This is a genomic window from Kitasatospora sp. NPDC001175, assembly GCF_053598215.1.
In genome coordinates, this window is sequence record NZ_JBSFJU010000029.1 from 1 (window position 1) to 57,671 (window position 57,671).

Consider the following 57,671-nt stretch of genomic DNA (forward strand, 5'->3'; position numbering starts at 1 on the left):
CCGGTGGGAGGTTGCCGTCCGGGTCCACCACCGCGCCCTCCGAGCGCGGGAAGAACTCGTACCAGGACCCGAACAGCGCCCGCTGCCGGTCCACCACCAGATCGAACGGCCCTGTCTCGGTGAGGAGTTCACGCAGCGGATGACGGGCGAGGGTCTGCCTGATCCGCTCCTCGCCGGCCGCCGCCAGCCGGTGCGCCGGGGGCAGCTTCTCGTCCCGCAGCACTCGCGCCGCGGCCAGCAGGGCGGACCGGCCGGCGCCGCGCGGGACGCCCCCGGCGGCCCGCTCCAGGAGCAACGCCCCTTCCTCCAGCACGAGTTCGATGTCCTGGCCGGCCGGAACCTTGATCTCGGCGGTGTGCAACCAGTCGGCGACCGGGTCGCTCCAGGTCTCCACGGTGTAGGTCCATCGGCCTTCCGCGTCGGGGGTGACCTCGGCCCCCCAGCGGTCGGTACCGGGCGCCAGCTCGCGCATCGGCGTCCACCGGCCCCGGCGGCCACGCGGGCCGCGCAGCACCACATTGGCTCCGACGGCACCGTGCCCCTCACGGAAGATCGTGGCGGTGACGGGGAAGGTCTCGCCCAGTACCGCCTTCGCGGGTCTGCGCCCGAGGTCGACCAGGGGCTGGACCTCCAGCACGGGGATCCGGCCGATGGCCGGGGGCTGCTGCGGATGGGTCGGCTGGATCGTGATCGTGCTCATTTCCGGGATCTCCTCGGCAGGCGGTCGAACGGAAAGGACGAGCGGTACGGACAGGACGAGCGGTACGCGCGGCGCGCGCGGGTGGGGAAGCCGGACAGTGCATGCGGAAACGTCTCGCCAGGGGGATGTCCGGCCGGACTCAATCGGCGGACGAGCGCCGGGCGGCCAGTTGCTCGATGATGGTCCGGGCGAACAGATGGCAGTGGTTCCCGGTGCGGGCGGTGACCAGGTCGCGGTCCACCACGATGTCCTGGTCCACGAAGACCCCGCCCATGTTGCGCAGGTCGCCGAGCAGGTTGTTGTGCACCACCGCCCGGCGGCCCCGGATCACCTGCGGGATAGGGGCGGCCAGCCACATGCCGTGGCAGATGATGCCCTTGACGATGGCCGGGTCGGCGAACGCCCGGCGCAGGAAGGCCGCGGCCGGCGGGAGGCGGTCGACCTCCTCGGTGTACCGCAGGCGGTCGGCGACGATACCGGACGGGACGATCACCGCCGCGAACTCCTTGAGCCCGTACTCGTCCAGTTCCTCGAAGGACTCGTCGACCTCGAACGGCAGCCCGTGCTCGTGCCCCCGGAAGACCAGCCGGTCGTTTCCCCAGAGCCGGGTGAGGAAGTGCGTCTCGGCACCTTCCTCGGCGAACCGGCGCTGGTAGTAGAGGATTTCGGGCTCGTAGAAGTCGCTCTCCATCAGTACCGCGATCTTGAGACCGTTCAGCCGCACGGTCCTCACACCCCTCTCCGTCAGCTGGTGCGGTCGATGACCAGGTCGATGAGGAACGGCCCCGGGTGGGCCAGCGCCTCGGTGATCGCCGGGGCGGCCTGCTCCGGCTTCTCCACCCGGACGGCCCGCACGCCCAGCGACTCGGCGAGCGCCACGAAGTCGATCTCCGGCCGGGTGAGGTCGAAGGCCCCGGGGAAGTCGTGGGGTTCGATGCCCTGGGTCCGCCAGTACTGCTCGATGTTGTGGTCGAGCAGCCGGTAGCGGCCGTTGTTGCAGATCACGAACTTGGCAGCGATCTCGTAGCGGGCGGCCGTCCACAGGGCCTGGAAGGTGTACATGCTGCCGCCGTCGCCGGTGAACCCGACCACCGTGCGCTCCGGGTGGGCGAGCTTGGCGCCGATGGCGCCCGGGATGCCCACGCCGAGCGATCCGCCCCGGGTCTGGAACCAGTTCCCGGGCACGTTCGGCGGGTTGTGCTGGAAGATGCCCGGCGAGCAGGTCAGCGCCTCGTCGAAGAGGATGGCGTCCGGGGGCAGTTGCAGCGACAGCTGGTGGCCGAAGAAGCCGGCCGTCAGCGGCCCGTCCGCCCCGCTGTCCCGCTCCACCGCCTCGGCCAGCGCCGCGGACTTCTCCTCGGCCCATCCCTGCAGCCGGCGCCGGGCGGCCTGCCGCTGCTCCTGGCTCAGCCGGTGCTCCAGCGCGTCGGCGAGCCCGGCCAGTGTCGGCCTCGGGTCGGCCACCAGACCGAGGTCGACCGGGAAGTTCTTGGCGATGGCACCGCTGTCCAGATCGACATGGACGACCGGAGCACCCTCCGCGAACACCCCCTCCAGCGCCGGGAACACCTCGGGCAGCGCATAGGTACCGGTGATCAGCACGGCATCGGCCGCCGAGGTGACCCGACTGCTGACCGAGCCGAACATGTGGCCGAGCTGGCCACGGTAGGCGGGGTGGTCGACCGGCAGGTTCACCTCGGCCCAGTCCGCGCCCCAGACCTCCGCGCCCCAGACCTCGGCCAGCCGGGCGAGTTCCCGCTGCGCCCCGGCGAAGTGGATGCCGTCGCCCGCGATGATCAGCGGCCGCTCGGCTCCGGCCAGCAGCGCGGCGGCTTCCGCCTGGGTGCCCTGCTCGGGCACGGTCGCGGTCCGCAGGTACGAGGTCGGAACCACCGGCTCACTGGTCGGGCTGTCCAGCACGTCGGCCGGCAGCACCACCATGACCGGCCCGTACGGCGGGGTGGCGGCGACCTTGAAGGCCCGGCGCAGCACCCGCAGGGTGGAGTCCGGATCCACCACCCTGGTCGCCCACTTGGTGACCGGTCCGGCCATGCCGACCAGGTCCGCGGCCATCTGGGCCTCCATGCTGTCGTAGGCCAGCCCGGCCTCGCCTACCAGTACCACTAGCGGAGCGTGGCCGCGCATCGCCTGGTACAGCATGCCGATGCCGTTGCCGAGGCCGACCCCGGAGTGCAGTTGCAGCAGGGCCGGCCTGCGGGTGGCCCGCGCGTACCCGTCGGCGAGGCCGACGACCGCGGCCTCCTGCAGCGCCAGCACGTACTCCAGCTCCGGGAAGCCGCGCAGTTCGTCCAGGAAGCCCTGTTCCACGGTGCCGGGGTTGCCGAACATGTACCTGATGCCGTCGGCCTTGAACTGTTCGAGCATCGCCACCCGGGCGGGCCTGCTCACCATGTCGTCCTCTCCATCCGTTCCGTGCGGTAAGGGAGTTGGTCGGGACGGGCGGCCGGTACGATCGCCACGGCCGCCCGTCCCCGGGCTGCGTCAGGCGGTGTAGCCCCACTGCCGCAGGCCCTGCTCCAGGACCTCGACCAGCTTCTGGCCGGTGAGGTAGGAGTCGGGGGTGGAACGCCCGGTGATGAACGGGTAGTCGACGATCACCGAGGTCTCCTTGCCGAAGTTGCCGTGGAAGGCGCCCTCGGGTGCGGTGGCGTCACGCAGGATGTACTCCAGCGGGTACGGCGGCGGGCCGATCACGAAGTCGGTCCCCATGAAGCCGGTGCCGTCCTTGTAGTCGTACTCGATGCAGTGACCGGTGATGTGCTTGTTGCGGATGATGCTCGCCCGGTCGTCCTGCTCCCTGGCGAATGCCAGGGCGGCGACGCCGTAGCACTCCGCGGCGATCGGCAGACCCAGGTGGTAGAAGGCCAGGATCAGGTCGTGGATGCGCCAGTTGTTGGCCAGGTCGACGATCGGGCCGCTGCCGCCGACGATCAGCAGCGCGTCGTAGCGGTCCGCGACCTGCTGCTGCACGTGCTCCCGGCGGGTCTGGTAGCCCTCCCAGGCCCGCAGGAAGTCGCTGCGGCTGCGGTAGGGCCGGTCGGGCAGCCAGGAGGAGAGGTTCAGCGGGTTGTCCAGCCGGTCCGAGCTGTCGATCGCCTTGACCTTCTCCGCCATCTCGGTGCTGGTCACCGAGCGGCCGAGCGGCGGGTCGATGTACTCGGGGTCGTAACTCGGCGGCAGGGCCACCGGACGCTTGCCGGTGGGCGTCGCGAAGGTGACCTCGTAGCCGGCCTCGTCGAAGGTCTCCAGCGGACCGATCAGTTCCTCGCCCCAGTAGCCGTACTCGGAGAGGACCACGAGAATGCGTTTCTTCGCCATCGGTGATGGCCTCCTTGGAGGAAGGTGGGTTGGCGGCACTCGGTGGCGTCGGGCGCGCCGTCCGGAACCGGATCCGGCCGCCCTCGCAGTGCCCGACTCCTGTGTAGCAAGCGGCTGCAGGGGGCCGCGAGAGTCGAGGGGCGACCCGTCGGGCACACGTCAGGTCCGTCTGCGCACTACTCCAAGTCGAGCCTCTGCCGAGCTGGTTCGGGATGTCCCGGGGTGGAGTGGGGTGGACCGGGGTGGGTCCGGGCGGTTTCGGGCCACTGCCGGGCCAGTTGGGCGCACCGAGCGGCTCCGGGCCGACGCGGGGCGGAAAACAGAGATCCCCCGGCCGGTTGCGATGCAACCAGCCGGGGGGATGCCTCTATGCGGAGGCTATATGACGCTACGTCAGCTGACCGGAGTGCGGACCGTGCTCTCCAGCAGGCCCCGGTAGCGGCGGCCGGCCTCGGCGACGTCCTCGTCGGTGTAGGTGCGGACACCCTGGAAGATCAGCGGGTCGGCGTAGACCATGCCGCACAGGTGTGCCGTGGCGTCCAGCGGGAGGAGCAACTGGCGGGCGGTGAACCGGTTGTAGCCGTCCGGACGGTAGGACTTCTCCGGGCCGCCGGTCGTGGTGACGAGCTGCAGGGTCTTGCCGTGCAGGGCGTCGCCGCCGGCGCCGTAGGCGAAGCCCTCCAGCAGGACCTCGTCCAGCCACTGCTTCAGCCGCGGCGGCACCGAGTACCAGTAGAACGGGAACTGAAGCACGATGACATCGTGCTCGACCAGCAGCCGCTGCTCCCGCTCGGCGTCGATCGGGCCCTCTGGGTAGGCGGCGTACAGGTCGTGGACGGCCACGTGCTCGGTGTCACGGGCCTGGGCCACCAGGGCGGAGTTGATCCGCGAGGTGTCCGGGTTCGGGTGGGCGAACACGACAAGGGTGCTGGTGGAACTGGGCATTGGGGGCTCCAGTGCTTGTTGGGTCGGCCCCTGCCCCGCCCGTGCGCTCGCGGCACGCGGGCCGGGCACGGTACCGGAGGGTTCGGTCAGCGCTCTTCGAGCAGCCAGTCGCCGACGCGGTCACCGATCATGATGCAGGTGAGGTTGGTGTTGGCACGGATCATGATCGGCATGACCGAGGCGTCCGCGACGCGCAGGCCGGGCACGCCGTGGACCCGGCAGCGGGAGTCGACGACGGCCATCGGGTCGTCGGCCGGGCCCATCTTGGCCGTGCCCACCGGGTGGAAGTGCGTTCCGACCGCCGACATCATGAACTCGTCGAGCGCCTCGTCGGAGGCCAGCACCTCGGGACCGGGCACCATCCGGCCGGTGGCGAACATCTCGAAGGCCCGGCTGCTGGCGATCTGGGCGGCCAGCCGCATGCCGGTCCGCAACCGGCGCCGGTCCTCGGGGTGGTCCAGGAAGTTGAACTCGATGTGCGGAGCCGCCTCCGGGTCCGTGCTGTCGATGGTCACCCGGCCGCGCGAGAGCGGCCGCTCGATGCCGGCGGAGAGCATGAAGACCTTGTCGGTGCCGACCGCCTCGACCAGGGCGGGGGCGTAGCCGTTCAGGTCGACGTGGTTGAACAGGTAGATCTGCATGTCGTTGAACTCCGCCGACTCCGGCGCCGTGTACTGCAGCAGGATCTGCGTCACGGGCAGCGAGTCGTCGTAGACACCGGGCCGCGGCTTCAGGGTGACCATGCAGGTGGGGTGGTCGAGCAGGTTCTCCCCCACCCCGGGGAGGTCGGCCACCACCGGGACCCCGAGCCGCTCCAGGGTGGCGGCCGGGCCGATGCCCGAGCGCATCAGCAGGGCCGGGGTGCCGATGGCCCCGGCGCAGAGGGTGATCCGGTCGGCGTGCACCGTCTCCGCGACGCCGTCGGTGATCACGCGTACCCCGACCGCCCGACCGTCCTCGAAGACGATCCGGTCGACCGTCGTGTTGGCCCGGATCTCCAGTTGTTCACGCTTGCGCACCGGTCCCAGGTACGCCGTGGCCGTCGAGACCCGAGTACCGTCCACCAGGTTCTGCGCCAGCGGTCCGACACCGGTGCCCTCCGGCGAGTTGTGGTCCGGCATGTCGGGGAAGCCGAGGCCCTTGCAGGTGTCGAGCAGTGCCCGCTGCAGCGGGGTCAGCTGCTCGTCCCGCCAGCGGGCGACCGGGATCGGGCCGCCCTTGCCGTGCAGCGGCTGCCCGAAGTCCTTGTCGTCCTCCATCCGGACGAAGTACGGCAGGACGTCCTCCCAGGTCCAGCCGTCGTTCCCGAGGCGCGCCCACTCCTCGAAGTCCAGCGGGTGCGGACGGACCGCCAGGCAGGTGTTGATGGCGGAGGTGCCGCCGACCACCTTGCCGCGGGCCAGGTGGATCTCCCGACCGGGGACGGCCTCGGCCTGGTAGCCCCAGTCGTGCCCGGCGAAGGACGGGTAGAGGCCGTTGCGCAGGTTCTCCGGCAGGGTCCCGGGGTCTGGGTAGTCCGGGCCGGCCTCGATCAACAGCACCTGGTTGGACGGCTCCTCGGTGAGCCGGGCTGCGACCACCGCACCGGACGATCCGGCGCCGATGACGATGTCCGTGTATTTGACCATTGCGACAAGCTCCTTGTCTGCGACAGTTGTGCGACATGAGTTGTGCTGGTGGTGCGAGGGGTGCGGTGCGGAGAGTGCACTGTGCAAGGGAGTGCGAGGCGCGGAAGGTTTGCGGTGCGGGCGACCGCGTGGTCCGGCTGCGGGCCACGCGGTCGCCCGGCCGGATCAGTGCTGGTGCGTGCCCCACCAGCGGCGCGGCGTCGTGATGACGGCCGTGATCAGGGCCAGCAGCAGGGTGTAGGCGAGGCTCGCGGCGAAGGCCCGGCCGTAGTGGCCGGGGGAACCGGCACTGCCGAGCGTGCCGTAGAAGATGATCCCGATCAGGGCCACGCCCAGCGCACCAGCCATCTGCTGGGTGGTGGAGAGGACACCGGACGCGGAGCCGGTGTGCTCACCGGGTACGCCGAGCAGCACCTGGGCGATCAGCGGCGGGCCCATCGCACCCATCCCGGCCCCGATCACCAGCATGAGCAGGGCCAGCAGTGCGGTGCTCGGGCGGCTGTCGGCCCGGAGTGCGACCAGTGCCATGGCGATCTCACCGATGCCCAGGATCACCGCACCGAGGGCCAGAGTCCGGTGGCCCAGCGCGCGGACGATCCGCGGCGAGCCCATCGAGAGCGCGAAGAAGCCGACGCCGCAGGGCAGGCAGACCAGCCCGGACTTGAGCGCCGAGAAGCCCAGCCCCTCCTGCAGGTACAGCGCGAACACCAGGAAGAAGGAGGCCATCCCGGCGTAGACGGTGAACATCGTCAGCAGTCCGGTCAGGAAGCTCCTGGTCTTGAAGAGCGCCGGCTCGACCAGCGGAGTGCCGCCGCGCTGGGAGAGCTGCCGCTGGTGCCGGGCGAAGACGCCGAGCACCACCACGCTGGCCACCAGGCACACCCACGACCACAGCGGCCAGCCGGCCTGCCGGCCCTCGACCAGCGGGATCAGCAGCAGCAGCAGACCGGGGGTGACGATGGCGAACCCGACCAGGTCGAGACCGCGGGCGGTGGCCGAACGGCTCTCCGGCACCAGAGAAGGAACGAGCGCCAGCACGGCCAGTCCCACCGGGACGTTGACCAGGAAGCAGCTGCGCCAGCCCAGGCCGAGGACGTCCGCCTGGATCAGCAGGCCGCCGATCACCTGGCCGCTGACCGAGGCCAGACCGATCGTCATGCCGAAGCCCATGAAGGCCTTCGGCCGGTCCTCGCCGGTGTAGGTGACGTTGATGATCGACAGCACCTGCGGGAAGAGCAGGGCCGCGGCCACGCCCTGCGCCATCCGGGCGAGGATCAGTAAGTTGGCACTGGTGGCCAGACCGCAGCCGGCCGAGGCCAGCGTGAACAGGGTCAGGCCGATGACGAACAGCCGCCGCCTGCCGTACAGGTCACCGAGCCGACCGCCGGTGATCAGCCCGGCCGCGTAGGCCACTCCGTAACCGGCCACCACCAGCTGGATCTGCGCGCCGCTGGCGTGCAGGTCCGACTGGGCCGACGGGATGGCGACGTTGACGATGAAGAAGTCCAGGATCGTCATGAACGTGCCGACGAGGATCACGGGAAGGGCCAGCCAACGGCGTCCGGCCGACCCGGCCGTGGGTGGGGCGAGTGCTCCGGGTGTTTCGGAGACGGTATTGCTCATTGGAGATCACTCCGTTGCTGTGCGAGGGAAAAGAGCCCGGCGACGGCCGGACGGTCGGCTGGGCAGCTACAGCGCCGCGGAGCCCGGCATCGGCGCCAGGTCCTCGACGATGTACTCGGAGATCTTCGGTTCGCCGTCGCGGAGGACCACGGTCCAGGTCTGGGTGGCGTCGAAGCCGAGCCACTCGCTCCTGGCGGCTGGCGGACTCCACACCCTGGCCTGCCAGTTGACCACGACCTGGATGTCGGCCCGGCCGTCGGCGTTGGTGCGCACCTCGACCGACTTGACCTCGTGGACCTCGTCGAAGAACCGGTTGGTGACGGCGGCGTACCAGTCGTGGAAGTCCGCCGAACCGCGCAGGGTCGCCTCGGGGAACACCATGACCAGGCCGTCCTCGGCCAGGAACGGGGTCACCTGCTCGACGGCGTCGTGCCGGTCGAGCGCCTCGTACCACTCTCGGACGATCTCCTCGATCTGCCCGGTGGTCAACTCCTGCTTTCCCATGGGGATTTCCTTTCCGGAATGGGTGGACAGCGAGCCGCCAGGGCAGTTCCTCTGCCTCAGGCAGCCAGGCTCCCGCACCGTCGCCGCCTCACCACGGCGGATGCGGGCACTGCGTGCGCATCTGAGCAGGTTCGCGCTCGTACTACGTCAAGTCGCCGGCCGGGCGGGAGTGCGCGGCGGCCCGCGCACTCCCGTCGGCCGCGGGTCAGGCCAGTTCGGCCGGGTCCTGGTCGACGTACCCCTGGCTGACCTCGACCACCACTCCGTCGGGGTCGGTCACCCAGACCGTGCGCCAGCCGGGGATGTGCTCGTCGAAGCCCAGCGGTCCGAGGGAGACGTCGAAGCTCCCGTCGGCCGCCGACAGGAAGGCGTCGAGGTCGTCCACCTGGAACGCCAGGTGGCGTACCGAGCCCGGGTTCGGCGGGCCGTCCCCGCCGGCCCTGGCGGCCGGCTCCGCCTGGGCCGGGAACAGCTCCAGGCAGGCGGCGTCGTTGCGCAGGAAGACCACCCGGACGTCCGGCGTCTCGACCACCCGCGCCCGGCGGAAGCCGAACCAGCGGGTGTAGAACTCCTCGGTGCGCTGCTGGTCCTGGCAGTTGAGGCCGACGTGGGCCCAGCGCACGCCGTTGGCTCCCGCCATCACGCCACCTTCTCCAGTGATCGGACCCGGTAGGTGACGATCTCCAGCCGGCCGGTCCGGAAGGACCGCCGCACCTGCCAGGACTGCAGCCCGCGGAAGGCCGAGCGGGATCCGTCGGCGCGCGTGGTGGCCTTCCAGATGACCGCGAGGTCCACGTCCACCGCGCCCGCGAGGTCGCCGGGGGTGACCTTGAGGTACTCCAGGTCGTGGGTGTGCTCGTGGAAGGCCGCCATGACCGTGGCGTACCACTCGCGCACGTCCTCGACGCTGGTCAGGGTCCCCTCGGGGAAGTCCATCCGCAGCCCGGCCGGGCTGAGGAAGCCCAGCAGCGTCTCGACCGGCGCCTCCGCGGTGATCGCGCCGAACCAGGAGGTGGCGAAGGCCAGCACCTCGTCGGCGCTCGGCTTGGTCGCCAACGGGACCACCTGGCGCAGCAGTTCGGAGCGGGGCTCGTCCGCCAGCGCCGGCAGGAAGGACTCCCACAGCGACTGGTCCTGCGCGAGGTGGGCGTCCAGGTGCTCCTGGCTCTCCCACTGCTCGACCAGCGTGAACCGGTAGGGGTCGGCGTCGTGCTGGAACCAGGTGAACTGCAGGCAGCCGGCGTCCCGCAGCGAGCGGCGTTCGATCGCGCCGAGCGTCTCCAGCGCCTGCTGCTCGTGGCCCGGCCTCACGGTGATGTGCAGTGCGTAGGCGAGCATCGGTGCTCCTCTCTCTCGGTGGTCAGGTCGTTCCCGGGTCGGCCCTCGGCCGCCGTCACGGCAGGGTGACGCCGAGCTGCTTCATCAGGCCGGTGGTGTCGGCCTGCACCCAGCGCTCGACGATCTTGCGGTTCTCGATCCGGAACACCTCGATGCTGGTCCACTGAACCTCCTTGCCGGTCGGCTGCACGCCGAAGAACTCCCCGACGTGGCGCCCGGTGAAGGTGAGGTGGATGACGATCTTCCCGCCCTCCGCGGGGTAGATCAGGTCCTGCTGGGAGGTGAACTCCAGCGCGGCCTTGGCGACCTTGAGCAGCTCCTTGAGCTCGGCCACGCCGGTCACGCTCCAGGCCGGGTTGCGGTCCACGAACGACTCGTCGAACAGCTCGTCCATGTCGTCGTAGCGCCGCTCGTTCACCACGTCGTTGAGGCGGCGGATCAGCTCGACGTTCTCCGCGTCCGGCGACAGCTGGTTGCGCAGGCCGAGCAGGTCGTCCTCGGCCCAGCGCTCGACCAGCATGCCGTCGGCGACCCGCCAGATCTCGGTGGTGGTCCAGGAAACCGCCTTCCCGGTGGGCGCGAAGCCCAGCACCGGCCCGACGTGACGGCCGGTCAGCGCGACCCGGGCGATGATCCGGTCGCCGGTGGTCAGGATCTCCTCCAGCTCGGCCCTGATCTGGAGGGTCTGTGCGACCCCGCGCAGCGCCTCCTGGTACTGGGCCACGCCGTGCACCTCGAAGCCCGGGTGGTGGTCCTCGAAGTCGGGCGCCATCACCTGGGCGATCCCGTCGTAGTCACCGTCGTTCAGTGCCTTGAGGAAGCGGTTGTACAGGTCGACACCGGCCTGTTCGGCAGCGGTTGCCATGATCGGCTCCTTGGGTTCGAAGGGTACTCAGCTGTCGGTGGTGCGGATCAGGTCGGCGGCTTTCTCGCCGATCATCACGGTGGGTGCGTTGGTGTTGCCGGACACGATCACCGGCATGATCGAGGCGTCGGCGATCCTCAGGCCCGGGACGCCGCGGACCCGCAGCTGCGGATCCACCACCGCGTCACTCCCGGTGCCCATCCGGCAGGTTCCGACCGGGTGCCACAGCGTGGTGGCCTCGGCCGCGACATAGCCCCGCAGCTCCTTCCCGGTCCCGAAGGCCGGTCCGGGGGCCAGCTCCTCGCCCCGGAAGGCGTCGAAGACCGGGGTGTGCGCCAGCTCCCGGGCCAGTTCCACGCCCTCCACCAGCACGTCCACGTCGGCCTGCTCGCCGAGGTAGCCGGCCCGGACGACGGCCGGCTCGTGCGGGTCCGCGCTGCGCAGGCTGACCCGGCCCCGGCTGCGCGGGGTGAGCAGGATCGGGGCGAAGGTGAAGCCGTGGCCCTCCCCCGCCCGCGCCGACGCACTCGCGGGCAGGAACTTGACCGTGCCGAAGGTGAACTGCAGGTCCGGTGGCGCGTCCGCCGGTGTGAGCCGGCTGCGGGTGAACAGGCCCGCCTCGGAGATGAGTTCGGCCGACGGATGGGTCTGCAGGGACTGGTAGCAGACCGGTACGAAGACGTGGTCCTGCAGGTTGCCGCCGACGCCCGGGAGGTTCTGGACGCAGCGGATGCCCTGCCGCTCCAGGTCCGCCGCCGGGCCGATGCCGGAGAGCATCAGCAGCTTGGGGGTCTCGAAGGCGCCGGCACTGAGCACGATCTCGCCCTCGGCCGTCGCCGTGCGCAGCCGGCCCTCGTGCAGGTGCTCCAGGCCGGCCGCGCGGCCGTCGCGGAGCACGATCCGGGTGGCGTGCGCACCGGTGCGGATGGCCAGGTTCGGCCGGTCCGCGGCCGGCCGCAGGTATCCGGTGGCGCAGCAGCAGCGCTCGCCCTCGGCGGTCCGGTTGGTCTGGTAGAGGAATCCGAAGCCGTCCTGCCGGGGACCGTTGTAGTCCGCCTCGGGTGCGGCGTAGCCCAGGTGCTCCGCCGCGGCCACGAAGGCCTCCGCCACCGGGGTCGGGTCACGGTGGTCCTGCACGCTGATCGGGCCCGAACTGCCGCGGTCCTGGGCGCCGGTGGGGTAGGACTCGGCCCGGATGAAGTACGGCAGCACCTCCTCGAAGGACCAGCCGGTGTTCCCGAGGGCGCTCCACCGCTCGTAGTCGAGCCGGTTGCCGCGCACCCACATCAGCGCGTTCACCGAGCTGCAGCCGCCGACTCCCTTGCCACGGGCGATCGGTATGCTCCGCCCCTCGAGGTGCGGCTCCTGCTCGGTGGTGTAGCCCCAGTCGATTCCGCGGCCCCAGGGCTCCGTCCAGAGCGCCGTCAGCGAGGGCACGTCCACCCGGTTGATCTCCGGCCGGGTGTGCCAGTCGCCCGCCTCCACGAGCAGGACCGAGCAGGAGGGGTCCGCACTGAGCCGGCTGGCCACCGCACAGCCCGAGGATCCGGCGCCGACCACGATGTAATCGAAATTGTCGACGGATCGTTCTGCTGACATGGCGTGATCCCCCTTTTCGACTCTTCCGACGCTACCGCCGGAGGAATTCCGATCGGGACTTCTGCGTTCCGGGATTGGGTGCTTCGCGAACTCGGACCCGACATTGCGTCAGATTCCGTTCTCAGCAAGGAATCAGAGGAGATCCACGGCCCGGCGGAAGAACAGCGGGATGGTCCTTCCGGTGGTGAGCATCCAGTACTCGATGCCGTTGACCGCGATCAGCACGGCGGCGGTGACGGCCAGGGTGACCAGGCCGGGGACGAGCGGTGCGGCCGGCGCGGCCAGCAGCAGGCACAGGCCCGCGATCACCCTGGTCGAGGAGGCCCCGCCGAACATCCGCCAGCGGGTGTAGCCGAAGGTGAGGGTGAACAGACCGGCTCCGATCGGCACGAGTGCGCCGATTCCGGTGTGTGGCGCGGCGGTTGGCTCGGACACGATCCGGCTGGTGCCGACGGCCACCAGCAGCAGCCCGACGACCAGGATGAAATGGCCGTAGCTCAGGACGTCGCGAACCACCACGGCCTGCGTCCGGTGGGTGCGCAGCGCGTGCTCCACCGCCGGGGCCACGTAGTGGAAGTAGAGCCACCACAGGGCGCAACCGGTGACGAAGCTCAGCACCACGGCGCACATCCCGGCGAGGTCGAGGTGCGAGGTCGCGGCGCGCAGACCGGCCGAGAGCACGCACTCGCCCAGCGCGATGATGATGAACAGGCCGAACCGCTCCGGGAGATGGCTGGGTCCGAAGGTCATCCGGTGCAGCCGGTCCCGGTGGACGACCGGCGCGGCGATCTCCGCGAGCACGCCGGTCGCCCACACCGGGCCGCGGATTCCGGCGGGCAGCAGGGCGCCCGCGACGAGTACGGTCGCGCAGGCCCAGCCGACGTTGTGGTGGTTGATGCTGTGTGAGATGGCCCGGGTGCACCGGACGCACTGCGCCATCAGCACCCGCAGGCCCAGGTAGGAGCCGGCGAACAGGAGTGCCGCGCCGCGGTGTTCCAGCGCCAGCGGGGCGCTGACGCCCATGGTGAAGGTGGCGAGTCCGGCCGCGAACAGCAGCAGGCGCTGGGTGTTGGTCTCGCTGACCGCGTTCAGCGCGAGCGTCATGCTGACCCACGCCCACCACAGCGGTAGCAGGACCAGCAGGGCCTGGGCCATGCCGCCCCAGCTGGGGGCCTCGGCCAGGATGTGCGCGGCCTGGCCGATGCCGAAGACGAGCACGAGGTCGTAGAAGAGTTCGGCCCAGGTGGCACGGTCACGGGTCGGCGCCGAGGGCGTGGTGGCCGGGTTGGCTGTCATGGCGTTGTCCCTCGCTAGGTCGGAGCGGTGAACAGGGTTCGGTGACCGACCCGGCAGTGGGTCGGCGTGCCTCGTCCAAGGTGGTGCGGTCCTTTCGGGAGAGGGGTGGTGGCGGCCTATCCGAGGCTCACGGGGCGGTCCGGCTCGCCGGGTCGCGCCAGCTGCTGCAGGGCGTGGAAGCCCCTGGCTGCGGAGACCAGCGTCACGTGGTGGTGCCAGCCGGGGAACGACCGGCCCTCGAAGTCGCCGAGGCCGTAGTCCTGATGGAGCTGTTCGCAGCACCGGCTGGACTGGTGGCGGAGTTCTGCCAGTGCGACCAGCTCGTTCAGCCGGTCGCCGCACAGGTTGGTCACCAGGTAGGTGCGCGGCTGCGGACGGCCGAACGGCCACTCCACCACCAGCTGGCGCGGCGCCGGCGAGCGGCCGGTGGCGCCGGTGGTGAGCGGGACGAGCATGAACTGCGAGTGCTGGTACCGGCTGTCGGGCCGGTCCCGCCAGACCGCCACCGACCTGTCGGTGCGCAGGGCGGGGTCGCGGGCGACGGCCGCGGCCGTCCAGCGCCTGGCGGAGGTGCTGCGCTCGGTGCTGGGGTACGAGTGGACCGGCCGGCCGGGCAGTTGGGTGGTGGCGCCGACCTCGACCAGGTAGCCGAGGCCGCGCTGTTCGAGTCCGAGCAGCAGCGGTTCGACCTCAGGTTCGAAGCTCCAGTCCGCGAGTACCGGCGCCGGGGGCAGGTCCCAGTCCTGGAGCATCTCGTCCACCGAATCCAGCAGGTAGTGCCATCTCGGCCGGTGCCGCTCCTCGTCGGGCACCCGGGCCTGGGTGCGCAGGTCCTCGTCCGCGTCCCAGTGCCTGGGCATCAGCAGCCGCCAGTTGACCGGCAGGCTGGCCTCCTGGCTCACCAGCGAGGCGGCCAGCGCCAGCTGGCAGTTGACCATCCGGCCCTCGGCCGGCACGAACTGGCGGGCGACGCCGACCGAGCGGGTGCCGTTCTTGCGGAAGACCACCTCGTCGAAGGCCCAGGCCTGCGGCTGGGTGGCCGCGCAGAGCCGTTCGGCGAGGTACCGCCGCAGTTCCGTCGGGTCCCAGGTGCTCTGGTTGACGAACTGTTGGATGGGCTGGGTGGCCGGCCGGCCGAGCACGTGCTCGGCGATGTTCCGCGGGGTCCTGCGACCGCTGGCGTGCAGCAGCCCACTCAGGTAGACCTCGCCCCAGCGGCGCTGGTCGGCCCGCCCCAGCAGCGCGAAGAGCTCCTTGCAGTAGGTGGAGAAGCCGTCCGGCGCCTCGGCCGCTTTCGCCGGACGGACTTGCAGCATCGTGGACACATCGATCCTTCGGGGAGTCGTGACGCCTGGTCAGCCGTGACGCCGGCGGTCAGTAGTCGTCGCAGGGGGCGGTGGGGTCGAGCAGGAAGGCGTCGGTGGCCACCAGCGCCTGGGCGACCTCGGGCAGGGCGCAGCCGACGATCACGAAGTCGACGTCCAGCCCGATCTTGGTGCGCTGGAAGAGCAGTTCGTTGATCACGGGCCGGGCGAGCTCGGTGACCTTGCACAGGTGGAACTCCACCCGTCGCGGCTCGCAGGACAGCGCCTCGGTGAGGGACCGGCGGAACTTCTCCAGCTCCTCCAGATCGATCACGCCCTCGCAGTGGATGTGGGCGGTGCGGCCGTCGAAGTCGCTGGAGATCCGCAGCCGCATGTCGGCCGGTTCCAGTTCGACCCGGACCCGCACGGGCCGGCTGGTGACCGGGAGTTTGACCGTCAGGGCCTTGGCGTCGAAGTCCTCGAACGGCTCGTCGTCGATCCACACCCGGCCGATCTGGACCGACCCGGTGGGCAGCAGGTCGGGGGCGACCCGCAGGATCCGGTCCGGGTACGCCTCGGGCCGCGGCCGGAAGTGCAGGGTGAGCGGCGCGGAGTCGTTCAGCAGGCCGGTGTAGACGGCGGCCAGGTAGCACAGCTCCAGGGCGTGGTAGCCGGCCATCGAGTGGCTGCCCTTGAGGCGCTCGGTGCCCACCAGGTAGGGCATGCCGTCGGCGAGCACGTTGAAGTAGACGCCGCCGTCGTCGTAGTCGAGGAAGAACGCGTTGTAGAACGAGGCGGCCTCGCGGGCCAGCCGGCGGTGCTCCGGGTCGCCGGAGACACCGGCCAGGATGAGGTAGGCGAGGATCGCCTGCTCCTGCTGCCACCAGGCCTTGCGGTCGTGCCAGACCAGGCGGTGGGTGCCGCTGTCGGGGTCCGCCTTCCGGTCCACCACGTCGTACCAGCCGCCCCGCTGCTGGTCGCTGCCGACCGGCGGCATGATCTCTGCGATCCGCTCGGCCAGGGCGGCGTACTCGGGCTTGTCGTGCAGGGCGCGGATCCGGGTGAGGTTCCAGGCGATCTTCAGGTTGTGTCCGACCACCGCGCGGTCCTGCTGCCAGCCCCAGGTCCGGTCCGGGCTCCAGTCCTCGTGGAAGCGCTCCTGGACGAAGGGGCTGTCGGGCTCGTCCGGGAAGTACCGGACGATGGTGTCGGCGGTCTCCTCCAACAGGTCGGCGAAGTCCTGGCGCTCGGTGGCCAGATAGGCGTTGATCAGGTAGGCCGGTGCGTGGTCGCCGATGGAGTTCCAGTTCTTGCGGGCCCGGTTGCGGCCGAGCGCGTCCGAGCGCGGGTCCATGGTGATCGGGTCGAGGTGGGAGAAGAACCCGCCCTTGTCCTCGTCCTTGAAGTACCGGTGGAACAGCTCGACGGTGCGGTCGATGTCCGACATGATCCGCGGGTCGCCGGTGATCCGGTAGGTCTGGGTCGGGCCGGCCAGTGCGTAGATCTGCTCGTACATCGGGACGGCGTCGTAGTCGTCGCCGAACTCCGAGGCGAACACCTTGCGCTGGCCGCTCTCGGCGATGTCGATGCCGTGGTACCAGTAGACGATGCCCTCGCGCTCGTCGGCGACCTGCATGTGCTCGCGCAGGTACTCGGTGCCGGACTCGGCGGCCTGCAGGAAGCGCTCCTCGCCGGTCAGCAGGTAGGCGGTGGCCAGGCCGTAGACCAGCCGGGAGATGGTGTCGGTCTCCTGGCGCACGTCCTCCCCGGTGTCCGGGACGTGGGTGCCGTGCAGGGTCAGCTTGGTGCGGAAGTTGCGCCAGTCGTACACGCCGTCCGGGAAGTGGCCGCGCAGGTAGAAGTCGGCGATCTCGGCGGCCTGCTGGACCCACCAGCCCGGCTTCTCGAAGACGTACGCGCCGCGGCTCTCCTCCGGGAAGGTGATCTGCCGGGCCTCGATCCGCTCGCCGCCCTCCCACTGGTAGAACAGCCCGTGCACGAAGACGTACCGCCCCTCGGCCAGCATGTCCCGGGTGGCGGCGGTGGTGTCGCGGTAGTCGTCGCCGAGGTTGCGGACGATCTGCGAGCCGAGGAAGCCGTCCAGGTGGATGGTGAACTCGCGGCCGTCACCCGTGCGCAGGCCGAAGCGGTCGCGGGTCGGCTCGTACGAGGTCACGTAGCCGGCGATGCAGTCGGAGTAGGTACGCCGGGTGTCGGGAGTGCTCATCACAGGGTGCCTCCGTGGTCGGGCAGCGCCGTCAGGATGACGATGCTGCGGCCGTGGGCGTGGTAGGTGCGGCCGTGGACCCGCTCTTCGCTTCCGGGTGCGAGGAGGTCAAGCGGGGAGTCCTGGGCGGTGTCCGCGACGCGGTGCCAGGGCCGGCCGGGGATGTGCGGCAGCTCGAAGTCCAGGCCCAGGTGGAACATGTTGAGGATCACGTGCAGGTCGGGTTCCTCACCGAAGCCGGCCAGCGTGAACGACAGCACGCGCGCTCCGGTGTCCTCCCAGCCGGGCTGTTCCAGCTTGGTGCCGTGCCAGGTGACGTCCGGCAGGCCGCGGTCGTTGTGGCGGCCGGTGAAGAAGTGCGGGTCGCGCAGGGAGCGGTGGCGCTTGCGCAGCCCGATCATGCCCTGGAAGAAGTGGCGGACCTCGGTCTCCTTCTCGGCCTGGTCCCAGTCCAGCCAGGTGATCGGGTTGTTCTGGCAGTAGGCGTTGTTGTTGCCGCCCTGGGTGTTGCGGAACTCGTCGCCCGCCAGGATCATCGGGACCCCGCGGCTGAGCAGCAGCAGGGCGGCGAAGTTCTTGATCTGACGGATCCTCAGCTGCTCGATCTCGGGCGAGTCGCTCGGACCCTCCACACCGCAGTTCCAGCTGAAGTTCTCGTTCGCCCCGTCCGCATTGGACTCGCCGTTGGCGCTGTTGCGCTTGTGCCCGTAGCTGACCAGGTCGTTGAGGGTGAAGCCGTCGTGGCAGGTGATGAAGTTGATGCTGTTGGTGGGCAGTTCGCCGTCCTTGCCGAACAGGTCGCGGGAGCCGCCGATGCGGGTCGCGATGGTGCCGACCAGGCCCGCGTCGCCGCGCACGAAGCGCCGCACGTCGTCGCGGAACGGCCCGTTCCACTGCGCCCAGCGCCGCCCGGGGAACCGGCCGACCTGGTACAGCCCGCCGCCGTCCCAGGGCTCAGCGATGATCTTGCTGTCGGACAGGATGCCCGACAGCTCGATGCCCCAGAGCACCGGCGGCACCTCCATCTCGTAGCCCTCGGCGCCGCGCGAGAGCTCGGAGGCCAGGTCGAAGCGGAAGCCGTCGACGTGGTGCTCGGTGACCCAGTACTCCAGGCACTCGATGATGAACTTGGCCACCGCCGGGTGGTTGGCGTTGATCGCGTTGCCGCAGCCGGTGAAGTCCATGTAGTGCCGGCGGTCCTGCGGCCAGAGGTGGTAGTAGATCTCGTTGGCCTGGCCGCGGAAGCTGATCGTGGGGCCGTGCTCGTTGCCCTCGGACGTGTGGTTGAAGACGACGTCCAGGATCACCTCGATGCCCGCCCGGTGCAGCGCCTTGACCATGTTCCGGAACTCGGTGATGTGGGTGCACTGGCAGGGGTTGGAGCAGTACCCGGTGTGCGGGGCGAAGAACCCGAACGGGTCGTACCCCCAGTAGTTGTAGAGCGGGACGCCGTGCGGCCCCATCCGCAGCAGCTGCCGCTCGTCGAAGTCGAAGACCGGGAGTAACTCGACCGCGGTGACGCCGAGTTCCTTGAGGTAGGGGATCTTCTCCACCACAGCCGAGAAGGTCCCCGGGTGGGTGACGCCCGAGCTCGGCGAGGCGGTCAGGCCCCCGACGTGCATCTCGTAGATCACGGTGTCGGCCAGCGGCGTGCGGAGCGGCTCGTCGTCCTCCCAGTCGTAACCGGACAGGTCGACCACCATGCTGCGCATCGAGTAGGCGCAGTTGTCCTCGGGGCCGATCGCCCGGCTGCGGTCCCAGAGGGTGTTGATGTTCGCCCGCGAGTAGGGGTCGAGTAGTACCTTGCGGCGGTTGAACCGGGCACCGGTGGCCCGGGTGTGGTTCGGCCCGTCCATCCGGTACGCATAGGTCTGGCCCGCCTTCAGACCGCTCACGTGGCAGTGCCAGAAGTGGTAGCTGCGGTGGTGGTCCGGGTCCAGGTCGATGGTCCTGGTCGGCGCCAGGTCGTCGTAGTTGTCGAACAGCAACAGCTGGACGTGGGTGGCGTGTTCGGAGAAGACCGAGAAGTTGACCCCGTTGGCGTCCAGCGTGGCACCCAGTGGCTGCGAGCGTCCGGGAGTGACCTCTGCAAGCACGACAGGCGACGGCGTTGTGTGACTCACTGTCATTCCCTCATCGTTGTGATCGGCGCGGCTCTCAGGCGGTGCCCGGTCAGGCGACGGCCACCCGGTCGGGCTCCAGCTCGGCGAACGCCCGGCCCCAGTCGGCCAGCGGCGCTCCCGGCTCGTTGAACAGCTCGAAGGTCACGCCCCTGGCCGCCTCGGCGTAGAGGGCGCGGACACAGGCCTCGGCCGCGTCCGTGCGGGAGACCAGGCCGATCCCGCGATCGCCCTGCTCCAGGCGCACCCGCTCACCCGCGGACTGGTCGTCGACCAGCCAGCCCGGCCGCACCACGGTGTAGGGCAGCCCGGAGCCGCGGACCGCCTCCTCGCCCGCCCGCCGCCAGTCGAGCAGCCGGCCGTAGGCGTTCAACGGGTGGCCGCGGTGGGTGACATGGAGCTGGCTGACCAGGACCACGTGCGGCCGCCCGCCGTCCGCGGTGGCGGCGGCGAGGACGTTCCGGACACCTTGGTACATGGTGGTCTCCGGCCGGTTCGGGCCGTCCTCGTCCGTCCCGGGCTCGACGCAGTACACCAGCGCCGAGCAAGTGCCGAGCGGTCCGGCCAGGGTGTGCGGCACCCGCACGTCGCCCTGGCTGAATCCGACACCGGGCGGCAGCGGCCAACGGTCCGACCGGTCGGTACGGCCGATCGCCCACACCCGCTCGCCGCGGTCGAGCAGGCGCTGCGCGATGAGCCGACCGACCCGGCCGGCGCCGCCCACCACCACTACGGGGTTATCCATCGTTCCTCCTCCATTGCCTCGGACTCGTCGCCTTGCTGCTGCTTGCCGCTGGGTCTGACCGCCGGCCGGCGGTCAGACCCAGCGGAGAATGTCGTCGGAGCTGGTGAGAGTGGTCCCGGCCGGAAGACCGGCGATCGCCGGGACGTTGAGCCGGGGGTAGACGCTGACCCCGGAGAGCCGGGCGCCGGCGAAGACCCGCGCACCGTCGCCGACCGCCGAGTAGCCGTCCAGCCGGGCCGGCCGCACCCGGGCCGAGCGGATCTCCGCCATCGGCCCGACGTAACTGTCGCTGATCTCGGCGTACGGGCCGATCACCGCCGAGTCGCCGCAGGAGGCGCCGCTGAGCCTGGCGCCCTCGCACACCTCGGCACCGTCGCCGATGTCGGTGTACTCCAGGCGGACGTCGGCGCCGATGCTGACGTGCCGTCCGATCCGGACCCCGGGGCCGATCTGCACACTGCCTTCGGCGATCTTGTCGGCCAGGGTGGTGCCCGTGAGGTCGTCCCGGGCCGCCAGGCTCGACTCGTGGATCCAGTACCGCGGATCCTCGCTCTGCGGCCGCGGCATCAGCTGGTTCATCCCCAGGTAGTCGCCCGACAGGACGTCGCGCAGGGTCACCAGGTAGTCCTCGACGTTGCCCAGGTCGCCGAGGCGGCCGATCCGGTGCGCGGCCACCCGGTGTCCGTGGCGCACCAGCCAGGGCAGCAGTTCACCGCCCCAGTCCAGCCGCCGCTGGGCCTGGCGCATCAGCGCCGGCTCCCGGGCGGCCCGGCGCAGCCGGGCGCAGTCGACCAGGTACATCCCGGCGTTGGTCGGGATCACGTCCTCGTCGTCGGCCGCGTCGGGGAACAGGCCGTGCAACCGGTCGAGCGCGGGCTTCTCGACGAACCCGGCAACCAGACCGTCCGCCCCGGTTCGGATGGCGCCGTACTTCCCGGCGACCTCCCGCGGGCTGCGGGCCACCGAGGCCACGGTCACCACCGCGTCGGCCGCGTCGTGCGCGGCCTCCAGACCGGCCAGCGAGAAGTCGAAGACGGAGTCGACCGGCAGGACCAGCGCCCGCTCGGTGAGGTCCCACTGCTCCAGGTTGTGCAGCGTGGCCGCACCGGAGCCGACGTTGTAGCGGTCGAAGCTCGACCGGGAGTAGCGGACGTCGACGCCGTAGCGCTCGCCGTGGCCGAGCACCAGCTTGATCTGGCTCCGGTTCTCCAGGCCCTGCGCGACCACGTGGAAACGGCGGATGCCCTGCTCCCGGCAGGCGTCGACCACCCACTCGATCAGCCGGCGGCCGGCGAACGGGAGCAGGGCCTTGCTGCGGATGTAGTCGGCGGACTCCAGGGTGAGGGGCTTGGCCCGTTCCCCGCGCCCTCCGGCCAGGATGATCCCGACCGTGCTGGACTCTCCCCCGGTCATGGCGTTCCTCCCCTAGGCAACCTGTCGACAAGATTCAACATCGGTTGTCAATTCTTGTCAAACGCCTCTGTCAATCTCCCCCTCCACTCAAGTTGAGGCCTGCGGCTTCACTGTCCGATTTATTAACCTTTCCACCTATTTACCATTCAAGGTGCGACGGTTTTCATGAGCACGACATAAGTCTTTCGGCCAATTCGCGAACGGGGATTCCCTGACGATCCGGCCCCATGGCTGGCCAATGACCTCGTGCGCTACGGTCGGTCCGACAGAAGTGACTGTTGGTGTCAATGAGTCGGTAAAGTCAACCGCCGGACACGCGCGCTTTAGGCGAACAGGGATGGACGGGGGCCATGGAGACGGAATTACGCCGCGCTGCCTTTTTCGACCTGGGTTCCTGCTGCAGATCCGTGGCCGGCGCGGTGGTCAGCGCGATCGAGACGCACAGGCGTGCCGGAGACCTGCTGATCCTCGTACTTCCTGACGACCGCGTCCCGCCGCACCCCTACCAGCTCGGACTGCGGATGGATCTGATGGTCTACGCCAAAAGCGCCCGCACCCCGGAGGACATCAACCAGCCGAGCAGCCTCGACAGCGCCAAACTGCAGATCGTCGTGGAGACCATGGCCAGGCTCGGGCTGGACGCCTCACGCTGCTTCGCCTACGGCCACCGTTCCAGCGGGCTCGGCACCCTCGCCGTGGTGGGCAACCCCCGGGTGATCGCCCCCGATCCGGAACTCACCCGGTACGCGCGCTCCCGGGGCTGGCCGTTGATCGACGCGCCGCGGGTGAGCCCGGAGACGCCCTCGTCCTGCTGACCGGACCGCACCGCCGTGCCGCTAACCCTCCTCCCACGCAGGGCACTTGCACCATCACGGCAGGACCCTGATCCCTCCTCACCGGGGAGCGGCGATCGGGCCCGCGGGTTCGCACCGGGTTCCCCCGGCCGCGGCGGAGCCGGTCCAGCCGGTCTCCAGGGCGGCCCCGGCAGGCGGGAGAACGCGCCGCGCCGGGCCGAGAGCCCCTCGAACGGCCCAGTCCCCGGTGGGATGTGCCCGCCACGCGATCGGCGGCCGAACGGCCGCTCCCCGGCGGCCCGACCGCTCCGGACAGGCCCGACCAGCGCACTCCCGCAGGCGTGGCGCGTCAGCACTCGAAGCAGAATCGGGCTAAAACAGGCATATGGCCCGAGTCCTGGGCCGCTGCTTTCGGCTGCCCCCAGCGCCGACCGGGTGGCCGCCGCGGGCGGCGACAGCCGTGCCCAGTTCGGAGGGAGCCGTCAGTGAGGCGTCTGCGGTCGATGGCGAGCATCCGCAGCGTCGCCGGGCAGATGTTCCTGCTGCAGGTGCTGATCGTGCTGCTGCTCGTGGTGTCCGCGGTGACCACGCTGGTGCTCAAGGCACGGAGCGACAGGTTCCAGTCAGCCCGCAGCCGTTCGCTCGCCGTCGCCGCGACCTTCGCCCAGGGTCCGGCCCTGGCGGACATCCTGAGGGGCCCCGACCCCACCGCGCAGCTCCAGCCCTACGCCCAGGCCGCCCAGACGCAGAGCGGAGTCGACTTCGTCGTGGTGATGAACCGGGACGGCATCCGCTACACCGCCCCCACGCCGGAGGAGATCGGGAAGAAGTTCATCGGCACCATCGGCCCCTCACTGGCCGGCGGCATCACCGTGGAGACCGTCAGCGGCGTGAGCGGCCAGGACGTGCAGGCGGTGGTCCCGGTGACCGACGCGAGCGGCACGGTGGTGGGCCTGGTGTCGTCCGGGCTCACGGTCAGCCAGGTGAGCGGTGCGATCAACCGTCAGCTGCCGGTCATCCTGGGTGCCGGCGCGGCCGCACTGGCGCTGGCGACGGCCGGTACGGCGCTGGTGACCGGCCGGCTGCGGCGGCAGACGCACGGCCTCGGCCCGGCCGAGATGACCCGGATGTACGAACACCACGACGCGGTACTGCACTCGGTGCGCGAGGGCGTGGTCATCGTCGGCGGCGACGGCCGGGTCCTACTGGTCAACGACGAAGCGCGCCGCCTGCTCGGCCTGCCCCCGGAGGCGGAGGGCCGGCTCGTCGACGACCTCCGCCTCGACCCCCGGATGGCCGAGTTGCTGAGCTCGCGCCGGGTCGCCACCGACGAGGTGGTACCGCTCGGAGAGCGGCTGCTGGCGGTGAACAACAGGCCCATCGAACGGGCCGGCGGGCCGCCCAGCAGCGTCGCCACCCTGCGGGACTCCACCGAGCTGCGCGCCCTCGCGGGGAAGGCCGAGGTGGCCCAGAGCCGGCTGCGACTGCTGTACGACGCCAGCGTCGCCATCGGCACCACCCTCGACGTCCAGCGCACCGCCGAGGAGCTCGCCCAGGTGGCGGTCGGCCGGTTCGCCGACCATGTCACCGTCGACCTCGCCGAGTCCGTCCTGCGCGGCGAGGAGCCGTCGACGGGCGTCTACGACGAGGCGCCGGAGCTGCGGCGGGTGGCCCTCGCCGGTGTCCGGGACGACCACCCGCTGTACCGGGAGGGCGGGGTGCACCGCTACCCTCCGGCCACCCCGATGGCGGTCGGCTTCGTCACCGGGCGCCCGGTACTGGTGCCGGACCTGCGGGCGTCCCACGACACGCACACCCCGGGCGGTGACCGCACCCAGGTGATGCTGGGCTACGGCCTGCGCTCACTGATCACCGTCCCGCTGCGGGCCCGGGGGGTGCTGATGGGGATCGCCAACTTCTGGCGCGCCGAGGGGAGCGTGCCCTTCGACGAGGACGACCTGTCGCTGGCCGAGGAGTTGGCGGCCCGCGCCGCCGTTTCCATCGACAACGCCCGCCGCTTCACCCGCGAGCACAGCATGGCCGTCACCCTGCAGCACAGTCTGCTGCCGCGCGGCCTTCCCGAGCAGAACGCCCTCGAGATCGCCTACCGCTACCTGCCCGCCCAGGCCGGCGTGGGCGGCGACTGGTTCGACGTCATCCCGCTGCCCGGCACCCGGGTCGCCCTGGTGGTCGGCGACGTGGTGGGGCACGGTCTGCACGCCGCCGCGACCATGGGGCGGCTGCGCACCGCCGTGCAGAACTTCTCCACCCTCGACCTGCCGCCGGACGAACTCCTCGGCCATCTGGACGAACTCGTCACCCGGATCGACCAGGAGGCCGCCTCCGCGGAGGGGGAGACCGCGATCACCGGCGCCACCTGCGTGTACGCCATCTACGACCCCACCACCGGCCTGTGCAGTCTGGCCCGGGCGGGCCACCCACTGCCCGCCCTGGTCCACCCCGACGGCAGCACGGAGTTCCTCGAACTCCCCGCGGGACCACCGCTCGGCCTGGGCAGCCTGCCCTTCGAGGCGGTCGAGCTGGCCCTGCCCGAGGGCAGCAGCCTGGTGCTCTACACCGACGGCCTGGTCGAGGACCGCACCCGCGACATCAGCACCGGCCTCGAGATCCTCACCGACACGCTGGCCCACCCCGGCCGCAGCCCGCAGGAGACCTGCGACGCGGTCCTCGACGCGCTGCTGCCCGCCCGTCAGACCGACGACATCGCGGTGCTCGTCGCCCGCACGCGGCTGCTGGACCCCGAGCGGATCGCCGAGTGGGACGTACCCTCCGACCCGTCGGCGGTGGCCGGGGTACGGGCCGAGGTCACCCGGCAGCTGACCCGGTGGGACCTGGACGAGGCCGCGTTCGTCACCGAACTGGTGCTCAGCGAGCTGATCACCAATGCCATCCGCTACGGAACGCCACCGATCAGCGTGCGGATGCTCTACGACCGCACCCTGATCTGCGAAGTCTCCGACACCAGCAGCACCGCACCCCATCTGCGCTACGCGGCCGCCGAGGACGAAGGCGGCCGCGGGCTGTTTCTCATCGCACAGCTCGCCGAGCGCTGGGGGACCCGGTACACCCCCGACGGCAAGATCATCTGGGCCGAACAGCTCCTCCCCGGCGCCGCGGGCGCCGAGATCGTCCTACCCGGTCTCGACCTGGACAACTTGTTCTGATCACACTGGGAGTTGACGATCAAGCGGGGTCCCCAGGCCGTCCCTCACGGGTCGTGCGCGCCGCCCCGGAGGCCGCATCCGGCCCGTTCCTCAGCCACCCGCACCGACACCGGCCGACGCGCTTCGACTCCGACCACTCCGAACCGAAGGCCGATGTCGCGGCAATCCTCGACAAAACCAAATCCAGGGGGTATAAAACCAGCCACTCGCGGCCACAATCGATCAACGATTCGACCCTTGACAAATGTTTCACATGTCCTAATCTTTACATTATACCTTCGTAGACACAGGGGGGAGGAGGGGGCGCACTGGCCGCGGCCTCCACCGCCGCCTTTCGGTGCGCACGCCCAGCGTTTCTTATGAACCAATTGCAGGACGTCCTGAATTTCACCGACCGCATCGTCGACCGCATTCGATCCGACGACCGCATCCTGCCGACCGTCACCGTCTCGCGGGGGGACCACATCTACAACTGCACCGAGCGGGACCGCAGCGTTTATCTGATCAAGTCTGGGCAGGTCAAGACGGTGATGGTAACGTCCAGCGGCAAGCGATGTCTGCTCGACCTCTACATCACCGGGGATATCTTCGGCGAACTCTGCATGACGGATCCGTGTCGTGTCGAAACCGCCATAGCGATGGCCGACACCGAAATCACGAAAATCCCGCGCCGACGGCTCCTGACAATTCTCGAGGAGGAGGACCTCTTCGAGGGATTCGCCGAGCACCTCACCAGTCGACTCTCCGAACAGCAACGGATAATCGTCAATCTGGTAACGATGGAGAGCGAATTGCGGCTGGCTGCAAGATTACTCCAGCTGTCGCATCGTTTCGGCCAGATCCACCAGAGCGGGTCCACCATCGGCGCCCGGCTCACCCAGGAGGAACTCGCCGAAATGGTCGGGACGACCCGGTCCCGGGTGGGCTTCTTCCTCAAGCGGTTCCGGGAGGCCGGCCTGCTGGAGTCCAGCCGGGGCTGGATCACGATCCGCAACGAGGCGAGCCTGGCCGACTACATCGACGAGCGCATGGGACTCAGTACCGCCTTCTGACCTCCTCTCCCCGCCGTGTGGCACCCCCCGGGCCGTCCGGGCCGGTCACGCCGGCCCGGTCACCACGGTGTGCACCAGGCGGCCCTGGGCCACCTCCGCGAGTTCGCCGCCGAGTTGCTCCACCACCAGATGGTCATGGGTCACCACCACCAGCGCGACGCCGAGCTCCCGGCTGATCCGGTCGAGCACCTCCAGCACGGCCAGTGCGGTGGAGCGGTCCAGCGCGCTGGTGATCTCGTCGCAGAGCAGGACGTCCGGCCGGGCCGCCAACGCCCGTGCCAGTGCGACGCGTTGACGCTCACCTCCCGACAACGCCGCTGGCCTACAGGATAGATGACTTTCCGTCAGACCGATCCGGCGGACCAGATCCAGTGTCTCCTCGGCGACCCGGTCTGGCGGCACCAGGGCGAACTGCCGCATCGGGCGCCCCACGATCCGGGCCACGGTGTGCCGCGGGTTGAGCGAGTCGTACGGGTTCTGGGGGACCAACTGGAGCCTCCGGCGCTGGAGTGCCGTCCGCTCCCCCACGCTGGCCGCCAACACCTCGCCGGCCAGGGCGACTTGGCCCCCGGTCGGCTCCACAAGACCGGCCATCGACCGCAGCAGGGTGCTCTTGCCGCTGCCGGAGGGGCCGACGACGCAGAGTCGGCCGCCGGCCGGAACGGTCAGCTCCACCCCGGCGAGGACCTGCCCGGCCCCCGGCCGCTCCACCGTGAGCCCGGCCACCGACAGGCGGGCGGCACCGGCCGGCTCCGCCGCCAGCAGACCGGGCACCGGCTCCACTGGTCCGACCTTCTCCTCGTCCACACTGGTGGTCCCCGGCTCGGCGGGGCCCCGGCCGGTCGGCCCGGTCTCTACCAGCACCTCGGCCGCGGGACCCGTCCGCACCACCCGTCCCTCGCGCACCATCACCACCGTGTCGGCGCTGCGGGCCACCGCGGCGAGGTCGTGCGAGATCAGCAGCACCGCGGTCCCGGCCTTGCGGCAGAGTTCGACCACCTCGACCAGCAGCCGGGCGGTGTTCTCCGGATCAAGCGCGCTGGTGGGCTCGTCCAGCACCAGCAGGCGCGGGTCGCGAGCCAACGCGACCGCCACGGCGAGCCGTTGGAGCTGGCCGCCGGATAGCTGGAACGGGCGCCTGGCGAGGAAGGCCGCATCGTACGGCAGGGCAACCCGGCGCAGCGCCTCCTCGGCGCGCGGGCGCCGTTCGGGCGCGGGCACGCCGGCCGCGCGCAGCTGCTCGGTGATCTGCTCCGCCACGCGGAGGTTCATCGGCAGCGAGGTCCTGGGGTCCTGGGCGACGTACCCGACGGTCCGCGCGCGGTGGCGGGCCAGTTCGCGGCGCGACAGCCCGTCCAGGGCGATCCCGAAGAGGTGTGCCGTACCGGCGACGCGCTCCAGGCCGGGGGCGGTGTGGCCGAGCAGGGCCAGGGCGGTGCTGGTCTTGCCGCTTCCGGAGTCGCCGATCAGGGCCACCACCGTCCCCTGACTGACCGTCAGATCGATGCCCCGGACGGTCTCCCGGCCGGACTCGGCGACCCGCAGGCGCAGCCCGCGGACGGCCGCCACGGTGTCCGGGGCCGCGCCGGGCCCGGTGGGCGCGGCCCGCCCGGGTGCCGGCTTCCGCACCGCGGTGCGGAAGCCGCGCCGGCGCGCGCGCTCCGCGAAGCCGAGGCTGTCGGCCAGCCGCCCGGCGGCCAGCAGCAGAACCAGCAGCATCGCCGCGGGTGCCAGCACGGCGAGGGGCTGGAGACTCAGACCACCCTGGTTCTCCATGATCATCAGACCCCAGTCGGGCGTGGGTGGCTGCGCCCCGAGTCCCAGGAAGCCTGCGGTGGCGACCGCGTAGGCGGCGCCGGCGAAGCGCACCGACGCGTCGGCGGCCAGCGTCAGTACCAGGTTCGGCAGCACCTCGCGGAAGAGCACGGCGGCGGTGGACTCGCCGCGGGCCACCGCGACCTCGACGTAGTCGTGGGCCAGGATCTGGACGGTGGCGGCCCGGACGACCCGGGTGATGTCCGGCAGCATCACCGCGACCACCGAGATCGCCACCCCGGTCACGCCGGGTCCGGTACCGGTCGCGATCACCGCGATCAGCACCAGCGGCGGCAGGCCCATCAGCACGTCCGCCAACCGCATCGTCAGGGTGGCCGCCCAGCCGCCGCGGAAGGCGGCGAGCATCCCGGCCGCGGTGCCCAGCAGGTAGGCGGCCAGCAGGATCACCACGGAGAGCAGGACCAGCGTCCGGCCGCCGGCCAGCACCCGGCTGAGCACATCGGCCCCGAGGTGGTCGGTGCCCAGCAGATGGGCGCCGTCGGCCGGAGCGAACGGCACTCCGACGCCCACCAGCGGGTTCTCGGGAGCCAGCCACGGCCCGCACAGCGTCAGCAGCACCAGCAGGACTAGGACCACCGCGGCCACCGGCCTGCGGCGGCCGGACCGGGTCGGGGGCTGCACGGCGTCGGTGGCCTTCACTGCGGCATTCTCCTCAGGGGGTCGACCAGTACACCCAGCAGATCGCCGAGCAGGTTCACCAGGACGGTCACCGCGGCGACGGTCAGCGCGGCCGCCTGTACGGTGGGCACGTCCCGCCCGGCGGACGCCTGCACCAGCATCGAGGCCAGCCCGGGGTAGCCGAACAGCGTCTCGGCCACCAGGGCACCGCCGACGAGCAGCGACAGGTACCGCGCCAGCAGCGGGATCACCGGCGGGATCGCGGCCGGCAGCACGTACCGCAGCACCACCCGGTGCTCGGGTACACCGTTGAGCCGCGCCGTGGCCACCGCGTCGCCCGCGCTCACCGCCACCACGCCCGCGCGCACCAGCCTGGCGTTGTGGGCGACGCAGGCCACCAGCAGGGTCACCACCGGCAGCACCAGGATCTGCGGCCGGTCGGCCAGTTGCTGGCCCGGGCCGAGCACCGAGACGGCCGGCAGCCAGTCCAGCTCGACCGCGAGCAGCAGCACCAGGACCGTCCCGGTGACGAACTCCGGCAGCGACACCAGGCTCAGGGTGACCAGTGCGACGACCCGGTCGGCGAGGCCGCCGGCCCGCAGGCCCGCCCAGACCCCGAGGCCGAGCGAGACGGGTACCAGCAGGGCGACCGTGACCCCGGCGAGCACCAGCGAGTTCCCGGCCCGTGCGCAGAGCAGGTCGGCGACCGGTGTGCCGGAGACGTAGGAGCGCCCGAGGTCGCCGTGCAGCACGCCGAGCAGCCACCCGCCGTAGCGGACCAGCGCGGGCCGGTCCAGGCCAAGTTCGGCCCGGCGGGCGGCGATGGCGGCCGGGTCGGCCTCCCCGCCGAGGGAGACCGACGCGGCGTCGCCGGCGGCGGCCCCGGTGGCCGCGAAGACGATCGCCGAGACCGCCAGCAGCACCAGCGCGCCGGACAGCAGCCGGCGCAGCACGAATCGCCACAGCGTCCACCGGCCGGCACCCGCGGTCGCGGTGGCGGTGGCCGTCGGATGGGTGGCCGTCATGCGAGGTAGGCGTCCTTGAAGCTGGGGAAGGTCGGGTAGCCGAGCGACTTGACGCCCTGTACCCGCGGCGAGGCCGCGGCGAGCACCGGCGCCTTCGCCCACACCAGGTCCCCGCCCTCCTCGTGGAGCAGCTGCTGGATGTCGGCGAGCGAGCTGCGCCGCTGCTCGTCGGTGACTGCGGAGCGGACCTTGGTCACCAGGTCGTCCACCTTCGGGCCGGCCAGCCCGGTGAACGGCAGCAGCGCGTCGCTGCCGTAGAAGAACAACACGTCCAGCGGCAGCGGCCGCGGTTTGCGGTTCGCGGACTGGAACTTGGCGCCGATGAAGACCTTGGGGTCGGCGAAGAAGTCGCCGGCCGGCACCTTGTCCAGGTTGATGGTGATGCCGGCCTTCTTCGCCTGCTCGGCGAGGACGACCGCGCCCTCGGTCAGACCGTACTCGTAGTCGCTGGTGCGGATGGTCAGCGAGAGGTTGCCGGCGCCCGCCTGGGCCAGCAGCTGCTTCGCCCGGTCCGGGTCGTACCGGGTCTGCGGCAGGTCGTCGGCGTAGAACGGGAGGTGCTTGCCGAACAGGTCGTTGGCCACCTCGCCGAAACCGAGGGTGACCCGGTCGACCATCTGCTGCCGGTCGACCGCGTACTTGAGCGCCTGGGCCACCCGCGGGTCGGTGAACGGTGCCTGGCTGCGCTTGAGCATCGCGCCGAAGTTGGGCCACTCCCACTTCGGCGGGGTGATCAACTGAATTTTGCCGTTGGCCCGTTCGGCCTTGCCGGCCACCAGCGAGATGCTCGCGGCGTAGTCGACCTGGCCTGCCTTGAGCGCGTTCAGCCGGGCGGTGCCGTCGGCGATGGAGACCAGCTCCAGCTCGTCCAGGTAGGGGCCCTCCGGCCCCCAGTAGTCGGGGTTGCGCTTGAGCAGCGCGCCCTGGCCGACCTTGTGCTGGGTCAGGATGTACGGGCCGCTGCCGGGCACGGCGGTGAAGTCCTTGGTGCCGTCCGGGATGACGAAGATGCCCTGGGTGAGGATCAGGTCCAGGCAGCCGTTCGGACGCTTCATCGGCAGCAGGAGGGTGCGGTCGTCCTTGCGCTGGGCTCCTGCGAGGTCGATGTCGGCGAGCAGCGGGGACTGGTTGGCCTTGGCGTCCATGTAGGTGCGCAGGGTGAACAGCACGTCGGCGGCGGTGAGTCTGCGGCCGTCGGTGAAGTGGACTCCGTCGCGTACCCGGAGGGTCCAGGCGGTGCCGTCGGCGTTGGGCTCGACACTCTCGGCGAGCTGCATCTGGGTGCGGCCGTCGGGGCCGACGACGCACAGCTCGTCGTAGACGACCCGGGCACGGACGTAGTCGATCGGCGTGTTGGCGGCCTTCGTCACGTCGCCGGTCTCGTTGCTGCCGCCGATGAACGCGGCCCGCATCCGACCGCCCTTCCTCGGGGTGCCACTCGCACTGCTCGCCGTGACGGGCTTCGCGTCCGATCCGCAGGCGGTGAGCAGCGCGGCTCCCGCGGCACCCGCCGAGATGCCCGCCGCGGCTCGCAGCAGTGTCCTTCTCGACACCGAGCGCCCTGACTCAGTCATGGATCCTCCTCTGTTCCCCGGCCGCGACTCATGGACCGTGACGGCGCGAGGAACGTATCCACCTGAAGCTGGTGGGATCTGCGCAGCTTTGAGCATCCCGGGCACCGTTGGCGCTCAGCAGTGAGCATACGGTCCGGACCGCAGCTGCCAGCCTGAGCGCATGGACAATCAACTGACAGAGCTGCCAAGCGACTTCGAGCGGGTGCTGTGCGTGGTCGCGCACCCGGACGACATGGAGTTCGGCTCGGCCGGCGCGGTCGCCGCCTGGACGGCGGCCGGCAAGCAGGTGGCCTACCTGCTGCTGACCCGGGGCGAGGCCGGCATCGACTCGATGGCCCCGGCCGAGGCGGCCCGGGTACGGGAGGAGGAGCAGCGCCGCAGCGCCGAGGTGGTCGGGGTGGACAGCGTGGAGTTCCTCGACCACCGGGACGGCACGGTGGAGTACGGCCCGGCGCTGCGCCGGGACATCGCGGCGGCGATCCGCCGGCACCGGCCGGAGCTGGTGGTGGGCTACAACCACCGGGAGAACACGTACACGGGCAAGTGGAACACCCCGGACCACCGCAACTGCGGGCTGGCGCTGCTGGACGCGGTCGGCGACGCGGGCAACCGCTGGATCTTCCCGGAGGCCGGCGAGCCCTGGGCCGGGGTGCGGTACGCGGCGATGGCGAGCTCTCCGGCGCCGACGCACGCCGTCGACGTCACGGACTCGGTGGACAAGGCGGTGGCCTCGCTGGAGGCCCACGGCAGCTATCTGGCCGCGCTGGGCGGCGGACGGCCGGTGGACGTGCGCACCCCGCTGACCGGCCTGTTCCGGGCCACCGGCGAACGGTTCGGCGGCCGGCTGTCGGTCGGCTTCGAGCTGGTGGTCGGCTGAGAGACGGCCTCGGGATCGCGGGCCGGATGCGCATGGCGGCGGCGTACGGCTTTGCAACGGCGGGCCGGATGCGCATGGCGGCGGCGTACGGCTTTGCAACGGCGGGCCGGATGCGCAATCTTGGCCAGGCACGGCGGCCCGCGGTCCCTAGGGTCGTCCCATGGCTGCTATCCCATACACGAAGTACGAGGACGTGGCACGGGCCCTGGAGTGGCTGACCGAGGCGTTCGGGTTCACCGAGCGGGAGCGCTTCGCCAACCCCGACGGGTCCGTGTTCCACGCGGAGATGCTGACCCCGGCCGGCGACCCGGTGTTCCTGGCCGGACCGGGCGGTGACTACCGTGCGCCGGCGAGCACCGGGTACCGCAGCGCGATGGTGTCGGTGGAAGTGCCGGACGTCGACGCGCAGTTCGCGCGGGCCGAGGCGGCGGGCGCCAAGCCGGTGTTCCCGCCGACCGACACCCCGCAGGGCATGCGGGTCTGCAAGGTGGAGGACCTCGAGGGCCACGAGTGGTTCTTCACCCGGCACTCGGCCGGCTGAGACCGCGCCGGGTCCGGTACGACCGAGCGGGCCGGGGGGACTCCCCGGCCCGCTTCATCGTCGTGCGGTGCCTCACCAGGCGACCGGGAGGGCCTCCAGGCTGTGGATGACCACGTTCTTCTTCCACACCAGCTCGGCCTCGGGCACCGCCAGCCGCAGCCCGGGGAACCGGCGGATCAGCGAGGCGAGGCCGATCTGCAGCTCCAGCCTGGCGAGTTGGGCGCCCACGCAGTGGTGGATGCCGTGTCCGAAGCTGGTGTGGGCGCCCGGCCTGCGGGTGATGTCGAAGGTGTCCGGGGCGTCCCAGACCTCGGCGTCGCGGTTGGCCGAGTTGGTGACTGCGATGACGCCCTCGCCGGTCCGGATCACCTCCCCACCGATCTTGACGTCCTCGGTGGCGACCCGGATCAGCCCGCCGGCCGCGCCGCCGGGGATGTAGCGCAGCAGTTCCTCGACGGCGTCGCCGATCCGTTCCGGCTCGGCCCGCAGCAGTGCCAGCTGCGCCGGGTTGCGCAGCAGCACCAGGACGGCGTTGGCCAGGCGGTTGGCGGTGGTCTCGTAGCCGGCCACGATCAGCCCGCCGGCGAAGGAGACCAACTCGCGCTCGGTGAGCCGGTCCTCGTTGTCGCGGGCCGCGATCAGCACGCCGAGCAGGTCGTCGGTGGGGTCGGCCCGGCGCTGCTCGACCATGCCGGCCAGGTAGCCGATCAACGCGTTGCGGGCGGCGACCGCGGCCTCCAGGGCGTCCGGGGAGGTCCGGAACATCAGGTCGGACCACTCCCGGAAGCGCGCCTGGTCGCGCTGCGGCACGCCGAGCAGGTCGCAGATGGTGGTGATGGGCAGCGGCCCGGCCAGGCCCGGTACCACGTCCGCCTCGGCGCCACCCTCCGCCATGGCGTCCAGCAGCCGGTCGACGGTGCGCTGGACACCCGGGCGCATCCCCGCGATACGGCGGGCGGTGAAGGCCGGGGCGACCAGTTTGCGCAGCCGGGTGTGGTCGGGCGCGTCCTTGCTGACGATCGACTCCGGATCGCCCTCGACGCCGGGCATGAACCGCGGCGCCCCGGGCCGGGTGGCGGCCTGCCGGCTGAACCGCGGGTCGCTGAAGACCGTCCGGACGTCCTCGTAGCGGGTCACGATCCAGGCCTGGTCGCCACTGGGCAGGGTCACCCGCACGGCAGGCTGCTCGGCCCGCAGGCGGGCGTACTCCGGCGACGGGTCGAGGGCCGACAGGATGGGGAACGGGAACTGCTGCGGGGTCTCCTGGCACGGGTCGGCAGGGCCCAGGTCCGAGTCAGGCCGGGTCACTCCGGCTCCCTTCTTCGGTCGGTGAGTGCGGGTAGTGGTCGTGGCGGCCGGGTGCGGTCACCAGGTGGCCGGCAGCGCGTGCACGCCGTGGACGAACATGTCGGTGCGGAACGGCACTTCGGTCAGCGGGACGGCCAACCGCAGCGTGGGCACCCTGGTGAACAGGGTGGACCAGAGCACCTGGAGCTGCAGCCGGGCCAGCAGCTGGCCCAGGCACTGGTGGAGTCCGAAGCCGAAGGCCAGGTGCTCGTTGCCCGCCCGGGTGAGGTCCAGCCGGTCGGGGTCGGAGAAGACGCTCTCGTCCCGGTTCGCCGAGGAGAGCACCACGACCACGCCCTCACCGGCCTTGATGGTCCGTCCGCCGACCTCGACGTCCTCCAGCGCCGCGCGGCGCAGGCCGTAGTCGATGACCGTCTGGTGGCGCAGCAGCTCCTCCACCGCGGCCGGCACCAGGTCCGGGTCGGCCCGCAGCGCGGCGAGCTGCTCGGGGTGCTGGAGCAGGGTGAGCGTGCCGATGCCGATCTGGTTGGCGATGGTCTCGAAGCCGGCGATCATCAACAGGGTGGCGATGCCGACCAGTTCGTCGTGGTCGATGCCGTCCTCGGCCATCCGGGCCGCGGCCCGGCTGAGCAGGTCGTCGGCGGGCTCCTGCCGCTTGCTGGTCACCAGGCGGTCCAGATAGCCGCGCAGTTCGTTGCGGACCACCTCGCGGCGGGCCGGCGGCGCCTGCTGGTCGCCGATCACCTGGGTGCAGCGCTGGAAGAACTCCCGGTCCTGGTAGGGGACTCCGAGGAGTTCGCAGATCACCAGGGTGGGCAGCGGCAGGGCGAGGACCCGGACCAGGTCGGCCGAGGTCCCCGCGGCGAGCATCTCGTCGATCAGCCCGTCCACGATCCCCTGGATCGCGGGCCTCAGGCGCTCCAACCGCTTGAGCCGGAACTCGCCCACTATGGTGCGCCGGAGCCGCCCGTGGTCCGGCGGGTCCATCCGGATGAAGGTTCCCGGGCCGGGCGGCCGTACGGTCATCCGGGCCGGGAACCCCTCACGGGAGAAGTCCGAGCTGAACCTCGGGTCCGCCAGTACCGCGCAGGCGTCGGCGTGCCGGGTGACCAGCCACACCTCGTTGCCGTCGAAGTCCAGGGTGGCCTTGGTGATCGGCTGCTCGCGCAGCCGGTGGTAGTCGGGCGCCGGATCCATCGGGCAGGTTCGCGGGATGGGGTACGACGACGGGCTCGTGGTGTCCAAGGGTCGCGTCCTGTTCGTCCGACGGGCGGCTGCCGGGCGGGTTGCCCGGCAGCCATCCTCACCGCCGTACGGTGACGCGTCTGCTCAACTTTGTGCTGGTGGAAGGCACGCTCTACCGGAAGTCGTAGTCGAGCCGGTAGGTCGCGTTGCCGGCCTCCTCGTGCGTGGCGGTGAAGCCGCCGCTGCCGGTGAGGCCGGCCAGCTCACCGGTGCCGGAACCGGGAACCACCGTCCAGCTGACCTCGGCGGTCGTGCCGGTCAGCTCTCCGGTGTGCTGGAGCACGAAGCTCCCGGAGCGGCCGCCGAGCCGACCCGTGATCTGCTCCAGGCCGACGAAGCTCGTCGACGTCTCGGACCGGTAGAACATCACGTACTCCTGCACCCCCTGGCCCTCGATGTCGCCGCTGTAGGAGTACTCGACGGCCGACCTGGTCAGCTTGCGGCCGTCGGCCTCGGTGAAGTCCTGCTCCTCCCAACTCTTGAGCGTGCGCGTACCGGTGGCGTTCGTGCTCATGAGTAGTCCTCTCCTTGACCGGATGTCGCGGGCGCACCCGTGCCGGGTGCCGGCTCGGCTCGCCCCCGGGCGCTCGTACCCGGCGTCGGCGCTCTCCCCCAGCCTAGGCGGCTGGGAGATGTCCTCCGCTCCGGCGCGCCGCCTAACCAGCATGCCCCGCAGAGCCGTTGTCCGCGAACCAGTCGCGCATTCCGCCCTCGATTCCCGCGACGTGACGCCACACCAGGCCGTCCTTGAGGACGTATGCGCCGAAGCCGAGCTCGCGTTCGCCGCGCACGCTCATCACGGCACGCACGAAGATGGTGTCCTCGCTGTGGGTGTACTCCAGCAGCCGCTCGTAGCGGGCGTCGATGTCCATGTACCGGCCGAAGGTCTCGCCGATCTCCTTGATGCCGTTCAGGATGCCCTGGAACCGGACCACCACCGCGTCCGGGTGGTAGGTCTCGATCAGCGCGGCGATGTCCTTCGTCTCCAGGCACTCGATCTGGCGGACGAAGATCGGGTGACAGGCCGACAGGTCCAGCTCCGACATGGTGACTCCTTCGTGGGTCGGTGGTGCTGACAGGGATGTGCGGTTGACCGGGTGGTGCTACGCCCTGCCCGGCGTGGTCGGCCGGCCGGGCCTAGGAGCGCGCGGGCACGCCCAACCGGTCGCGGACCAGCGCGAGCAGCTCACGCGGGTCCTGTCTCAGGTAGAAGTGGTCGCCGTCCAGCACCCGCAGCTCGAACGGTCCTCTGGTGGTGTCCCGCCAGCCGGCCATCTCGTCCGCGCCCACCTGCGGGTCGGCGCGGCCCACCACGGCGGACACCGGACAGCCCAACAGGCCCCCGGACAGCGGGACGTACGTCTCGTTCAGCTCGAAGTCGGCCCGCAGGACCGGGGCGAAGGCCCGTAGCAGCCCGGGGTGGGACAGCACCTCGGGCGGGGTGCCGCCCATCCGCCCGACGGCGGTGAGGAACTGCTCCTCCGGCAGCCGGTGCAGCGGATCCAGTCGGGCTGGCAGATGCGGGGCGCGACGGGCCGAGACGAACAGCTGCCGCGGCTCCCCCCAGCCCCGGGCGCCGAGTTCCCGGGCCGTCTCGTACGCGAGCACGGCGCCCAGGCTGTGCCCGAACAGCGCGAAGGGCCGGTCCAACATCGGGAGCAGCCCGTCACAGAGCCGGCCGACCACGTCGGCCACCCGGCGCAGCGGCCGTTCACGGGAGCGGCTCTCCCGGCCGGGCAGCAGGATCGGCGCGACGTCCAGGTCAGGTCCCAGCTTCCGCTGCCAGGAGCGGAATCCGGCGGGTCCGCCGCCGGCGTGCGCGAAGCAGAACAGTCGGGTGCCGGCATCGGGGGCCGCTGGCCCGCCCGCCGTCCACGGTCCGGTCACGGTGCTCCTCACTCCTCTCCTCCGCCGCTAGCAGCCGGCCAACAGGATGCTGGTCTCGATGCCCCCGAAGCCGAAGCCGTTGGAGAGCGCGTACCGGATGGCGGCGTGCTGCGCCGAGCGCCCGGCGAACCGCAGTCCGGCGTCGACGGGTCGGTACAGGTTGACGTTCGGGTGGACGAAGCCCGCCCGCATCTGGAGCACGGTGGCCACCGCCTCGATCACTCCGGCGGCGTGCAGGGTGTGGCCGGTCAGCGCCTTGGTGGCGTTGATCCACGGCCCGTCGGGCCGCTCTCCGAACACCGCGCGCAGCGCCTCGGCCTCGGTGCGGTCGCCCAGCTCGGAGGCGGTGCCGTGCGCGTTGACGTAACCGACCTGCTCGGGTTCGAGACCGGCCGTCCGCAGGGCGGCGGTCATCACCGCGCTCTCACCGTGCCGGTCGGGGTCGGCCTGGCTGTTGCCGTCCAGCCCGATCCCGTACCCGGCCAGCCGGGCGAGCGGCCGGGCACCGCGCCGCCGGACCGACTCCGTGCTCTCCAGCACCAGTGCGCCGCAGCCCTGTCCGAGCACGAAGCCGGTGCGCTCCGCGTCGAAGGGCCGGCAGACCTCGGCCGGATCCTCGCGGGCCCTGCCGTCGGCCATCGCACCCAGGTTGAACAGCGCCTGCCGTTCCAGCTCGGAGAGTTCGGCGCAGGCGCCGACCACCAGGCAGGCGTCGACCGCGTCCAGCGCGAGCAGCCGTGCCGCGGTGATGATGCCGACGTTGCCGCTGGCCGAGGCGCCGCCGACGGTGCAGCCCTCACCGGTGATGCCCAGCACCTCGCTCAGCACGCCCAGGTGGTCGCTGTCCAGCAGGTGCAGCGCCGCCCGGGCCGGGACGTGGGAGCGGCCGCGCCGCAGTCTCGGGTACAGGCTCTCGGCGTAGCCGGCGGTGAGGTTGTGGCCGGCCACCACCAGGCCGATCCGCTCCGGTGGCGGGCCGTCGGTCTCCAGGCCGGCCTGCTGCCAGGCGGCGAGTGCGGTGAGCAGCGCCGTCCGCACCCCCATCGGTGCCCGGGCCGCCGTCCGCACCGCCCTGGCGTGCCGCCCCGGCACGAGGCCGGGCAGCGCGTCGAGTTCCGCCGGCAGGTCCGGGATCGTCAGCCGGGCGGCGACGGCGCTCTGACCGGCCTGGGCGGACGGCAGCCGGGTGATGCCGCTGCGCCCGGCCCGCAGCGCCTCGGTGAATCCGGCCAGGTCAGTGGCGAGGGCGGTGCGCACCGCCATGCCGGTGATGACGGCGGGCTTCACGGGCGGTGCGCCCGGAGCAACTCGACCAGGGCGCCGATGTGCGGGAGTCCGTGGAACTCGGGCACCGGGACGTCGATGCCCAGGTCCTCCAGGACCAGGGTGACCACCTCGGCCCGGTCGATGCTGTTGCAGCCGAGATCGGCCATCGACACCTCGGGGGTGACCTCGGCCGGGTCGATCTCGGGCACCACGGCGACGATGTGCCGCCGTACCGTCTCGAAGAGCAGCTGTTCGTCCATCGCTCGTCCTCTCGGCGCCCGGTCAGCGCCAGTCGTAGCGCCGGTGGTGGTTCTCCACCCCGGTGAGCACCAGCAGTTCGCCGGGGTGTGCGGCCCGGTCCGCGAAGTCCCACCAGTCCTCGGGGTCCACCCGGCGGTCGCGCTCGGGGACGAGGCAGCGCCGGGTCTCCTTGAGCAGGCGGGTGTACTCCTCGAAGCCGACCGCCCGGCGGGCCGCAAGCCGTTCGGCGATCCGCATCCGGCCGAGCTCCGGCCCGGCCTCGGGAGCCACCACCCCGCTCAGGAACTCGGACGCGCAGCCGGAACCGTACGAGAACAGGCCGACCCGCTCGGGCCGTTGGACGGGTGCCCGGTCGATCGTGGAGGCCAGCGCCAGGTAGACCGACCCGGAGCAGAGGTTGCCGACCACCTGCGGGTAGGCCAGCGACGGCGCGACCCGCCGGGCGAAGTCGGCCTCGACGGCCTCGGCGCCGACCGCGGTGTGCTCGCGCATCATCTTGCGGTGCCCGGCCTTCACCAGGCCGGCGAACGGGGTGTGCAGCACCAGCCGGTCGAAGGTGGTGGCGAAGTCGGCGCCCTCCACCCGGTCCGCGTAGTCGGCGAAGCTCCGGGTGAGGCAGTCCAGGTAGGCGAAGAGCGAGCGGTCGGCGTCGGCGATGTCCAGGGTCGGCTCGGGCCGCGCCGAGTCCAGGGTCTCGTAGCTGTGCAGGCCGTACGCCCCGGGGTCGATGGCCAGGATCCGCGGCTGGTCACCGAGCAGCACGGCGGCCGCCCCGTGGCCGGTGGCGGCCTCGGCGTACTGCGCGTACTCGTCGACCACCGCGACGTCGGTGGCGATCACCAGCGCCCTCGCCCCGGGCGAGTGGCCGGACGCCAGCCAGCCGGCGGCGAGCTGCACCATGCCGGTGGCGGCGTAGCAGGCCTGCTTGGCCTCCAGCACCCGGCAGCTGCGGGACAGGCCCAGGTGTTCGTGGACGTAGGAGGCGACCGACTTGCTGTAGTCGACCCCGGACTCGGTGGAGGTGACGAGCAGTTCGATCCGGGCGCGCTCCCCCGGGGTCAGGGCGTCCACCAGGGGCTTGGCGGCGTTGACGGCGTTGGTGACCGGGTCCTCGAACGGCAGGCCGACGGAGCGACGCTCCATCATCAGGTTGGCGAGGCGGTCGTGGTCGAGTCCCCGGCCGTCGAACAGCTCGGTGAGCGCGATACCGGCCAGCCCGGCGTACACGTTGAGCCACTCGATGCCGATCATGCGCGCCTCGCCCGGGCCAGGTGGTCGATGAGGTGGTCGATGTCCGGGATGGCGCTGAAGGCCGACAGCGGCTCGTCGATGCCCAGCCGCCGGGTGACGGTCAGGATGATCTCGATCCGGTCGACCGAGTCGGCGCCCAGGTCCCGCAGGTGGCGGTTGCCGGTGATCTCCGCCGCCGGGAGGGTCGGCAGGATCTCCCCGATCGCCTCCCGCAGCGCCAGTTCGGCCGCTGACCTGGCCTCGCGGCCCACGGTGTCGTTCACTGCCCCTCCTCCTCGGGCTGCCGGTACACCCGCTGGGTGCTGACGGCGATCAGATTTCCGGTCGTTGCGTCCCGGATCACGACGTCGAACAACTCCTCGGCCCTGTCGGCCGTCCGGGCCCGTACGGTCACGCCGAGCTCCAACTCGGTGTCCGGGTCGGCGTTCTGGGCGTAGCACAGCTGCTGGTCGACCACCCGGCGGCGCAGGAAGGCGCCGTCGTCCCGCCCGAGCGCACGCCACTGGCACAGCACCGCCTGGTCCACGAAGGAGAAGTAGGAGGCGAAGTAGACGAGTCCGACGCCGTTGAGGTCACGGGTGATGTCGATCCGGTAGCGGGTGGTGAAGCCCTCGGCGACGGGGGTGTACTCCTCGGGCGGCTCGTCGCAGAAGCTGAGGGTCTGCCGGGCCCTGCCGTACGCCCGGCGCGGCGAGTACTCCTCGGGCAACGCCGGCAGCCGGCGGTGCCTGAAGTCCGCCGGAGAGGCCGGCACCAGGCCCTGGTTGGAGCCGGCCCGGCGGCGGCTGACCCAGCGGTTGAAGTTCTCCACGTGCAGTTCCCCGGGCGCCGGGCCCCGGTAGAACTCCGCCGCGGTGAGCGGGCGCCCGGGGTCGGCGGCCGACGCGGCCGCGATCCGGTGGATCGTCAGTACCGACTCGCTGCCGAAGTCGAACGAGCGCGAGGTGACGTCCAGCACGTCGCCGAAGCTGACGCTGCGCAGGTGGAAGTCCCTGCTGCCGCGCACCCGGTAGTAGTAGAAGGCCAGGTAGGCGGGGCTGCCGTCGGCGCCGCGGGCGCCGAGTACGTCGGTCCCGCAGAGCGTGCCGACCGTCTCCCAGGTCCAGTCGCCGATCTGGCCGAGGAAGAGCGAGTTGTGTCCGCACATCGCGGGGCTGACGGTGACCCGGCGGCGGAGCGTGCCCGCGTCCGGCGGCTGCGGGCCGGTACCGTCGGACGGGGCGGTGCCGTCGGCCGGGGCGGTCTGGTACGTCATCGGTTCTCCTGCCGGCCGGTCGCGTCGATCTCCGCCAGGAAGTCGGCGAGGACCCGGTTGAACCGCTCGGCCGAGGTGAGGCTGGGAAAGTGGCCGGCGTCCTCGAACTCGGCGTAGCGGACGTCGGGGAGCGTGCCGTGCAGCAGGTGGCCGGTCCGCAGCGGGACGACGGTGTCGTGCCGGCCGTGCACGATCAGGGCCGGCACGGCCAGGGTGGCGAGCTGCGACAGCAGGTCCCGCGAGGCGTCGAACTCGTCCAGGTAGCGCAGACCGATCCGGGCGTCCAGACTCTCGCAGCGCAGCAGCAGCTCCTCGAACTCGCCGCGGGCTGTCGCCAGTTGCTCGCTTCCGGTCCGGGCCAGCAGGTGGTCGAAGTCCTCCCGGGCCACCAGTGCCAGCCGGTTCATCTCACCCCGGCGGTTGCCCACCTTGTACGAGCCGCCGATCAGGGTCACCGAGGCGACCTCGCGCGGGTGCCGCAGCGCCAGCGTGAGCGCGGGCAGCGTGCCGAACGAGGCGCCGGCCAGGTGCACCGGCTCCCGCACGTCCAGCGCGTCCAGGGTGCGGCGCAGCAGTTCGGCCATGCCCTCCACGGACAGGTCGGCGGCGGCCGTGGTGGCCCCGACACCCGAGTGGTGCACCGAGATCACCCGGTGCCGGTCGGCCAGGCCCGCGAACTGCGGGCCGAAGAAGCCCGCCCCGATGTTGAACGGGTGCACCAGGACCAGCGGGGTGCCCTCGCCCGCCTCGAACACCTCGACCTCGCCGTCGCTGAACCCGAGCAGGCGCCGCCGGACGGCCGGCTGGTACTCGGTCAGCACCGCGTGGTTCTGGCTCAGTGGCCGGTGTCCCTCGTCCATCGCGGCCCGGACGTCGGCCGGGATGGCGGCGGCGGGATGGTAGGTGGCGGTCGCCGGGTGGTGCGCGGCGGCCCGGGCGTCGACCGGGACCAGCTCGGGGGCCGGACCGGCGTCCCGCAGGCAGGCCGCCAGCCGGCGCCCGGCCTCCTCGGCCCGGCGGACCCCCAGGCCCACCGGCACCGCGAACCGGATCAGCCCCTGGCTCTCCGGGCCGACCGCCAGGTGGGGCGCACCGCGGACACCGGTGTGCCGGTAGATCCACGCGAGCCAGCCGGCCACCCGGTGCGGTCGTCCCGCCTCGCCCGGCAGCCGGGCGGTGTCGAGCAGGACGCAGTGGCCGCCCGACGCGGACACCGGCAGACCGGCCGCCGCGAGCGGCGCGTGCAGGGCCCGGACGGCCGCCATCCGCTCGGTGACTTCGGCGGCGGCCCGCTCGCGGTCGGCCAGCGCGGTGGCGATCAGCCGGCGCTGGGTCAGGCCCGGTTCTGCGCCCCGCTGGAGGACGTCCTCGGCCAGCCGCTCGGCCAGCTCGGGATCGTCGGTGGCCACCACGCCGCCGACGTCGATGCCGAAGTCCTTGGAGAGGCCGAGCGTGACGGTGTCGGCGAGGGAGAGGATCTCCTCGGCCACCTCCCACAGGCTCCGGCCCGTCTCACCGGCCTCGTACTCGGCGACGAAGGCCGCGTTCTCCAGCACCCGGGTGGCGTCCAGGACCAGCGGTACGCCGTGGGCGTCCGCGCTCCGCCTGATCAGCCGCAGGTTGGCGAGCGAGAGCGGGCGGCCGCCGAGTGCGTTGGTGCTGGTCTCCACACAGACGAAGGACACCTTGCCCGGGTTGGCGGCGAGCGTCCGCGCCAGCGCCTCGACGTCCAGGTCGCCCCAGGACGGCGTCCGGCCGTCCACCGCGTCGGCGGCCGGTACCGGCAGCGGGGTGAAACCGTGGTCGAGCTGGTTGATCGCCCAGGTGGGGAACAGCGCGTTCTGCACCACGAATCCGCGCCGGCGCGGCCACGCCCGGCAGAGCATCGCCTCGGCCGACCGTCCGCGCACGGTCGCCACCGCGTACCGGAACGGCAGCAGGGCCGCGAGGTCCGGCTCCGTACCCGAGGCGGCGTCGGTCCGGGCACGCAATGCTGCCATGCCCTCGGCGACGAACGGTGTGTCGAGCTCCGTCCAGGAGTCGGTGACCAGGTCGAAGTCGGCCTCGACGGACGGGAGCAGCAGCGGGTTGTGGCCGGTGGCGGCAAGCCGCCGCTCTCGCGTGCGGACGGCGTTGGGCGTGGCGGGGATGGTGGGTTTGGCGGGGGTGATGAGGGCTGCGGGAGTGGCGGGGGCTGCGGGAGTGGCGGGGGCTGCGGGAGTGGCGGGCGTAGCCAGGGCGTCGGGTTCGACGGACTGCGGCTGCGGTACCTCGGGGTTGGCGATCATCAGGATGATCTCGCCGATGTCCGTCGGTTCGCCGTCGGCCGGTCGACACAGGTAGATCGGCAGGTTGACGGGCCGGAACTTGTTCTTGAAGCGGAAGTTCCCCTCCCCGGTGAAGACCCCGGTGGAGCGCAGCTCCGCGAGCGCCCGCTCGGCCACCGGATCGGCGTTGGCCGAAGCGCCGAGCCGCACGCCCAGACTCGCCCCGAAGCTGAACATGGTGCAACCCTCGTCCGCGAGCAGCCGGACGATCCGGGTGATCGTGTACTCGAGTCCGCCCATCGGCAGGTCCTCGGCGTAGAACTCCAGGTCCAGCAGGTACCCGGGCTCGGAGGGGATGCGTGTCACGATCACCGCGCAGCGCAGCTCCTCGCCAGTGTGGGTCAAGAACATCCGGTGCCGCTCGCCGAGCACCCCGCGCCGGATCTCCTCCCGGACGGTGGACACGTACGGGTTCACCATGTCCTTGGTGGCGCACCAGCGGTCGATCAGCTCCGCGATCCGGGAGTCGGTGGCCGGTTCGGAGCCCACCCGGTACTCGGCCGTTCCCGCTCCGGGCACCCGCTCGAACCGCTGCACCATGTAGCGGAGTTTCTGCTTCTGGGTACCCGCGAGGGTGAAGTCCCGGATGTTCTCCATCCGTTGGACGGCCCCGAACGGCGTGGCCGAGTAGGGGCGGCCGTCCACCTCCGTCAGCCGGACCATGGACAGCAGGTTGGGCCGCAGGCCGTGGCGGGCGGCGTGCTCGCTGTACTCGCGGGTCAGCCCGGGCAGGTCCGCCTCGGATCCGACGTAGCTCCAGGCCAGGACCGAGCCCGTTCGCTGGGAGAAGTTGAAGTACGCGGTGCGGGCCGAACCCAGGAAGACCAGGGGTGCGATGTCCCGCCCCGGCAGGCCGCCCTCCTTGGCGTGGCGGAGGTCCAGCTCGGCCAGCACCGCGGCGATTTCGGGCTGCTCGCCGAGTTCGCGCTTGCGTACCACCAGCGGGCCCGGCTGGTCGACGCCCGCGGGCCGGCCGGCGGCGAGGTCCGGGGCCGGGGGTGCCGCCTCCGCCGGGTCGACCGCCGCCTCGGCCGCCAGCAGCTCGGCGGTACCGGGACCGTGGAGTGCGACCAGGTGCCCGGCGAGCGCGCTGACGGTGGGGTGGTCGAACAGCAGGGTCTTGCGCTGCGCGCCGAACCGGCGTTCCAGCACCGCGACCACCCTCAGCATGTCGAAGGAGGTGAAGCCCTGGTCGGCGAAGTCCGAGCCGGGCTCGACGGACCGGCCCACGGTCCGCCCGATCAGCCGGCTGAGCGCCTCGGCCTCCGGCCCCGGCCCTCCGGCCGGGAGGGGGCCGGCGGGCGGAACCGACGCCACGGGTGGAGCCGGGGACGGTACCGGCACCGGTGCCGCTGCCACCGCGGGGGCCTGAGGGAGCACCGCGCCGAGGGCCGCGGCCACATGGGCCGTCAGACGGTCGACGGAGTCCTGTTCGTAGAGCTCCGCCGCTTTCAGGTCCAGGCCGTAGGCCTCGTTGAGCCTGTGGACCAGATCCATCCGGAAGATCGAGTCCAGCCCGAGGTCGCCGAACGGCCGGTCGTGCGACAGTTCCCGCTCCGGGGTGCCGAGGATCTCGGAGAGGCCGGCGAGCACGGTACGGCGGACCTCGGTGACCACCTCGCCCCCCCACACGTGCACGATCGCGGGTACCTCAGCCACGGACACCGCAGTTGACGTTACGTCAGACAAGGACTGCACACGAGTCGGCACGGTCGGCAGGCCGTCGAGGGGGGCCAGCCTCACCCGCTCCCGTTGCTGCTGCGGCGCGGGAGTCCGCGCCGCGCGGACGGTTGATGGCGCTTCGATGGTGACCTCCGGGTCGGGTGCCGGTGCGCCGGGGGCGAACCAGTGACGGGTTCCGTTGAGCGGGATGCCGGGCAGCGGGGTGCGCCGCGGCGGCCGGTCGGTCCACAGCCGCGCCCAGTCGACGGAGCGGCCGCCGACCCACTCGCGGGCCAGTCCGTCCAGATCGCCGTAGGCCGTGGCCGGCCCGTCCGCACGCGCGGCGCCGAGGTGTCCGCCGGGCACCGACTCGCCCCGGGCCAGCGAGGTCAGCGCGCGGACCAGCTCCGCACGGTCCTCGACCACCACCGCGAACCGCTCCGGCCACTCCTCGCGGCCGGTCTGGAGGGTGCGGGCGACCTCCGCCAGGCCCGGCGCCCCGCGCTCCAGGCGCCGGACGAGCCTGGCGGCGTAGCCGGCCAGCTGTTCGCGCGTCGGTGCCGACACGGCCACCAGCTGCGGACCGTGGCCCTCCACCGCGGGCTGCGGGCGGTAGGACTCCAGCACCACATGCGCGTTAGTCCCGCCGAAGCCGAAGGAACTGACACCCGCGCAGCGCGACTTCACACCGTCGGCCCCGGCCGGGGCGTCCCAGTCGGTGAGTTCGGTGCCGATCCGCAGCGGTGTGCCGTCCAGCCTGATGTGCGGGTTCGGATTTTCGAGGTGGAGGTGCGGGGGAAGTTGGCCGTGTTCCATGCCGAGCAGCACCTTGAGCACCCCGGCGATGCCCGCGGCGGCCTCCAGATGGCCGATGTTGGTCTTCACCGAGCCGAGCACGGTGTACGGCCGGTTCGGCAACTCCCGCCCCAGGTCGGCGTAGAGGGTGGTGAGGGCACGCTTCACACCCTCGACCTCCACCGGGTCGCCCAGGCTGGTACCGGTGCCGTGCGCCTCCAGGTAGCCCAGCCGGTCCGGGTCGGTGCCCGCCGAGCGGTGCGCCTGGACCAGGACCCGCGCCTGCGCCTCCGGGTTGGGCGCGGTGAGGGAATTGGCTCGCCCGCCGTGGCCCACGGCCGTTCCGGTGACGAGCCCGTACACGTGGTCGCCGTCGGCCAGCGCGCGGTCGAGCGGCTTCAGCAGGACCACCCCGCAGCCCTCGCCGCGGACGTATCCGTCGGCGGCCGCGTCGAAGGTCCGGCAGCGGCCGTCGGCACTGAGCATCCCGGACTGCTGGAAGGCGGTGAACAGGGCCGGGCTGAGCAGCGCGCTGACCCCGCCCGCGAGGGCCTGCTCGCACTCCCCCGCGGCCAACGCGCGCACCGCGCGGTGGATGGCGACCAGCGAGCTCGAACACGCGGTGTCCACCGACTCGCTGGGCCCGCGCAGATCCATCAGGTACGAGACCCGGTTGGCCAGCACGGCGTGGGCGACGCCGGTCGCGGTGTGGGCCTCGACCCGGGCGCCGTCCCTGCCGAGCAGGTCGGCGTAGTCGGAGGTGGACACGCCCGCGAACAGGGCGGTGGCCGTGCCCGCCAGGTCGGCGGGACGGTAGCCGGCGTCCCAGACCGCCCGCCACGCGGTCTCCAGGAACAGCCGCTGCTGCGGGTCCATCATGGCGGCCTCGCGCGGGGCGATACCGAAGAACCCCGCATCGAAGCGGTCGATCCCGTTCAGGAAGCCGCCGCGGAATCCCTCCGCCCCGGCGGCGGCCCGCAGTTCGGTCCGGTCCTCGGGTACCGCCGTCACCAGGTCGTGCCCGGCCGCCAGGTGCTCCCAGAACTCCTCGGTGTCGGCGGACCCGGGCAGCACCCCGGCCATCCCCACCACGGCGACCTCGAACCGCCCGGAGCGCACCGCCGGCGCCTGGCGGCCGGGCGTCCGCCCTGGCCGTTCGGTCCGGTGGACGGTCGGCTCGGGCTTCTGCCCTTCGGCGGGTGCGGGCTCGGGGTCTGCCGCAGGCTCGGACTCCGCCGACGGACTGTGCCGCGCCGCCACCTCAACGGCGTGGTGCCGGCCGAGGTAGGCCGCGAAGGAGACCAGGTCCGGGCACTCGAACAGGACGGTGGGCAACAGGTCCAGGCCGTAGTGCTCGTTGACCTTGATGATCAACTCGGTCAGTGTGATCGAGTCGAACCCCAGCTCGAGCAACTGCTCACCGGGGTCGACCTCGGCAGGGTCGACCAGCAGGAAATCGGCTGCCATGGCACGGAGTTCACGCTCCACCGCCTCGATGTCCGGCGTGGCCGAGCCGATTGGGCCCCCGGACGTCCCGGCGGCACTTCCCACTCCCCCGGGCGCGGCTGCCTCCTCGAGTACCTCGGTCGGCTCGGGCGGGACCGCATCGCCCCCGGCCGGACGAGCAGCCCGCTGCACCACCGAGACCCGGGTCTGCGGGCCCGCCGCCAGCAGCTCGAAGGCCCGCAGACCGCCGGCCGTGCTCAACGGAACCATGCCCCAACGCCGTTCCAGGAGTTCCCTCGTCGCGCCGTCGACGGTGATGCCGCCCTCCTCCCACAGCGGCCAGCCGATCGAGACGGTACGGCCGGAGCAGAGGCCGGCTTGCTGCCGCTGCGCCCGCAGCTCGGCGAACTCGTCGAGGAAGGCGTTGGCATAGGCGTAGTCCACCTGGCCCGGGTTGCCACTGCGGGCCACCACCGAGGAGAACAGCACGAAGAAGTCCAGCGGCTGGTCCGCCGTCAGCTCGTCCAGGGCCATCGATCCGAACGCCTTGGGCGCGAGCACCGCGTCGAGGCCGGCCCGGCGCTTGGTGACCGCGCGGGCGTCCCTGGTGACCCCCGCCGCGTGCACCACCCCGCTCAGCGGCCCGTGCTCGTCCGTGACGGCGGCGACGAGCTCACGGACCTCCTGGGGCCGGGAGACGTCGGCGCGCAGATGGCGGACGGTGCTGCCGTTCCGGGACAGCTCGGCCAGCAGCGCGAGTTGCCCGCCGTCCGGTTCCGAACGGCCGGTCAGGACCACGGTGACCGGACCGGCCTGGACCAGCCGGCGGGCCACCAGCAGGCCCAGCGCGCCGAGCCCGCCGGTGACCAGGTAGGTGCCGCCGGGCCGCAGCCGCAGGGGCTCGGTCCCGTCCGGCGTGAACTCGGCCATCCCGACGAGTTGCCGCTCACCGGAGCGGTAACGGACGTCCTCGGCCGTGCCGGGACGGCAGGCGAGCAGCTCGCCGGCCAAGCGGTCGGCGAGCAGCGGCGGTTCGGCCAGGGCCTCGGCGCCCTCGAAGGCGACCCGGGCCGCGCCGAGCCGGCTGTGCTCCAGGGCCAGGCTGCGCAGGGCGGCACCGAGCGCGGCATCGACCGGGCGGGAGACCGGGGTGGGTGCCGGATAGCCGTACACCACCCGGAGGTCGCGCGGGCCCGTCTCCCGGGCCAGCAGCGCGGTCAGCAGGGAGAGCGGTGCGTGGAACCCGGCTTCGAGGTCGGCCGGGAGCGCGGCCGTGCCGTACTCCGCGGCGCCCTCGGAGGCGTACCAGACCACGGCATCGGGCGCACCGGCACCGTCCGCGAGCTCGGCCACCAGCCGGGCGCACTGTTCGGGGTCGGAGAGCGCCAGCCGGTAGCCGCCGGTGGCGGTGCGGCCGAAGACCGTTCCCGGGACGACCGGGATGACCACCGGAACAACCGTGACCGAATGCTCGGCCAGCCGCTCCGTCAGCCCCTCGGCCAGTTCGGCGGCCGACGCGGTGTCCTCCGCGACCAGGAGGACGGTGCGCGGGACCGCGCCCTCCGGCATCGGCAGCGGGGCCGCCTCCCAGACCGGCCGGGAGTACTCGACCCGGGCCAACTCCTGCTCCGGCACCGGCACCTGCTCCGGCACCGGCTGCGCTGCGGCCGGCCTCGCGGGGCCCGGGAGCCAGTGCCGGGTGCGGTCGAACGGGTAGGTGGGGAAGGCCGCCCGGCGCGGGCGCGGGCCCTGCCACAGCCGCCGCCAGTCCACCTCGGCGCCCGTCACCCAGGCGCGGGCGGCCTCGGTCGGGTCGTCGCCCTCCCAGGACGGCGGATCTCCGCGCCGCACGGTACCGCGCAGCAGCCCGTCCGGCTGCCCTCCGTCGGCGAAGGCCCGTAGGGACGCGGCGAGTTGGTCCGTTCCGGTGGCCGGCACGGCCAGCCGCTCGGCCATCTCCCGCCGCCCGGTCTGGCTGGTCCACGCCAGCTCGCGCAGCATGGCGCCGTCCGGGGCCTCCGCCAGCCGGTCCGCGACCCGCCCGGCGAGGACGGCGAGCCGTTCGGGGGTCCGTGCGGAGAGCAGGAACACCTGCCGGCCGCCGGCCGGCTCACCCGCCGGCTCCGGCTCGCGCCGGTCCCGGTACTCCTCCAGCACCAGGTGGACGTTGGCACCCCCGGCGCCGAAGGAGCTGACACCGGCCCGGCGCGGACACTCGGCCAGGACACCGTCCTGCTCCAGCGTGGGCCGGTGCCACGGGGCCAGCGCGGTCTGCGGCCGGAACGGCGACTTCTCGAAGCCGATCCTCGGGTTGGCCCGGTCGAGGTTGACGCTCGGGTACAGCCGGCCCTCCTTCAGCTGGAGCAGCACCTTGGTCAGCCCGGCGATGCCGGCCGCGCCCTCCAGATGGCCGATGTTGGACTTCACCGAGCCGACCGGGACCGTCCGCCCGGCGACACCGTCCTCCGTGGCGCCGCCGAACGCCCGGGTGAGGCCGGCGATCTCGATCGGGTCGCCGAGGCCCGTTCCGGTGCCGTGCGCCTCGACGTAGGAGACGGTCCGGGGGTCCACGCCGGCGCGGCGCAGCGACTCACCGATCAGTTCGGCCTGGGCGTTGGGGTTGGGCACCGTGTATCCGCTGGTCCTGCCGCCCGCGTTCGTCCAGCCGCCCCGGATGACGGCCCAGATCCGGTCACCGTCGCGCTCGGCGTCCGCCAGCGGTTTCAGCAGCACCGCGCCGACGCCCTCACCCGGCACGTAGCCGTCGGCATCGGCGTCGAACGGGCGGCAACCGGGCCCGCCTGCCAGCATGTTCCGGCTGGACAGCGCCACCAGGTGCGCCGGGTGGAGGATCAGGTTCACCCCGCCGGCGACGGCCATCCGGCACTCGCCGCGGCGGATGCTCTCGCAGGCCAGGTGGACGGCCATCAGCGAGGAGGAGCAGGCCGAGTCGACGGCCATGCTCGGACCGGTCAGGTCGAACACATGGCTGACCCGGTTGGCCACCGACCAGTACGCCGAGTGGGCGCCGGTGAACTCGCCCCGGCTCCACCCCTCGGCGGCGAGCTGGCCGTACGACCCGTACATCAGGCCGGCGAAGACACCGGTCTCCGGCACCCTGGTGTGCTCGCCGAGGTAGCCGCTCTCCTCGAGCAGGTTCCAGCAGGTCTCCAGGAAGAGCCGTTCCTGCGGGTCGATCGAGCCCGCCTCGCGCGGCAGGATGCCGAAGAGTTGGGGGTCGAAGGCGTCGACGTCCGTCAGGAAGCCCGCCCATCGGCCGTAGCTGCGGTTGGGCTGGCCGCGGCGGGCGTCGAAGTACTCGCGCCAGTCCCAGCGGTCGGCCGGTACCTCGGTGACGCAGTTGACCCCGGCCGCCAGGTTGCGGGCGAAGGCGGCCAGGTCCGGCGAGCCCGGGTAGCGGCCGGCGACCCCCACGACGGCGATTCCGGCACCGGCGGGCACCGGCTCGACCGCCGGGGCCGTGGGCTCCGCAGACGTGGCCGGGGCGGAGCTGGCCGGAGCCATGGGCTCCGCGGAGCTGGCCGGGGCGGAGGGCTGCGCAGAGGCGGCCGGCGCCGTCGAAGTGGTCGGCACCGCCGAGGCGGTGGCGTGCTCCGGGCCGATGGCCTCCTCCTGGTCGGCGGCCGTGAGCGGGGCGAGCCGGTCGCCGTGCACGGCCGTCAGGTGTTCGGCGAGCCGTTCGATCGTCAGGTGTTCGAAGAGCAGGGTCGCCGGGAGTTCGCCCAGGTCCCGGGAGAGCCGATCGACGATCTCCGCACCGATCAGCGAGTCGACCCCGAAGGTCTCGAACGTCTCGCGGTCGGTCAGCTCGTCCTCTGCGCACTTGAGCACCTCGGCGAAGATCCGCCGCAGGTAGCGGCGGGTACCGGGCCGCACGTCCGGGGTGCTCTCCGGGACCCCGGCGGCGAGCGGAACGCCGGTGACCGCCCCGGCGGTGAGCGGAGCGCCGGTGAGCGGCATGCCGTGCTCGGCCAGGCGGGCCGGGTCCGCCTTGATGACCAGCAGCTGACCGAGTCCGGAGGAGATCGCGCGGGCCAGGGCGGGCACGCCGTCCTCCGGCTCGATCGAACCGACGCCGAGTCCGGCGAAGGACCGGTGGTAGCGCTCCCGGGCGACGGCGCCGACGCTCCCCCAGAAGCCCCAGTTCACCACCGACACCGGGAAGTCGTACCGCCGCCGCGCGTTCCAGGCGAGGGCGTCCTCGAGGGTAGCCGCCGCCGCGTAGTTGGCCTGGCCCGGCGAGGCGACGAAGGACGCGGCGGAGGAGAAGAACACGCAGAAGTCCGGCCGCTCCCCCGCCAGGGCGTCGAGCAGCGCCGCCGCACCGGCCGACTTCGGCGTGATCACCCGGCCGAACTCGTCCTCGGTCATCCGCGCGAACGGCACGTCGCACAGCTCGCCCGCCGCGTGCAGGACCCCGTTCAGCGCGCCGAACGACTCCCTGGCCTGCGCCACCGCGGCCCGGACGGCCACCGGATCGGCGGTGTCACCGGACACGTACCGGATCTCGCCGCCGAGTCGGGCGATCTCCGCCAGCCCCTCGGCCACCTCGGGGTGGTCGGCCGGCCGGCGGCCGAGCCAGACCAGCCCGGCCCGGTGGTCGGCGGCCAGCCGCCGGCTCACCGCACGACCCAGGCCGCCGCTCCCGCCGACCACCAGATAGCTGCCGCCGTCCCGGAAGGGGGTCGGCCCGTCCTGCTCGGGAACGGGCCGGAAGCGCCGGAGGTAGCGCCGCCCCTCCCGCCAGGCCACCACCGGGTGCGTGGCGTCCTCGGCCACGATCCGGTCGGCCTGGGTCGTGACGTCCTCCGGGTCGGCGCCGCCGAGGTCGAGGCAACCGACCTCCCAGTGCGGGTACTCCGCGGCCAGGCTCCGGATCAGGCCCGGCAGGCCAGCGCCGCACGTTTCGACCTCGTCCGCCTCCCTCACCGGCAGTACCCCGTAGACGACTTGACGGACCGTCAGCTCGCGGTCCGACTGCCCGGCCCGGATCAGCTGCTTGAGCAGGCGGAAGGCGGCCGTGGTGACCGGATCGCCGGCCGGCCCGGTGACCGCCGGACCGGCCGGCGGACCGGCCAGGACGTAGAGCACGTCGAACGGCCCGGGCGCGCGCTCGGCGCCGTCCAGCGGGATGCGGACCACCTCGTCGGCGGAGTGCCTGGCCGCCAGCGCGTCGGCCAGCGGACCGGCGGTGGCCGTGTGGGCGAGCGCCACCCGGCGGCCGCCGACTGCGGCCGGGCGCGGGGCGAGCGGGCGCGGGGCGGGCGGGTCTGCGGCCTGCCACTCCGGCCGGCAGACCAGCAACCGGTGTGCCCCGGTACCACCCGCGTCCGGTCGGGGCCCGAGCGTCATCTCGGCCCGGGCGGCCGGCACCGTGATGGTACGGCCGGAGCCGGTGATCCAGTGCGAGGTACGGGCGAAGGGGTGGCCGGGCAGCGGGACGTGCCGGGCGGGCCGGTCCCGATGCAGCGCCTGCCAGTCGACCTCCCGTCCGGCCAGGAAGTCCTCGGCGAGCCGGTGCAGCCGGGAACCGTACCGGTCGAGCGTGGGCCGGCCACCCGCCGACAGCAGTCCGGCCTGCTCCCGCAACTCCGCGAGGTCACGCACCACGAACGCGGCCCGCACCGGGAAGTGCGCCCGGCGAAGGCTCAGCGTCCGGGCGACGTCGCCCAGATCGTGCTCCTCGGTCAGCTGCCCGGCCAGCTCCCGGACCAGCGTGTGCAGCGCGTCCGGCGTCCGCGCCGAGAGCGGCAGCAGTACGGCCTCCGTGCTTCCGGGCCGCTCCGCCGCGGCGGGGCGGGCGGGCGCCTCGGCCAGTACGGCGTGCGCGTTGGTCCCGCTGAAGCCGAAGCTGCTCACGGTGCCGATCCGGACACCCGAAGGTCCCGGTCGCCAGGGTGTGGGCTCGGTGACGACGCGGATCGGCACCGCCGGGTCGATCTCCGGGTTGGTCTCGCGGTAGTTCAGCGACGGGGGTATCTCGCCGTGGTGGAGGCCGAGCACCACCTTGATGAACCCGGCGATGCCCGCCGCCAGTGTGGTGTGGCCGATGTTGGACTTCACCGAGCCGACCGGACAGGGGTCCGCGGCGGACCGGCCGCGCAGGATCCGGCCGAGTGCCTTGGCCTCGATCGGGTCGCCGAGCTGGGTCCCGGTTCCGTGCGCTTCGATGTAACCGATGTCCCGGGCGCTGACTCCGGCCCGGCGGTGGACCTCGGCCAGCAGGGCGGCCTGGGAGTCGGCGCTGGGCGCGGTGATGCCGTTGGTCCGCCCGTCGCCGTTGGTGCCGGTGGCCTTGACCACGGCGTACACCGTGTCGCCGTCGGCGAGTGCCCGGTCGAGCGGCTTGAGCACCACCGCTCCGACCCCCTCGCCGAGGACCATCCCGTCGGCCGAGGCGTCGAACGGCGCGCAGCGGCCCGAGGGGGAGAGCATGCCCGTGCGGCTGGTCCAGACGTGCATGCGCGGCGTGAGCATCACCGCGACCCCGCCCGCGACGGCCAGGTCGCACTCGCCCGCGCGGATGGCGGTCACCGCCTGGTGGACGGCGACCAGCGAGGACGAGCAGGCGGTGTCGACGGCGACGGTGGGCCCGCCGAGGTTGAGGTGGTAGGCGATCCTGGCGGCCAGGATCGACGGGGAGTTGCCGAGGAAGGCCTGCCCGGAGCCGTCCTGGCCGACCTCCTCCAGCAGCCGGAGGTAGTCGCCCTGGCCGGTCCCGACGAACACTCCGCAGCGAGCCCGTTCCGGGCCCGGAACGGCGTACCCGGCGTGCTCCAGCGCCGACCACGCCTCCTGGAGGAACAGTCGCTGCTGAGGATCCATCAACTCGGCCTCCATCGGCGAGAGATGGAAGAACCCGGCGTCGAACCGGTCCACGTCGGTGAGCAGCGCGGCCCACCGGCTGTAGGTGCGGCCCGGCGCACGCAGGTCGGGGTCGAAGTACCGGTCTACGTCCCAGCGTTCGGCGGGCACCTCGCGGATGCTGCTGCGGCCGGCCATCAGGTTGTCCCAGAAGCCCTCCACCGTCGGGGCGTCGGGGAAGCGCGCGGACAGCCCGATCACCGCGATGTCCACCGGCCCGATGACGCCGCCGCCCGTCGCCGTGGACACCGGCCCCGGATCAACGACAGGCGGCACGGAATCGGCGGGCCCCACCGCAGACGACGCAGCCACAAGCGGTTCAGTCACTGGCGGTTCAGTCGCTGGCGTTCCAGCCCCTGCCGGTACGGAATCGGCGGGCACGGTGCGCCCGGGCACCGGGGCCAGGACGACCGGTCCCGGACGGGCCGGTGCCGAAGGGGCCGGTGCCGAAGGGGCCTGCCCGGCAGCGGGATTGACCAGCGTCAGGGCGGGGGGCAGCGGGCGCTGCGGGGCTGCTGTCGGGGGTTCCACCGGGACCGGAGGGGAGGGGGCGGGCGCGGAGGACGCGGTCCCGGCCGGGGACGGGACCGGTGCGCTGGGGACGGCGCCGGCCTCGACCGCCAGGGCGGCGGCGTGCAGGGCGTGTGCCCGGCCCGCCTCGGCGACGGTGAAGTCGGCGAGGCGGCCCAGCGTCGGGTGGTCGTACACCGCGACCGAGTCCAGGGTCAGGCCGAAGCGCTCGTTCAGGTCCCGGACGATCTCGACCACGCCCAGCGAGTCGACGCCCATCTCACTGAAGGTAAGTCGCGGGTCGATCTCGCCCCGGCCCAGGTAGAGGTGGTCGCAGAGGGTCTCGATGACCACGGAGACCACGGCGTCGCGGTCGGGCCCGGCAGGTACGGAAGTCCCGACAGGCTCAGCGGACGGTTCGGCGACGGGGCCACCGACCGGAGCGGTCACGGTGTCCGGAGCGGTCATGGTGTCCGGTGCATCGGCGGGGGCCGCGAGCGCCGGCTGCGGTGTCTCCTCGAACGGTGTCTCCTCGAACGGTGCCGCCGCGTGCGGGCCGGGGGTTCGGTAGCCGGCCAGCCGGGCGGTGTGGGCGTGTACCCGGTCCACCGCGTCGCGGCCGAGCACCCGTCCGTGCAGTTCGGCCTCGCGGGCCACCACGCCGGAAAGCTCGGCCAGTGTCCGTCCGGCCAGTTCGCGCTTGAGCTCGCGGACGGCCCCGGCCGGGCGGGCGGCGACGGACCGGGCGAGGTCGAGCGCGGCGGGCAGCACCTCGGCACGCGGCAGCACGGTCAACTGAGCTCCCCGGCGGGCCAGTTCGGCACCGCTCAGCGGTCTGCCGGTGTAGAACATCTCGGCGGCCAGCGAGCGGCCGAGCCGCCGCTGGAGGATGTACGTGGCCCCGAGCCCGGGAGTGAACCCGTAGCGCAGGAAGCTGGCCGAGTACATCGCCTCGCGGGCCAGCAGCACGACATCCGCGTGCAGGCCGAAGGTCAGGCCACCGCCGGAGGCGTGCCCGGAGATCGCGGCGATCACGGGACGGTCGCAGCTCAGCAGGCCCTCGTAGAGGAACGGGACGTCGGTGAAGCTGCCCCGGCCGCCGGCCAGCCGCTCCAGCGCCTCGGGGGTGCCGCCCATGCTGAAGGCTGGACCCGCGCTGGTCAGCACCACGACCTTCACCGCGTCGTCGGCCGACAGCTCGGCGAACGCCGCCTCCAGCCCGCGTACCGTCTCCTCGGTGAACATGTTGCTCTCGCCCCGCATGGTGACCAGGGCGATACCCGGGTCGAGCACCCGCAGTTCGACGGCGGGAGCGTCGTCCGCGCCGGGCCGTTCGGCGGAGCGCTCCGGTTCCGCCCCGCGCGCCACCGGCCGCATATCGGCCGCTGCTACCTCCCACGGTCGCTGATCCAACGGGTGACCGGCCCGGTCCGGCTCGAAGCGGTCCAGCACGGAGCGGTCCGGCACGGAGCGGTCCGGCTCGGAGCGGTCCGGCTCGCCGGCGTCGGGGGTCGCCGCGCTGCGCCAGCGGCCGATCCAGCAGGGTTCCTCGCTCAACGGATGGACGGGCAGCGGGATCCGCCGTCCGGCGGGTCGCCCGGCCACCTCTCGCACCGCCGGCCAGCGCACCTCGGCACCTCGGACCCAGGCGGCGGCCAGTTCGCGCAGCCGGCCCGCCCGGAACAGCTCGGCGCAGTCGGCGGCTGTCGGACCGGCCGGACTGGTCGGACTCGTCGGACTCGTCGGACCGGAATCGGCCCAGCCGGAGAGGTAGTTCGCACCGTCCGCCGGTTCGCCGCGCAGGTACGCGTCCAGACCGGCCATCAGGCGGGCGATCCCGTTGGCCGGGTCGTCGGCGACCACGGCCAGCCGGTGGGCCCGGTCGGTGCGCCCGACCTGCAGGGTGTGCGCCACGTCGGCGGCGAAGCGCCCGCTCCCCGGAGCGGATCGGCCGATCGCCCGCAGGGTTCCGTCCAGGGTGAGCGCATCCGGCGGGACTTCCCGTCCGAGCAACTCACCTGTCCGGCGGGCCAGTTCGAGCAGGGTGGAGCCGTCCAGACCCAGTTCGCCGAGCGGTGCGTCCTGGTCGATCTGGTCGGGCCGCACACCGAGGATTCCGGCGGCCAGCCGGGCGAGCTCGGTGCCGTCGTCAAAGACCGTGTCCTGGGAGGACGTGGCCTGGAAGGCCGGATCCAGGGTGGCCCGCAGTGCGCCGGCGTAGCCGCGCAGGGAGTTCTCGTCGGGTGCGGAGAGGACGAAGAGCAGCCCGGTGTCCGGCTCGGGCGCCGGGGCCGGCCGGCCGTGGTCGTACTCCTCCACCAGCACGTGCACATTGGCACCGCCCGCGCCGAACGCGCTCACACCGGCGCGGCGCACCGAGCCGTCGGCGGGTCTGGCCCACTCGCCCTGCCCGCGCTGCACGCGC

Annotated in this window: 37 protein-coding genes (1 of these 37 running past the window's edge); 5 read left to right on the top strand and 32 right to left on the bottom strand. The window is 72.2% G+C overall.

Translation table 11 applies throughout. From position 1 onward, the window contains the following. The 18 genes from ACWDAK_RS21430 to ACWDAK_RS21515 all read right to left on the bottom strand — a co-directional run. Positions 1-700, bottom strand: a 700-nt coding sequence (locus ACWDAK_RS21430; protein ID WP_427395786.1) for a maltotransferase domain-containing protein, incomplete at its 3' end; no start/stop codon positions are given. A gap of 139 nt (positions 701-839) precedes the next feature. Beyond that, positions 840-1,424: a DJ-1/PfpI family protein gene (locus ACWDAK_RS21435; RefSeq protein WP_344639732.1), complete on the bottom strand. Its 585-nt coding sequence runs from the start codon at positions 1,422-1,424 to the stop codon at positions 840-842. 20 nt (positions 1,425-1,444) lie between these two features. After that, a complete protein-coding gene (locus tag ACWDAK_RS21440) occupies positions 1,445-3,112 on the bottom strand; it encodes a thiamine pyrophosphate-binding protein (RefSeq protein WP_344639733.1) in 1,668 nt (555 codons plus the stop codon). A gap of 90 nt (positions 3,113-3,202) precedes the next feature. Continuing rightward, positions 3,203-4,039: a type 1 glutamine amidotransferase domain-containing protein gene (locus tag ACWDAK_RS21445; protein WP_344639734.1), complete on the bottom strand. Its 837-nt coding sequence runs from the start codon at positions 4,037-4,039 to the stop codon at positions 3,203-3,205. Positions 4,040-4,432: 393 nt separating this feature from the next. Further along, complete coding sequence (locus ACWDAK_RS21450) at positions 4,433-4,984, bottom strand: NAD(P)H-dependent oxidoreductase (protein WP_344639735.1); 552 nt, start codon at positions 4,982-4,984, stop codon at positions 4,433-4,435. Between the two features lie 86 nt (positions 4,985-5,070). After that, the gene (gene mftG, locus ACWDAK_RS21455; RefSeq protein ID WP_344639736.1) at positions 5,071-6,612 is read right to left on the bottom strand and encodes a mycofactocin dehydrogenase MftG; all 1,542 of its coding nucleotides are present in this window, start codon (positions 6,610-6,612) and stop codon (positions 5,071-5,073) included. A 165-nt stretch (positions 6,613-6,777) separates the two neighbouring features. Then, positions 6,778-8,235, bottom strand: coding sequence for an MFS transporter (locus ACWDAK_RS21460; protein ID WP_344639737.1), 1,458 nt, complete (start codon positions 8,233-8,235; stop codon positions 6,778-6,780). Between the two features lie 66 nt (positions 8,236-8,301). Next, a complete protein-coding gene (locus ACWDAK_RS21465; protein ID WP_344639738.1) occupies positions 8,302-8,739 on the bottom strand; it encodes a nuclear transport factor 2 family protein in 438 nt (145 codons plus the stop codon). Between the two features lie 205 nt (positions 8,740-8,944). Further along, entirely contained in the window at positions 8,945-9,379 is a 435-nt protein-coding gene (locus tag ACWDAK_RS21470) for a VOC family protein (protein ID WP_427395787.1), read from the bottom strand. Continuing rightward, the gene (locus ACWDAK_RS21475; protein WP_427395788.1) at positions 9,379-10,077 is read right to left on the bottom strand and encodes a putative quinol monooxygenase; all 699 of its coding nucleotides are present in this window, start codon (positions 10,075-10,077) and stop codon (positions 9,379-9,381) included. The genes ACWDAK_RS21470 and ACWDAK_RS21475 overlap by 1 nt, the downstream gene beginning before the upstream one ends. A gap of 55 nt (positions 10,078-10,132) precedes the next feature. Then, positions 10,133-10,942 carry an ester cyclase gene (locus ACWDAK_RS21480; protein ID WP_427395789.1) on the bottom strand — a complete coding sequence of 270 codons (810 nt, stop codon included), beginning with the start codon at positions 10,940-10,942 and terminating at the stop codon, positions 10,133-10,135. 27 nt (positions 10,943-10,969) lie between these two features. Then, positions 10,970-12,541, bottom strand: coding sequence for a GMC family oxidoreductase (locus tag ACWDAK_RS21485; RefSeq protein ID WP_427395790.1), 1,572 nt, complete (start codon positions 12,539-12,541; stop codon positions 10,970-10,972). 132 nt (positions 12,542-12,673) lie between these two features. Continuing rightward, the gene (locus ACWDAK_RS21490) at positions 12,674-13,837 is read right to left on the bottom strand and encodes a low temperature requirement protein A (protein WP_344639743.1); all 1,164 of its coding nucleotides are present in this window, start codon (positions 13,835-13,837) and stop codon (positions 12,674-12,676) included. A gap of 116 nt (positions 13,838-13,953) precedes the next feature. Then, complete coding sequence (locus ACWDAK_RS21495) at positions 13,954-15,153, bottom strand: IS701 family transposase (protein ID WP_344639788.1); 1,200 nt, start codon at positions 15,151-15,153, stop codon at positions 13,954-13,956. 58 nt (positions 15,154-15,211) lie between these two features. Beyond that, positions 15,212-17,368: an AGE family epimerase/isomerase gene (locus ACWDAK_RS21500; RefSeq protein ID WP_344639744.1), complete on the bottom strand. Its 2,157-nt coding sequence runs from the start codon at positions 17,366-17,368 to the stop codon at positions 15,212-15,214. After that, positions 17,368-19,464 (bottom strand): glycogen debranching protein GlgX, encoded by a 2,097-nt coding sequence (gene glgX / locus ACWDAK_RS21505; protein WP_344639745.1) that lies wholly within the window; start codon positions 19,462-19,464, stop codon positions 17,368-17,370. The genes ACWDAK_RS21500 and glgX overlap by 1 nt, the downstream gene beginning before the upstream one ends. Positions 19,465-19,540: 76 nt before the next feature. Next, positions 19,541-20,233, bottom strand: coding sequence for an NAD(P)H-binding protein (locus tag ACWDAK_RS21510; protein WP_344639746.1), 693 nt, complete (start codon positions 20,231-20,233; stop codon positions 19,541-19,543). 72 nt (positions 20,234-20,305) lie between these two features. Beyond that, positions 20,306-21,646, bottom strand: a complete 1,341-nt coding sequence (locus ACWDAK_RS21515) for an NDP-sugar synthase (protein ID WP_344639747.1) — start codon at positions 21,644-21,646, stop codon at positions 20,306-20,308. A gap of 350 nt (positions 21,647-21,996) precedes the next feature. On the opposite strand from ACWDAK_RS21515, the gene ACWDAK_RS21520 reads away from it, so the two are divergent. From ACWDAK_RS21520 to ACWDAK_RS21530, 3 genes are all read left to right on the top strand, one after another. Beyond that, positions 21,997-22,461: an HAD family hydrolase gene (locus ACWDAK_RS21520; RefSeq protein ID WP_427395792.1), complete on the top strand. Its 465-nt coding sequence runs from the start codon at positions 21,997-21,999 to the stop codon at positions 22,459-22,461. A gap of 482 nt (positions 22,462-22,943) precedes the next feature. Next, a complete protein-coding gene (locus tag ACWDAK_RS21525; protein ID WP_427395794.1) occupies positions 22,944-25,625 on the top strand; it encodes a SpoIIE family protein phosphatase in 2,682 nt (893 codons plus the stop codon). A 368-nt stretch (positions 25,626-25,993) separates the two neighbouring features. Next, a complete protein-coding gene (locus tag ACWDAK_RS21530) occupies positions 25,994-26,677 on the top strand; it encodes a Crp/Fnr family transcriptional regulator (protein ID WP_449806488.1) in 684 nt (227 codons plus the stop codon). Positions 26,678-26,722: 45 nt separating this feature from the next. Here the strand turns inward: ACWDAK_RS21530 and ACWDAK_RS21535 are convergent, their stop codons facing one another. Genes ACWDAK_RS21535 through ACWDAK_RS21545 form a run of 3 tightly spaced genes read right to left on the bottom strand, consistent with a single transcriptional unit; the run spans position 26,723 to position 31,730 of the window. Further along, positions 26,723-29,152 carry an ABC transporter ATP-binding protein/permease gene (locus tag ACWDAK_RS21535; protein ID WP_449806489.1) on the bottom strand — a complete coding sequence of 810 codons (2,430 nt, stop codon included), beginning with the start codon at positions 29,150-29,152 and terminating at the stop codon, positions 26,723-26,725. Next, positions 29,149-30,156 (bottom strand): ABC transporter permease, encoded by a 1,008-nt coding sequence (locus tag ACWDAK_RS21540; RefSeq protein WP_344639751.1) that lies wholly within the window; start codon positions 30,154-30,156, stop codon positions 29,149-29,151. The genes ACWDAK_RS21535 and ACWDAK_RS21540 overlap by 4 nt, the downstream gene beginning before the upstream one ends. Further along, entirely contained in the window at positions 30,153-31,730 is a 1,578-nt protein-coding gene (locus ACWDAK_RS21545; RefSeq protein ID WP_427394810.1) for an ABC transporter substrate-binding protein, read from the bottom strand. Before ACWDAK_RS21545 ends, ACWDAK_RS21540 begins: the two co-directional genes overlap by 4 nt. 160 nt (positions 31,731-31,890) lie before the next feature. Here ACWDAK_RS21545 and ACWDAK_RS21550 point away from each other — a divergent pair, with 160 nt between their 5' ends. Together ACWDAK_RS21550 and ACWDAK_RS21555 are read left to right on the top strand one after the other, a co-directional pair. After that, positions 31,891-32,607, top strand: coding sequence for a PIG-L deacetylase family protein (locus ACWDAK_RS21550; protein ID WP_344639753.1), 717 nt, complete (start codon positions 31,891-31,893; stop codon positions 32,605-32,607). A 160-nt stretch (positions 32,608-32,767) separates the two neighbouring features. Continuing rightward, the gene (locus ACWDAK_RS21555; protein WP_344639754.1) at positions 32,768-33,148 is read left to right on the top strand and encodes a VOC family protein; all 381 of its coding nucleotides are present in this window, start codon (positions 32,768-32,770) and stop codon (positions 33,146-33,148) included. Positions 33,149-33,220: 72 nt separating this feature from the next. On the opposite strand, the gene ACWDAK_RS21560 is transcribed toward ACWDAK_RS21555, so the two are convergent. From ACWDAK_RS21560 to ACWDAK_RS21610, 11 genes are all read right to left on the bottom strand, one after another. Next, entirely contained in the window at positions 33,221-34,456 is a 1,236-nt protein-coding gene (locus tag ACWDAK_RS21560; RefSeq protein WP_344639755.1) for a cytochrome P450, read from the bottom strand. Between the two features lie 57 nt (positions 34,457-34,513). Then, positions 34,514-35,701, bottom strand: coding sequence for a cytochrome P450 (locus ACWDAK_RS21565; protein ID WP_344639756.1), 1,188 nt, complete (start codon positions 35,699-35,701; stop codon positions 34,514-34,516). A gap of 112 nt (positions 35,702-35,813) precedes the next feature. Further along, positions 35,814-36,215 carry a DUF3224 domain-containing protein gene (locus tag ACWDAK_RS21570; RefSeq protein WP_344639757.1) on the bottom strand — a complete coding sequence of 134 codons (402 nt, stop codon included), beginning with the start codon at positions 36,213-36,215 and terminating at the stop codon, positions 35,814-35,816. 142 nt (positions 36,216-36,357) lie between these two features. After that, positions 36,358-36,747: a nuclear transport factor 2 family protein gene (locus ACWDAK_RS21575; protein WP_344639758.1), complete on the bottom strand. Its 390-nt coding sequence runs from the start codon at positions 36,745-36,747 to the stop codon at positions 36,358-36,360. Positions 36,748-36,838: 91 nt separating this feature from the next. Next, positions 36,839-37,600, bottom strand: a complete 762-nt coding sequence (locus ACWDAK_RS21580) for a thioesterase II family protein (RefSeq protein ID WP_344639759.1) — start codon at positions 37,598-37,600, stop codon at positions 36,839-36,841. A gap of 15 nt (positions 37,601-37,615) precedes the next feature. Further along, a complete protein-coding gene (locus ACWDAK_RS21585) occupies positions 37,616-38,875 on the bottom strand; it encodes a beta-ketoacyl synthase N-terminal-like domain-containing protein (protein WP_427394809.1) in 1,260 nt (419 codons plus the stop codon). Next, positions 38,872-39,114 carry a phosphopantetheine-binding protein gene (locus ACWDAK_RS21590; protein ID WP_344639761.1) on the bottom strand — a complete coding sequence of 81 codons (243 nt, stop codon included), beginning with the start codon at positions 39,112-39,114 and terminating at the stop codon, positions 38,872-38,874. The genes ACWDAK_RS21585 and ACWDAK_RS21590 overlap by 4 nt, the downstream gene beginning before the upstream one ends. A gap of 22 nt (positions 39,115-39,136) precedes the next feature. Further along, the gene (locus ACWDAK_RS21595; protein ID WP_344639762.1) at positions 39,137-40,366 is read right to left on the bottom strand and encodes a hydroxymethylglutaryl-CoA synthase family protein; all 1,230 of its coding nucleotides are present in this window, start codon (positions 40,364-40,366) and stop codon (positions 39,137-39,139) included. Next, complete coding sequence (locus tag ACWDAK_RS21600) at positions 40,363-40,629, bottom strand: acyl carrier protein (protein ID WP_344639763.1); 267 nt, start codon at positions 40,627-40,629, stop codon at positions 40,363-40,365. The genes ACWDAK_RS21595 and ACWDAK_RS21600 overlap by 4 nt, the downstream gene beginning before the upstream one ends. Further along, entirely contained in the window at positions 40,626-41,621 is a 996-nt protein-coding gene (locus tag ACWDAK_RS21605; RefSeq protein ID WP_344639764.1) for an LnmK family bifunctional acyltransferase/decarboxylase, read from the bottom strand. Before ACWDAK_RS21605 ends, ACWDAK_RS21600 begins: the two co-directional genes overlap by 4 nt. Beyond that, on the bottom strand, positions 41,618-57,671 hold the 3' portion of the coding sequence (locus tag ACWDAK_RS21610; protein ID WP_427394808.1) for an SDR family NAD(P)-dependent oxidoreductase. It continues 3,914 nt past the right edge of the window; 16,054 of the gene's 19,968 nt are visible here — the last part of the coding sequence; the start codon falls outside the window, past its right edge — the gene reads right to left on this strand; it ends in the stop codon at positions 41,618-41,620. Before ACWDAK_RS21610 ends, ACWDAK_RS21605 begins: the two co-directional genes overlap by 4 nt.

What these genes read in the sequence shown, in the direction of transcription:
- ACWDAK_RS21440 (WP_344639733.1), bottom strand. Translation starts at nt 3,112, where the DNA reads ATGGTGAGCAGGCCCGCCCGGGTGGCGATGCTCGAACAGTTCAAGGCC.
- ACWDAK_RS21445 (WP_344639734.1), bottom strand. Translation starts at nt 4,039, where the DNA reads ATGGCGAAGAAACGCATTCTCGTGGTCCTCTCCGAGTACGGCTACTGG.
- ACWDAK_RS21450 (WP_344639735.1), bottom strand. Translation starts at nt 4,984, where the DNA reads ATGCCCAGTTCCACCAGCACCCTTGTCGTGTTCGCCCACCCGAACCCG.
- mftG (WP_344639736.1), bottom strand. Translation starts at nt 6,612, where the DNA reads ATGGTCAAATACACGGACATCGTCATCGGCGCCGGATCGTCCGGTGCG.
- ACWDAK_RS21460 (WP_344639737.1), bottom strand. Translation starts at nt 8,235, where the DNA reads ATGAGCAATACCGTCTCCGAAACACCCGGAGCACTCGCCCCACCCACG.
- ACWDAK_RS21465 (WP_344639738.1), bottom strand. Translation starts at nt 8,739, where the DNA reads ATGGGAAAGCAGGAGTTGACCACCGGGCAGATCGAGGAGATCGTCCGA.
- ACWDAK_RS21470 (WP_427395787.1), bottom strand. Translation starts at nt 9,379, where the DNA reads ATGGCGGGAGCCAACGGCGTGCGCTGGGCCCACGTCGGCCTCAACTGC.
- ACWDAK_RS21475 (WP_427395788.1), bottom strand. Translation starts at nt 10,077, where the DNA reads ATGCTCGCCTACGCACTGCACATCACCGTGAGGCCGGGCCACGAGCAG.
- ACWDAK_RS21480 (WP_427395789.1), bottom strand. Translation starts at nt 10,942, where the DNA reads ATGGCAACCGCTGCCGAACAGGCCGGTGTCGACCTGTACAACCGCTTC.
- ACWDAK_RS21485 (WP_427395790.1), bottom strand. Translation starts at nt 12,541, where the DNA reads ATGTCAGCAGAACGATCCGTCGACAATTTCGATTACATCGTGGTCGGC.
- ACWDAK_RS21490 (WP_344639743.1), bottom strand. Translation starts at nt 13,837, where the DNA reads ATGACAGCCAACCCGGCCACCACGCCCTCGGCGCCGACCCGTGACCGT.
- ACWDAK_RS21495 (WP_344639788.1), bottom strand. Translation starts at nt 15,153, where the DNA reads ATGCTGCAAGTCCGTCCGGCGAAAGCGGCCGAGGCGCCGGACGGCTTC.
- ACWDAK_RS21500 (WP_344639744.1), bottom strand. Translation starts at nt 17,368, where the DNA reads ATGAGCACTCCCGACACCCGGCGTACCTACTCCGACTGCATCGCCGGC.
- ACWDAK_RS21510 (WP_344639746.1), bottom strand. Translation starts at nt 20,233, where the DNA reads ATGGATAACCCCGTAGTGGTGGTGGGCGGCGCCGGCCGGGTCGGTCGG.
- ACWDAK_RS21515 (WP_344639747.1), bottom strand. Translation starts at nt 21,646, where the DNA reads ATGACCGGGGGAGAGTCCAGCACGGTCGGGATCATCCTGGCCGGAGGG.
- ACWDAK_RS21520 (WP_427395792.1), top strand. Translation starts at nt 21,997, where the DNA reads ATGGAGACGGAATTACGCCGCGCTGCCTTTTTCGACCTGGGTTCCTGC.
- ACWDAK_RS21525 (WP_427395794.1), top strand. Translation starts at nt 22,944, where the DNA reads ATGGCGAGCATCCGCAGCGTCGCCGGGCAGATGTTCCTGCTGCAGGTG.
- ACWDAK_RS21540 (WP_344639751.1), bottom strand. Translation starts at nt 30,156, where the DNA reads ATGACGGCCACCCATCCGACGGCCACCGCCACCGCGACCGCGGGTGCC.
- ACWDAK_RS21545 (WP_427394810.1), bottom strand. Translation starts at nt 31,730, where the DNA reads ATGACTGAGTCAGGGCGCTCGGTGTCGAGAAGGACACTGCTGCGAGCC.
- ACWDAK_RS21550 (WP_344639753.1), top strand. Translation starts at nt 31,891, where the DNA reads ATGGACAATCAACTGACAGAGCTGCCAAGCGACTTCGAGCGGGTGCTG.
- ACWDAK_RS21555 (WP_344639754.1), top strand. Translation starts at nt 32,768, where the DNA reads ATGGCTGCTATCCCATACACGAAGTACGAGGACGTGGCACGGGCCCTG.
- ACWDAK_RS21570 (WP_344639757.1), bottom strand. Translation starts at nt 36,215, where the DNA reads ATGAGCACGAACGCCACCGGTACGCGCACGCTCAAGAGTTGGGAGGAG.
- ACWDAK_RS21575 (WP_344639758.1), bottom strand. Translation starts at nt 36,747, where the DNA reads ATGTCGGAGCTGGACCTGTCGGCCTGTCACCCGATCTTCGTCCGCCAG.
- ACWDAK_RS21590 (WP_344639761.1), bottom strand. Translation starts at nt 39,114, where the DNA reads ATGGACGAACAGCTGCTCTTCGAGACGGTACGGCGGCACATCGTCGCC.
- ACWDAK_RS21595 (WP_344639762.1), bottom strand. Translation starts at nt 40,366, where the DNA reads ATGATCGGCATCGAGTGGCTCAACGTGTACGCCGGGCTGGCCGGTATC.
- ACWDAK_RS21605 (WP_344639764.1), bottom strand. Translation starts at nt 41,621, where the DNA reads ATGACGTACCAGACCGCCCCGGCCGACGGCACCGCCCCGTCCGACGGT.